The sequence below is a fragment of the Rahnella bruchi genome (genome assembly GCF_003614975.1).
Taxonomy (GTDB): Bacteria; Pseudomonadota; Gammaproteobacteria; order Enterobacterales; family Enterobacteriaceae; genus Rahnella; species Rahnella bruchi.
Genome location: NZ_QZWI01000002.1, coordinates 56,195 through 113,865 on the forward strand (window position 1 = coordinate 56,195; position 57,671 = coordinate 113,865).

Genomic DNA, 57,671 nt, shown 5'->3' on the forward strand with positions numbered 1-57,671 from the left:
AGCCTCGGTCAGAGCAGCGTCGGCAGCGACAGTTCGCAGTGGCAACAGGCGCAGCAGCAGAGTGCGCAGTCCGGTTCTCAACAAGGCAATGCAGCCAGCTGGGCGGCATTTAACGGCGGCGGCACGACATCGGCCAGCGATGCCTTGCCGGTTCCGGCCTCTATTGCACAGCGGATCGGCGGCAACAATAGCGTAGATATCTTCGCATAATCGTTACCTGATGTTTCAGCCCTGCCTGCGTGGTCTTAATTCAAACGGCAGAGCTGACCTTATTTTTCCCGCCTATTCTGACTATTGAACAACAGGATAAGCGGGATAATCATTGTCAGAATTGACTCAGCAGCTTCGCGGTTCCCTCGCAACTCTGCTCATACTTACAGGAAATCGCCCCATCCATGTCTGACTCTGCTCTCTCGGCGTCGCGTAAGAAAAAGCGCCCGTTAATGATGATTCTGCTGTTACTGATTGCCATCGGAGCCTGTGGTGCAGCCGGTTACGCCTGGTGGATGTTACATAAACAGCCCGTAAGTGCAGCCCAGGCTGCGGAAGTGAAGAAGAATGAACCGCCTGCGGCCCCGATTTTCCTGGCGCTCGACACCTTCACCGTTAACTTGCAAACGCCGGATAACGACCCGGATCGCGTGCTTTATATCGGCCTGACCCTGCGTCTGCCGGACGAAAAAAATCGCGCTACGCTGAACGAATATCTGCCAGAAGTTCGCAGCCGCCTGCTGTTGCTGCTGTCCCGTCAGAAAACGACGGAATTAGCCAGCGAAGCCGGTAAACAACAGCTGGTTCAGGACATCAAACAGGTTCTGGACGCGCCACTGGTCAAAGGTCAGCCACCACAGGTGATCAACGACGTGCTTTTCACTGCTTTCATACTGCGATAAACAAATTATGGGCGACAGCATACTTTCACAGGCCGAGATCGACGCGCTGCTCAATGGCGACAGTGACAGTGCAAGCGACACGGCCGCCGCCACACAGACTGCCGCGTCTGATGACGGTGTAAAACCTTTTGACCCCACGACGCAGCGTCGCGTTGTCCGTGAGCGGTTGCAGGCTCTGGAAATCATTAACGAGCGTTTTGCCCGTCATTTCCGTATGGGGCTGTTTAACCTGTTACGCCGCAGCCCGGACATCACCGTGGGGGCGATCAAAATCCAGCCCTACCACGAGTTTGCCCGCAACCTGCCGGTGCCGACCAACCTCAACCTGATCCACCTGAAACCCTTACGCGGCACGGCTCTGTTTGTGTTTGCGCCAAGCCTGGTGTTTATCGCGGTGGATAATCTGTTCGGCGGGGATGGACGTTTTCCGACGAAAGTTGAAGGACGCGAATTCACTCATACCGAACAGCGCGTCATCAAGCGCATGCTCACGCTGGCACTGGATGCCTATGAAGATGCCTGGAGCGGCGTTTACAAGCTGAGCGTTGAATATGTCCGCGCGGAATTGCAGATTAAATTCACCAACATCACCTCGTCGCCGAACGACATCGTGGTGACTACGCCATTCCATGTCGAAATTGGTGCGCTGAGCGGTGATTTCAACATCTGTATTCCGTTCAGCATGATCGAACCTTTGCGTGAGTTGCTGACCAATCCACCGGTTGAAAACTCCCGTCATGAAGAAAGTCAGTGGCGCGAAAATCTGGTCAGTCAGGTTCAGCAGTCCGAGCTGGAACTGGTGGCGAATTTCGTCGAAATTCCGCTTCGCCTGTCGCAGATCCTCAAACTTCAGCCGGGCGATGTTTTGCCGATTGAAAAGCCGGATCGGCTGATTGCCCATGTCGATGGCGTGCCTGTGCTGACCAGCCAATATGGCACCTTAAACGAACAATACGCCCTGCGCGTTGAACATTTGATCAACCCAATTTTAAATTCTCTAGATGAGGAACAGCCCCATGAGTGACACCAATAAACCGTCTGACGCCGGATCGGATAACGTTGACGATTTATGGGCTGATGCGTTTAACGAACAACAGTCTGCGGGCGGCGCGAAAGCGTCAACTGACGGTGTTTTCGCCGCGCTGGGTGCCCAGGACGGTTCGGGAAGTTTGCAGGACATCGACATGATCCTCGATATTCCGGTGAAACTGACCGTCGAATTAGGCCGTACCAAAATGACCATCAAAGAACTGCTGCGTCTTTCTCAGGGTTCAGTGGTGGCACTTGATGGTCTGGCCGGTGAGCCGCTGGATATCCTGATCAACGGATACCTGATTGCGCAGGGTGAAGTGGTTGTCGTCGCCGATAAATACGGCGTACGTATCACCGACATCATCACGCCATCCGAACGCATGCGTCGTCTGAGCCGCTGATGAGCCAGAATACCGCGACGGATTCACCGTACATTTCCGGCCCGGTAAACCATGCCACCACGCAGGTAACGCCTCAGGCTTTGCCTGCCAGTTCGGTGCTGACGCAGGTCAGTTCCGTGCTTGGCGGCATTCTGTTGCTGATCCTGTTTATCGGCTGGATAGTTAAGCGCGCCGGTTTCGCGCCACAGTCTAAAAATAACAAACTGCTGAAAGTGACCGCCAGTGTGCAGGTGGGACGCAGCGAAAAAGTGGTGATCGTAGAAGTCGATAATACCTGGCTGGTGCTGGGTGTGACCGCACAAAACATCACCCCGCTGCATACCCTGAGCTCGCCGCCGGTCGAACAAACACCGGAGTCTGGCAATCCGAATAATACGCCCGCTGATTTCCGTCAGCTGATGCAGAAAATGTTGAAACGTCCGGGAAAGCAGGCATGACTCAGTCCGTCGTGAAGAAAGTAGTGAAATCCACCCTTATCCTTTGCCTGCCGCTGCTGCTTTTAATCAGCCCGGCGGCATTCGCCCAACTGCCGGGGATCATCAGCCAGCAGATGTCCAACGGCGCGCAAAACTGGTCACTGCCGATCCAGACGCTGGTGTTTATCACCACGCTGACCCTGTTACCGGCGATGCTGCTGATGTGTACCAGTTTCACCCGAATCATTATCGTGCTCGGCCTGCTGCGAAATGCGCTGGGTACGCCATCCGCGCCGCCAAACCAGGTATTGCTGGGGCTGGGACTGTTTCTGACCTTCTTCGTCATGGCACCGGTATTCGACAAAATTTACAGCGATGCCTATCAGCCGTTTACGGAAAACAAAATCACCATGCAGGATGCGATGGATAAAGGTGCGCAGCCGCTACGCCAGTTTATGTTGCGCCAGACCCGCGAAAGCGATCTCGCGCTGTATGCCCGGCTGGCAAATATTCCGCCTCTGGCAGGCCCTGAAGCCGTGCCAATGCGAATTCTGTTGCCCGCCTACGTGACCAGCGAACTGAAAACTGCGTTCCAGATCGGCTTTACGGTATTCATCCCGTTCATGATTATCGACCTGGTCGTCGCCAGCGTGCTGATGGCGCTGGGGATGATGATGGTGCCGCCCGCGACCATCTCACTGCCCTTCAAGCTGATGCTGTTCGTCCTGGTTGATGGCTGGCAACTGTTACTGGGCTCACTGGCGCAGAGTTTTTACAGTTAATTCAAAACGCAAAACTTAATGGGCGTCAGCGTCGCAGCCAGTTTGTTCGCCGCCAGCGCGGAGCACCCGCAGCGTACATAAGTACGTGAGGAGTGCGAGCACTGCCGGAGGACAAAATGGCAAGTGAGCTAGCCCAAGCAGGTTCGCATTTTACGAGAATCTTATGACTCCTGAATCGGTAATGGCACTGGGTAATGAGGCGATGAAGGTTGCGCTGGCTGTTGCTGCGCCTTTGTTGCTGGCCGCGCTGGTGACCGGGCTTATCGTCAGCCTGCTGCAGGCGGCGACGCAGATCAACGAACAAACGCTGTCTTTCATCCCTAAGATCCTGGCCGTCGTGGCGACTATCGTGATCGCCGGTCCGTGGATGCTGAATCTGCTGCTGGATTACATGCGCACGTTGTTTACCAACCTGCCTTACATCATCGGTTAATCTATGGTTTCCTTCGACAGCACCCAGCTCGCCGGATGGCTGAGCATGTATTTCTGGCCTCTGCTGCGAATTCTGGCACTGATCAGCACCGCGCCGATCACCAGTGAAAAGTCTGTTCCTAACCGGGTGAAACTCGGTCTGGGAATGATGATTACCTTCCTGATCGCTCCTTCCCTGCCGCCGGTGGACACGCCGATTTTCTCCACACCCGCTCTCTGGCTGGCGATGCAGCAAATCATGATCGGCACGGCGTTAGGGATCACTATGCAACTGGCGTTTGCCGCCATCCGTATGGCCGGTGAGATCATGGGATTGCAGATGGGGATTTCCTTCGCGACCTTCTATGACCCAAGCAACCGTCTGAACACCCCGCTGCTGGCACAGTTTTTAAACCTGCTGGCGGTACTGCTGTTCCTGACTTTCAACGCGCATCTGTGGCTGATTTCATTGCTGGCAGACAGTTTCCACACCCTGCCCATCAGCCCGAACCCGGTCAATGCCGAAGGTTTTATGGCCGTCGCCAAAGCAGGCAGTATCGTGTTCAGCGGCGGAATGATGCTGGCATTACCGATTGTGACGCTGCTGCTGACGCTGAACATGGCGCTCGGCCTGTTAAACCGCGTCACGCCCCAGCTTTCCGTTTTCGTTATCGGTTTTCCGCTGACGCTCAGCATCGGTATTCTGGCGATAGGCCTGATGATGCCGATGCTCGCCCCGTTCAGCGAGCATTTGTTCAGTGAAATCCTCGATAAGATTGTGCTGATCGTGAATCAACTGGCCATGGATTAGCGCCAGCGTTTATGGCTGTTTACCCTTTTCTACAAACTGCATATCGCCGACTTTTCCCACGGTGAACTTCCCGTCTTTGTAGGTAATAACCGTGACGCTGGCGTTCTGCAACGGCGCGCGTAAATTCGCCTCCGGCGTCATCCCTTCCAGCATGGCCATAATCGCCATGCCGTGAGAGACAATCAGCACGTTTCCGCCGCCCTGAGCGCTGACCTTATGTGCGATATCCTGCAACGCAACCTGCATACGGTCATGTACCTGCGCAGCGTTTTCTGCGGTGTGAGAAGGATCCACCTCAACAAAAGTGTTCATCATTTGCTTCAGGGTCACCTTGCCTTCTGACATCGCCTGAGTCACTGCCTTAAAATCTGCCAGCCCAACCTGTTTCGCTGCCTCATCCCACATGACGCTCTCATGCTCACCTTCAAAGCTGCCGAAGAAGGTTTCGCGCAGGCGCTGATCTTCCGTCACCGGCAGCGTTTGTCCGGCAGAAGTCAGGGCAATTTTTGCCGTCTGACGCGCACGACCAGCGTCGCTGGAATAGGCGGCGATAAAAGGAATCCCTTTCAGTCCGCGTCCCAGTTGTTCCGCCACTTCCACACCCGGCGCTGTCAGCGGGGTATCCGACCAGCCCTGAACGCGATGCGCGGTGTTGAACAGGGTTTTACCGTGGCGGGTGACATAAAACGTCACCTCACCGTTGACATTTTTTGTCTGCGCCACCGGCGCGGTAGCCGGTGCGGAAAGCGCCCCGAATGACATCAGCGGCAAGGCGAAGGCGAAGGCGAAGAAAGATAACAATGCTTTTTGCAGGGTAAGTTTCATATAAAATCCTTATTGGAATGAAAATTAAAATATATTAAACGTATAATTTAAGCGGAATTCCGCGCCAAATGTGCTGGAGTTTTTAATATTGCCATGTTCATCAACAATCGGTGATGTACCATGATGCTGATAAGTTGTGCCCGGACCAATCATGGCGAAAATGGAAAGATCTTTTAGCTTTTTCGATTGAGGTTTCCACAGTGTGTAGACGTTAAACTCGCCTTCACTCACGCCCTGCCCCTGATAATCGAAGAAACCGTAGTGAGTATTAATACCGACTAAGAATTCCGGCGTAATTTGATATCCGACATCCAGAGATAAGGTTTTTTCTTCGTCGCGCATATAATCCAGACCGGCGGTGGTCATTGAATTAAAAGTACCACGGGAGTTTTTACTCATATGGCGTGGATACATACCAATACCGCCCTCTTTATTGGCATCGGTATAAGCGAAACCGCCTTTTGTTGTCCAGCCATTATATTTCCATGTCATATCTGTGGCGTAATGATTGGCATGACTATCAAAATCTTGTTTACTGTTGGACATGCTGTCCCATTTTTCCAGCGCTTCAGTGAGATAAATTTGTACGCCGTAGGAAATAGCCTTATTTTGTTTAATATTCAGCTCAATCCCGTTTCTGCGCAGATAATCTTCGCTTTCGCCATAGAAATATAACGCAGTCAGATAATCATTTTTAAACTGGAAGTCACCGGTATAAATTGAATTAATGGATTTTGAGTCATTGGTCATAAAGTCGACTTTATCCGGCGAATCACGATTCAGTGATTTGGTCACATACGCCAGACGTAAACGGTAGTCATCATAGGACAAATCACCGCTCCAGCCGTTGTAGGTATTAGGCGCGGCGCGCATTGATGTGGTCAGAACGCCGAGTTTGATCAGTTTCCATCCGCCGTAAAGATTACCGTTGACGCCTGACTCTGAGAATTTCATTTTGCCAAAAAGTTGCCCGACTTTATTAAACCCTTTGGATTTTCCGTCGTCGTTATACAATATCCCTCTCGATGCAAAATTCTCCGCTGCTGCCAGTTTGATGACACCATAATAAGAAGAATCCACGCCGATAAAATCCCCCAGATAGCCTGATTTATAATCCAGCGCCAATCCCTGCCCCCAGGCCGAGTGAACGGTACGGTCACCCGTTTCACCTTCATCGAGATACTTCCAGATATTATGCGTACCGAATTCTAATGAGCTGCCTTTAATAAAATCGCTGTCGGCCAGAGAGTCAATTCCAGCGAATGCCATTACCGGTGTTCCCAAAAGTACGGCGGTGAGTATCAGTGTGTGCTTTTCCATAGCCTGTCATCTCAAAATCATGACCTGAAGTCATGAGAAATTTCATCGCGCATGTCTTACAGGCAAAAAAAAACCTGAACAAAAATTCCACGAGGCGCGGGAAATTTCTGTTCAGGTTTTGCCTGCGAATGCAGTAACAATCCGCTGGGGAATATAGCGAATTTGGAAAAGTAAAAACAAGATACCGGCATCACTTTTCAAACTAAAATAGCGATTTGTGAACTCAGTCACTCCCGTTCAAATAGATTTGAATCTCATTTGTCTGAGAAAATTACCCGTTCTTGTGAATCTTTCCACTGATTAGCAGCGCTATATTAATGGTATTACTGTCTTTTTAATAACGCCATCACTTCATAATGCGCGGTATGCGGGAACATATCAAAAAGCTGTACGCGTTCAATCTGATATTCCGGCAGCAATGTCAGGTCTTTAGCCATCGTCTGCGCGTTGCAGCTGGAATAAAGGATCGTGGAAGGTGCCATGCGCCCCAGATATTCACACAATGTTTTACCGATGCCACGCCGGGGCGGATTCACCAGCACCAGATCGGGTACCTCGCCTTTGCCGGTCGCGAAACCCGTGGAATCCAGCGCCTGAAAATCGACGTTTTGCAGCCCCAGCCTGGCGGCTGATTCTTTTGCACAGTCAATGGCTTCTGCGCTGATTTCAATCCCGGTCAGTTTCATTTGCGGCGTGGCGCAGTGCAGACCAAAACCGCCGACGCCGCAGAATAAATCCCACATGCTGGTGATATCACCGCTCGCCCTCACCCAGTCGCGCGCCGTGGCATAAAGCTTTTCAGCCACCACCGGGTTGGTCTGGAAAAAGCTCTGCGGGCGGATAAACAGCGGCACATGGTTAAAGTCTTCTTCCAGACGTTGTACGTCTGTCAGCGCAATTTCAGTGTCGCCCTCGAGGATCGCCATATGCACCGGCTGAATGTTGGCGGAAATCACCTTCAGCTGCGGCAACTGCTGTTGCAGCCACGGCAGCGCGGCGCGCAGTTGCGCCAGTTTGGTTTCCGAGCGTAATACGAAGCGCAGCATCATTCCGCCCGCTTTCCGGCTTTCGGTCAGCAACAGAAACTTAAGCTCACCGCGTTTACGCGCCACGTTGTAAGGCGTCAGTCCGGCGCGGGCAATAAAAGTTTTCAGGACTGAAAATACCGCGGGGAAACTGGCCGGATACAGCGGGCACTCGCATAAATCGACCTGTGTGCCGTCACGGTGCAACATGCCGAGCAGCGGACGCTCCACGCTGCCGCTGACCACCATTTTGGCTTTATTGCGAAAGGCACTTTCCTCGCCGGTGACCGGTTCACACCATTCACCCACCGGCAATTCTGACAGCAAATCAGTGAGATCCTGCTGCTTGTCGGCTAATTGTTGTGAATACGGTTTGTCGAGCCACTGGCAAGAACGGCAGGTTCCTGCGGTGTAAAGTGCGCAATGCATGAAAAAGTCCGGTCAGTGAGTGCGGTAAAAAAACTGGCGCGCAGTTTACCACTGCGCGACGGGAAAGGCTCATTTACGCTCTGGCTATTTGTTGCGGGAGAAATATTTGCGGCTGCTGGCAGGCGCATATAACAGTAGCAGCATCAAGATATCGGGGATTTTTTGCATCAGCAGCGCGTAAAGAAATTCGCTCTGTGTTTCGACGTTAAAACGAAAGATGCGCGGCCCGAACCAGTCAAACGACGCCAGCAACATGTAACCGACCACAATCACCTGACAACCGATAAATGCCCGACGCCCCCAGCGGCGGCCACGCATCATGGCAAATGCGGCGCGACATTCGACCAGCACAATCAGCAGACTGGCCAGCATGATGAAACAGTTCAGCCAGGATCCTGCACTGACCTCGATAAAGCTCATCAGCCCTGAAAAACCCATGGCATCGAACAGTAAAATGAATTCGAGTAAGCGTGTCGCGACAATCGCCGACGCACCGATCATAACGGGAACAGGGATAAAGGCCAGTTTCATAAATCCTTTTGGGCTCTCCATTTACATTCAGGGCGGAAACAATCCGCCCTGAAAATTATCTTAAAATTTAAGCACGCTGAGCGCGCTGTATTTCTTTTCGTCTTTGCTTCTCGGCTCTGGACATAAACCACCAGGCAATCATGCCAATGATACCGACCACCAGCAAGATGAGCGTCGCCAGTGCGTTGATTTCCGGATTAACCCCCATACGCACGCTGGCAAATACCAGCATAGGTAAAGTGGTCGAGCCCGGACCGGCGACAAAACTGGCAATCACCAGATCGTCGAGAGACAACGTAAACGCCAGCAGCCAGCCGGAGATCAGCGCCGGTAAAATCATCGGCAGCGTGATGATAAAGAACACCTTCAATGGCGCGGCTCCTAAATCCATCGCCGCTTCTTCAATCGACCGGTCCAGTTCACGTAGGCGCGCAGAGACCACCACCGCCACGTAGGCGCTGCAAAACGTTACGTGCGCCAGCCAGATGGTGAACATACCGCGTTCCGCTGGCCAGCCAAACGCGTGCCCCATCGCCACAAACAGCAATAACAGCGCCAGACCGGTGATGACATCAGGCATAACCAGCGGCGCGGTCAGCATAAAAGCAAAACCGGTTGAACCGCGAAAACGCTGAAAACGCACCATCACGACCGCCGCCAGTGTACCGACAATCACCGCCATCGTGGCGGCGGCAGTGGCAATAGTCAGACTCGTACCGACCGCGCTTATCATCGCGGAATCGTGAAAAAGCTGAGTATACCAGCGGGTGGACCAGCCAGCCCAGACCGTTACCAGCTTCGAGCTGTTAAACGAGTAAATAACCAACATCAGCATCGGGGCGTACAAAAACGTAAAGCCGAGCACCAGAATAAAAATTCGCCACGGCGAACGGACAACCGGTAACTGATTCATTCTTTGTCTCCCAGCTCTTTGTTTTGGTATTTCTGGAACCACAGGATTGGCATGATCAGCAGCAATAACATGACCACTGCCACCGCTGAAGCCACCGGCCAGTCGCGGTTGTTGAAGAATTCCTGCCACAGAACACGACCAATCATATTGCTGTCCGGCCCGCCGAGCAGTTCAGGGATCACGTATTCCCCTACCGCCGGAATAAAGACCAGCATCGAACCGGCAATAATCCCGCCTTTGGTCAGCGGCATAATCACTTTGAAGAAGGTTTTCATCGGACGCGCACCGAGATCCTGCGCCGCTTCTACCAGCGAGTAATCCATGCGGGTCAGCGCGGTATAAATCGGCAACACCATAAACGGCAGATATGAATACACAATGCCGATATAGACCGCCAGATTGGTGTGCAAAATCACCAGCGGCTGGTCGATAACATGCAACCAGAGCAGCACGTTATTGAGCACGCCGTTATCTTTGAGGATGCCAATCCAGGCGTAAACGCGGATCAGGAATGACGTCCAGGAAGGCAAAATCACCAGCAGCAAAAGGATATTACGCGTCGAGGTCCGGCTGTGTGCCACCGCCCATGCCAGCGGATAACCAATCAGCAGGCACAGCACGGTGGAAATCGCCGCCACTTCCAGCGATTGCAGATAGGCATCGATATACAGCGGATCCTGCGTCAGCCCGATGTAGTTAGCGATGTTAAGCGCGATATCCAGCATGCCGTCTGACCAGGTGACCAGATCGGTATACGGCGGAATAGCCCGCGCCATTTCTGCAAAACTGATTTTGAATACAATCAGGAATGGCAGTAAAAACAGCAGCAGGAACCACACCAGCGGCAGCAGAATAACCAGTTTGCGGCCATGACGTTGTTGCAAACGACCGGTGAAAGCGTTGAATCCGCCCGGAGGTTTACTGCCCGGCACTTCGGAGATTACAGACATTTTCATCCCCCTTTAAACAGTCAGCACGACGCAGCTGTCGGCTTCCCAGCACAGACGCACTTCGTCACCCCAGGTCGGCATCCCTTTACGGAAACGGTGGCCGTTTTGCAATTGCGCAGTGATCATCTGCCCGCTGTGCAGCCGGACGTGATAAATCGACAAGTCGCCGAGATACGCGATATTGACCACTTCACCGACAGCAAAGTTACAACCGTCTTCCGGCACCTGTTCGCACAGCATGATTTTTTCCGGGCGCAGCGCGACAAAAACGGGTACGCCATCGACCACGGAGACATCCGGATCCACTTTCAACGGATGAACCAGACCCGGCGATGTCAGGACCAGCGCATCATCCAGACGCTCTTTCAGCACGCCTTCGAAAACATTTACGGAGCCGATAAATTCGGCGCTGAAACGGCTGGTCGGGTGCTCATAGATCTCTTCCGGCTCACCGATCTGCACGAATTTGCCACGGTTCATGATGGCGATACGCCCGGCCATGGTCATGGCTTCTTCCTGATCGTGCGTGACCATGACGCAGGTCGCGCCAACGCGCTCAAGAATATCCACCACTTCCAGCTGCATACGGTCACGCAGCTTTTTATCCAGCGCGCCCATCGGTTCATCGAGCAGCAATAATTTTGGTCGTTTCGCCAGACTGCGCGCCAACGCTACACGCTGACGCTGACCGCCGGAAAGCTGATGCGGCTTACGTTTAGCGAACTCCTGCATGTGAACCAGCGTCAGCATTTCCGCCACGCGGCTTTTGATTTCTGCCGACGGCAGCTTGTCCTGCTTGAGGCCAAACGCAATATTCTGTTCGACTGTCATGTGCGGGAACAAAGCGTAAGACTGGAACATCATGTTGATCGGACGCTGATACGGCGGCACCTGCGAAAGATCTACGCCATCCAGCACGATCTGACCCTGCGTGGGCTGTTCGAAACCGGCCAGCATACGCAACAGGGTCGACTTTCCACAGCCGGACGCGCCGAGCAGTGCGAAAATCTCGCCTTTGTATATGGTCAGGCTCACGTCATCAACGGCGGCCTGGCCATCAAAAGATTTGGTCAGATTGCGGATTTCCAGTAAAGGCGTGAAACCCTTCTGGGATTTAGGCTGCGGGCGGGGGATAGCGTCGTTCACTCAGAGAAATCTCCGGTATCAGAATAAAGCGGTTCAAATAAGCATAACAGTCAGGGGGAAAAGTGCCTGATCTGTATGCCCAAAATACGGCCGGAAGTAAAACGTCAGCGGCCCCGCCATGATTCTGCGGAGCCGCTAACGATTGAACCCTAAATAATTCGAGTTACAGGAAGGCGGCAAGTGAGCGAATCCCGATGAGCTTACACAAGTAAGTGATTCGGGTGAGCGAACGCAGCCAACGCATCTGTAGCTTGAAGTATGACGGGTTTATTTGCCGGTCTTAACCTTGGTCCACGAACGTGTGATCACGCGATCAATCTTCGGATCCTGAACTTTCAGGGTGAAGAGTTTCGCCTGAACGTCTGCCGGTGGATAAATGCCAGGGTTGTTACGCACATCTTCGTTGACCAGTGGCGTCGCGGCTTTGTTTCCGCTGGCGTAGTAAACGGTGTTACTGATTTGTGCGATCACTTTCGGTTCCATCAGGTAATTCAGGAACTGATAGGCTTCATCAAGATTTTTGGCATCAGCAGGAATAGCAAACACGTCGAAGAAGGCCAGCGCCCCTTCTTTAGGAATGCTGTACGCCACGTTCACGCCATTCTTCGCTTCTTTCGCGCGGTTAGACGCCTGCATCACATCCCCTGCCCAGCCAATCGCCACGCAGATATCACCATTTGCCAGGTCATTGATGTACTGGGATGAGTGGAAATAACGAATATTCGGACGCAGTTTCAGCAAAAGATCGTTGGCCGCACCGGTGTAATCGGACGCTTTAGTGCTGTTCGGATCCAGATGCAGATAATTGAGCACGGTGGCGTAGATTTCAGCAGGTGCATCGAGGAAGGAAACGCCGCAGCTTTTCAGTTTCTCGAGGTTTTCAGGCTTGAGAACTAAATCCCAGCTGTCGACCGGCGCGTCTTTACCCAGAACTGCTTTCACTTTATCGACGTTATAGCCAATACCGGTGGTCGCCCACAGATAAGGGATAGCGTATTTGTTGCCCGGATCGTGCTGCGCAACCATTTTCAGCAGCGCGGGATCCATATTTTTGTAGTTCGGCAGTTTGCTTTTGTCGAGAGGCTGGAAGACGCCTGCCGCCAGCTGACGCTCGAGGAAACTGGCCGATGGCACCACCAGATCGAAACCGGTGCTGCCCGCCATCAGTTTGCCTTCCAGCACTTCGTTGGAGTCAAACACGTCGTAAACCACTTTGATGCCGGTTTCCTTCTGGAAATCAGGCACGGTATTTGGCGCGATATAATCAGACCAGTTATAAATATGCAGCGTTTTTTCTTCCGCAGACGCTGTGACGGACGCAGCCATAACCAGGCCGGCGACAACACCCGATAACCACTTTTTACGCAGGGTGAACATCCGTTACTACCTCCAAGACAGGGGAATATAAAATTGAATTTGTATCACTGAAATGGATACAAAACCTTTCACACTAAGGCCAACTGCCGTCCACGAATGTGCATAGGCATTCAACGTTGACGCATACGCTGCCTGCGAATTAACCGTTTGGTTTTACGACGTAATCACGCTTGATGCAGAGTCAGAAGCATAGCGCCTGCAACCCCTGTGTACCAGCCTCCTGAGGCAAAACCGGCGTTTATCGATTAATTATGCAGATTTAGTCTATACCGTCTGGCATTTTGCCTTTTAACAAAGTGAAATATCCGGCAACAATGGCACAATCCCAGCATAACTTATGGCGAAAGCGAATAAAGGCAGCGGAGCCGCAATAAACACGGCTCGCAGAAAAGGATCTTCAAGGGGGAAAATGTCTTTACAGAAATAACTGCCATCAGGGAAATGGCAGATGAAACAAAATCAGTGCAGCAAAGGTAGATTCACAGAAGTCACCGGCGCGCCTTCTTCTTCATCACCGAGGAACAGCAGGTCATTGGCATGCGCTTCGAGAATAATCATCGACATCTGCTCTTCTGCCTGTTGCAGGAAGAAAGCAAACTGCTCTTCGGTCACGCCCACCGCAATCGTCAGCGACTGGCAGACAATCAGTTTCGGCAGATTATCGTCCTGAATATCAACAAACGCTTTAATGGTCAGGGAGCTGGCGTTAATCGAGCTCAGGTCAGCGACCAGCGGGATAAGCGCCGTCGGTTTTACTTCGGCCAGCGCAGAAAACAAAATAACGTTGTCTACGATATCGAGTTTGGCATCAAAAATGCCATCAAAATTCTGCATATGCGGCAAATGGAGAGCCTGACAGGAATCACACTCGAAAAAAGAGATGCCCAGCTGATCCAGCCAGCGCCGCAGCAGCGCTAAATCAGGGACGATGAGCGAATCCATAGAATGCCTCACGAGTTCAACACAACGAAAAAAACAACCCCTTCGTAACGCTATCGGCATTACGAAGGGGTCATAGCTTACGGAATATTGCCGGTTAGCGCTACGATCAATACCGGATTGATGGATATTAGCGCGGCTAAATAAGAATTAGCCGCCAGATTTGAGACGAAATCCCGGTCGCGCCCGTTGCTCAATGTAGTCAATCATCATACCGGCAATATCCAGCCCGGTGGTCGTCTCTATACCCTCGAGCCCCGGCGAGGCATTGACTTCCATCACCAGCGGGCCGCGGTTTGCCCGCAAAATATCCACACCGGCGACGTCCAGCCCGAGCGTCAGCGCGGCTTTCACTGCAATTTCTTTCTCCTGTGGCGTGATTTTGACCTGAGTCGCCGTGCCGCCGCGATGCAGGTTGGAACGAAAATCACCCGGTTTGGCCTGACGTTCAATGGCCGCCACCACTTTCCTGCCCACGACCAGACAGCGAATATCACGCCCCTGCGCTTCCCGTATATATTCCTGCACCAGAATATGCGCGTTCAGGCCGCGAAAGGCGTCAATCACGCTTTCCGCCGCCTGACGGGTTTCGGCCAGTACAACGCCGATGCCCTGCGTGCCTTCCACCAGTTTCACCACCAGCGGCGCGCCACCGACCAGCGCAATCAAATCCGACGTATCATCCGGCGCATTCGCAAAACCGGTGATAGGCAAATCGATGCCTTCACGGGCCAGAATCTGCATGGAGCGTAATTTATCGCGTGCACGGGTAATCGCCACCGATTCATTGAGCGGAAAACTGCCCAGCATCTCAAACTGGCGTAACACCGCAGTGCCATAAAATGTGATCGCAGAACCGATACGTGGAATAACCGCCTGATAAATATCGAGCTGACGACCGCGATAATGCACACTTGGCGCGGCAGGATTGATATTCATGTAGCAGGAAAGCGGGTCAATAATGTCTATCTCATGCCCGCGGGATCCCGCTGCTTCCTTCAGGCGTTTACACGAATACAAAGACCCGTCACGGGAAAGAATTGCAATTTTCATCCGACACTCCGTCGCCGTTTTAGCGTGTTGCCCAACCCTGCTTGTGCAATGCGTCCAACATGAACGGACGCTGTTCCTTTTTCAGCGTGCGCATGATCAGGTCGCTCCAGGTATCGCGACGCGCATTGCTGTCACGCTGTAAGTAATACTGACTTAATTCTTCATCATATTCCGCCAGAACCGCTTTATTCACTGGCTGATAACTGTTTTCGTGGACCAGCATGGACTGCGGCATACGCGGTTTCACCTGGTGATCCTGCGCTGGTGTACCGATGCAAAAACCAAACAAGGGCATGACAAATTTTGGCAATTTCAGCAGCGTCACAACATCGTCCACCTGATTACGGATCCCGCCGATAAATACACCGCCCAGACCCAGCGACTCTGCCGCCGTCATGGCATTTTGCGCCATCAGCGCGGTATCCACGCAACCCAGGAGCAATTGCTCGGCAAGGCCAAGTTCCGCTTCGGGGTTAATCTGCAAGTTGCGGTTGAAATCTGCGCAGAAGACCCAAAATTCCGCTGCACTGGCAACATATTTTTGCCCGCCGGTATACTGCACCAGCGTTTCGCGCAGTGAAGGATCGGTGACACGAATAATAGAAGAGCATTGCAGGAAACTGGAAGTCGATGCTGATTGCGCAGCGCCAATAATGGCTTCGCGTTGTTCTTCGCTTACCGGCTGGTCGGTAAAAGCACGAATTGAACGGTGAGAGCGCAAAAGGTCGATAGTCGGCGTCATGAGAGATTCCTGAATGGTGTGAGTAACGGTGTAAGTAAAAGAGATAACTGTCTCAATCATTCATGCAGTGAGCACCGTTTGCAAGGTTTGCGGCATCAATTGGTGCAACAATGTGTGGCAGCCAAAAACAGCAGCAGGTTCATTCAGATAGGTCAGAGGTATCAGACTGACAGGTAATTCCTGCTTTTTTTTATGGTTTGCAACAGGCATAGTAGCGACATCAAAAAGGTGATGTGGATAACAAAAATAGTTACTCCCCTTTCATTTTATCTTGCTGGTATTAACTAAGGAGTCTCCATGTTTGCAGTAATTTTCGGGCGTCCTGGCTGTCCTTATTGCGTGCGTGCTAAAGAGTTGGCTGAAAAACTGACTGAAGAACGTGATGATTTCAACTTCCGTTATATCGATATCCACGCGGAAGGCATCACTAAAGCCGACCTGGAAAAAACCGTGGGCAAACCGGTTGAAACGGTTCCACAGATTTTCCTCGATCAGAAACACATCGGCGGTTGCACTGATTTTGAAGCGTATGCCAAAGAGAATCTGGCGCTTTTCAGCAACTGATCCGCAAAGAAAAAAGACATACACGCAGCAAAAAGGCGCTCAATGAGCGCCTTTTCTATTGGTCAGATATTGCCGGTAGGCGGTTGTGGCGAGAACAACAAACATTGCGCCCAGCACGCACCAGAAAATCGCGCTGGCGGCATAAGCCACTTCCTGGACAGGAGGTCGTACGCGAACGTAGTAAATCCAGCGCAGGGTGAAACAAAAAGGCACCGCCGCAAAAGCGCCCAATAAAGTCGAAAATATCGCCGTATTACGGAAAATTAAAGCCGTTATTACACCAGGAAAAAGAAATAATAACAGCCCGTATTCCGGACCGGGAAATTGGTCACTAACAATTATCCAACCATTTTTTAAAAAAATAAAAGCAATTACAAATAATATACAACATGTCGCCGGTGCTTTTATCTTTCGCCAAATTGCCATTTTACTTCCTCCTTAAAGCTGGCGAGTTTTCACAGGTTCTCTGCACAAAATGCGTTCTTTCTTACCTGTCAGAGCCATCTGGCTCCTTTCCCTGCGGTGTCACGCACTCCCGCGAAACACAAAAAAAGCTTTCAGAATATTTATACGCCCTTTTCTCTGGCTGAACGGCCTTTCTGTGACTAAAATGACGCCCGAAAGCCGCTGTGCCCTGACCTTGGCCTTTTTTCAGGCGATGGCAGCACGAGTAGGAATTTTCTGTTTCTGAATTTATCCTTTACATTCTCCTATATCAAGAATTTGTTGGTAAACAATAAGTTATCCTTGTGAATATAAACGTCGCTAGTTTGTTAAACGGGAATTACATCCTGTTATTATTTGTAGTTCTGGCACTCGGTTTGTGTCTGGGGAAAATTCGTCTGGGTTCTGTCCAGCTCGGAAATTCTATTGGCGTATTAGTGGTTTCGCTGCTTTTAGGCCAGCAGCACTTCAGCATTAATACCGAAGCCCTGAACCTCGGCTTTATGCTGTTTATTTTCTGTGTCGGCGTAGAAGCCGGGCCGAACTTTTTTTCAATATTCTTCCGCGACGGCAAAAATTATTTCATGCTGGCGCTGGTGATGGTCGGTAGCGCCATGTTGCTGGCTTTCGGGCTTGGTCGTTTTTTTGGCTGGGACATCGGCCTGACTGCCGGTATGCTCGCCGGTTCCATGACTTCGACGCCGGTATTGGTCGGCGCGGGAGATACGCTGCGTAACACTATGGGTGGCAATAATCTTCTGGGGTCCGAACTGGATAATCTGAGTCTCGGCTACGCCCTGACCTATCTTATCGGACTGGTCAGCCTGATTTTCGGCGCTCGTTATCTGCCAAAACTACAGCATCAGGATTTACCGACCAGCGCCCAGCAAATTGCACGCGAACGCGGTCTGGATACCGACAGCAAGCGCAAAGTCTATCTGCCGGTGATCCGCGCCTATCGTGTCGGACAGGAACTGGTGGCCTGGGCGGATGGTAAAAATCTGCGCGAATTGGGGATTTACCGTCAGACCGGATGTTACATCGAACGCATCCGTCGCAATGGCATTCTGGCGACGCCGGACGGTGATGCAGTATTACAAGTCGGCGATGAAATCTCGCTGGTGGGTTATCCTGATGCGCATTCACGTCTTGATCCGAGTTTCAGAAACGGAAAGGAAGTGTTCGACCGCGATCTGCTCGACATGCGCATTGTGACTGAAGAAGTGGTGGTCAAGAATAACCATGCCGTCGGCAAGCGTCTGAGCCAGCTGAATCTGACCGATCAAGGCTGTTTCCTGAACCGCGTGATCCGCAGCCAGATTGAAATGCCAATCGACGACAGTATCGTGCTGAATAAAGGCGATGTTTTGCAGGTCAGCGGCGATGCAAAGCGCGTGAAAAGCGTGGCGGAACGTATCGGGTTTATCTCCGTACACAGCCAGCTCACCGATTTGCTGGCCTTCTGCGCCTTCTTTATCGTCGGCCTGATGATTGGTCTTATCACCTTCCAGTTTAAAAACTTCAGTTTCGGTATCGGGAATGCCGCTGGCTTGTTGTTCGCCGGGATCATGCTGGGCTTCCTGCGGGCCAACCACCCTACTTTCGGTTATATCCCGCAGGGTGCACTGAATATGGTGAAAGAGTTCGGTCTGATGGTGTTTATGGCGGGCGTCGGCCTGAGTGCCGGTGCGGGCATCAACAATGGCCTCGGCGCAGTCGGCGGTCAGATGCTAATTTCCGGCCTGATTGTCAGCCTGGTTCCGGTGGTGATCTGCTTTATCTTCGGGGCATATATACTGCGTATGAACCGCGCACTGCTGTTTGGTGCCATCATGGGGGCCCGAACCTGCGCCCCTGCGATGGAAATCATCAGTGATACCGCCCGCAGTAACATTCCTGCACTCGGTTATGCAGGAACCTACGCGATTGCTAACGTATTACTGACACTCGCCGGCACGTTGATCGTCATCATCTGGCCAGGGGCATGACGTAAGTCATTGAACTGTAACGTGGCAAAAAAAAATCAATAATTTTTTTAAAATTTTGCCACATAGAACGAACTTTTAAAGTCTGCCGCAGTCTTAATTAGTGCCACTGCTTTTCTTTGAAGTCCCCAAATTTGGAGAGCCCAGCAATCCCGCCTCGTTAGGTTCAAGATTGTTGGGTTTTTTCTTTTCTGTTTTAGAACAATCTTTATCCTTCGTTACACCCTGTCATTCTCAATCACCCGAACCAGGGTCCCATCAATATCAATCATGACTCCCATTTTCATCCCTGACTGGATTTGGGGCAGATGAACGCAGGGTCGTGAATGAGGGTCCTCGCCGATACCCGCGGCCTTAAAGGCTGCAAACATGGCATCGGCGTCATCGACGCGTAAACAGCAGCTGAACCAGCTGGTCTGTGGATCGAGTTCTGTGTGCAGGAAGAATTCTAATGTAATTTCTCCACGGACCATGATCAGCCAGTCGTCATCGACATATGTCGTATGGAAGCCAAAACTGGCATAGAAATCTTGTGTCGCGCTGAAGTTTCGGGAAGGGAGATTAGGTGTGGCGAAATCGGTCATAGCGGCTCTCTTATCTCTGAGGGTGTCGTTGAACGTTCACGCCATCATGCCTGAGCCATCAAAGTGAAGAAAGGAAGAAGTTAAACGAAAATCCCCCACCTTTCGGCAGGGGATTCAGACACATGAGACGCAGGCGCCCTCAGTAAGGGCAGCGTCGGTTTATCAGAACTGATAAACCAGACCCACAGCAACAACGTCATCGGTATTGATGCCGGCGTCGCGGGTCAGACGGGTGTCGTCCATCAGGTTGATTTTGTAATCAACGTAAGTCAGCATGTTTTTGTTGAAGAAGTAAGACGCGCCAACATCAACATATTTGGTCAGGTTCTGGTTGCTGTAGCCAGGAACATTACGCGCGTGTGACTGAACATACGCAACAGACGGACGCAGACCGAAGTCGAACTGGTATTGCGCTACCGCTTCAAAGTTCTGCGCTTTATCCGCATAACCGTAAGCAGTACTGCCTGCTTTACCGAAGCGGTTCGCGTTGTAGCTCTGAGTGTACATCGCGGCCAGATAGATGTTGTTCGCATCGTATTTCAGACCACCGCTGTAAGCAGTTGCTTTGTCGCCGTTACCGATGATAGCTGGATTGTTGCGGCCATTTTGCTCATTGGTACGATCAGAAGCCATCATAGCGGCTGCTGCGCTGAAGCCTTCGCCCAGGTCATAAGACAGAGACATGCCATAGCCGTCACCGTTTTGAGCCAGTACATCGCGACCGTTGTTAGATTCGGTGGCGCTGCCGTTTTTGCCCTGATACTGAACAGCAACATCCAGGCCATCAACAATACCGAAGAAATCTTTGTTACGGTAGGTCAGCACGCCGTTTGCACGCTGGAACATGAAGTTGTCTGCACCGTAAGTATCGCCGCCGAATTCAGGCAGTACGTCAGTCCATGCCGCGACGTCATACATCACGCCATAGTTACGGCCGTAATCCAGTGAACCCCACTGACCGAATTTCAGACCCGCAAAACCGACACGGGTAAAGTTGTTATTATCAGCGCTTTCAGCGGAATTCAGGGCTGCCTGATATTCCCACTCACCGTAACCGGTCAGCTCGCTATTAATTTGGGTTTCACCGCGAAAGCCAAAACGCATATATGACTGGTCGCCGTCAGTGCTGTCGTCGCTGGAGAAATAATGTAAGCCATCGACTTTACCGAACAGATCAAGTTTGTTGCCGTCTTTATTATAAATTTCGGCAGCGCCAGCAGTGCCAGCCATCATCAGAGCAGGAATTACCAGAGAAAGCGCGCGTAATTTCATCATCAATATCCTTGATTATTTGGAAGCTATCTAAATTGCCATCCGGCAAGTTAATTATCAGCCCGCCGTGAAGTTATATTTCTTCTTAAGGCCTGGAGCTGATGGGCGTCAAAATAATCCAGGATAAGTTCCGTTGCAACCGGAAAAACTTTGAAATAGTTTTCGTTTGGCATTTGTTTAAGTTTAAAAAATCATCAATTCATAATAAAAAACATCTTTAAACCATACAGTTATAACAAGGAAACTCATCCTCGAATTAGTATTATTTTTTTAGAGTAATGCAAAGACATAATAATAATTTCATGGAGAAACCAGGGCATGAAAACATAATTTCAGGTTTCAAAACCTCCTTATGTAATGTTTTGTATACCCCAGAACATGGGGTTGTAATTTCACCACAAAAAAGCCTCCGAATTGGAGGCTGATGAATTTATTTGCATAAATATTTATTACATTATCCGTTCGAGATGCTGATCTTTACCCCCTAAACGGCCGTCGGTCTGATTCCATTCCTTTTCGTACGCCTGATAAGCAAATACAAATGCCTCATGGCCGTCTTCAAATAACTGATCCGGGCGTTTATGCCAGCCAGAATAGGCGTCGTAACGCAAAATTTCATAACCGCCTTCGACCGGATGAAAAAGGTAAGTGTAATGTTCACAATATTCCGGCGCGTAGGGAATATCTTCACCTGCTTCCAGTGTGATGAACAGTCCGCCCAGGCGTATTTTAATCATTGATATCCTTAATCATTACCCACAATTTAGTCGTCTGCGTGGCCGTTACATAGGCAGTTTCAGCCATCTGTTGCATCCCCTGCCGCTGATAAAATCCTATAGCGGGCAGATTGCTCTGCAATACATCCAGCCAGAGAACCGGTTGCCGGTGTTCTCTCGCGACGCGTTCCGCCGCCGCAAACAGTTTCGCTCCAAGCCCACGTGCGCGGCTTTCAGGCAGAAAGTACAGTTTGCATAGTTTAGCGCCAGATGCTGTCGTCACACCGGTGTCTGGCTGCACATTAAAATCGAGCCGCGCAAATCCAACTGCGCCGCCGTTTTCCTCGGCCACCAGCCATCGGCTGTCAGGGCTGTTCAGGCTGAGACGCATCACCTCATCACCAAAATCACCGGCCAGAAAAGCATCCAGCTCATCATTATTGTGCCACAAGCTACCAAAATAATGGCGATAGGTCTCGTGCCCGAGACGCTGCAATACGCTTAAATCAGCAAAAACGGCCTCACGAATCTCCATTTCATTGCTCTCTTATAAAATTATTCACTACACTGTTCAGGCCAAAATGAATTGGCAGTTAAGACTATTTTTATAGGAGTCATTCTCATGACGCAAAATATTTACGATGATCAGGCTTTCTTTGATGGTTATGCCGGGCTCGGACGCTCTCAGTTCGGTCTGGACGGCGCGCCGGAATGGCCTTCCCTGAAAGCGATGCTGCCGGACATGAACGGCGCGCATGTCGCAGATCTGGGTTGTGGTTACGGCTGGTTTTGCCGCGCGGCACGGGAAATGGGCGCGGATGAGGTTCTCGGGCTGGATATCTCGGAAAAAATGCTGGAAAAAGCCCGTTCCATGACACCGGATACGGGGATCCGCTATCAAAGACGCGACCTGGAAGCGCTGATCTTACCCGAAGCGTGTTTTGATCTTATCTACAGTTCGCTGACCCTGCATTACATCGACGCCCTGCCCGCGCTGTTCCGTACAATTTTTCAGGCGCTGAAAGCAGGGGGTCACTTCGTCTTTTCTGCTGAGCATCCGGTGTATACCGCACCTTCCGAACCGGGCTGGAAGCTCAACGGACAAGGCCATAAAGCCTGGCCGGTGGATGGTTATCAGCGTGAAGGCCAGCGCGTCACTGACTGGTTTGCAGAAGGTGTCATTAAGCAGCACCGCAAACTCGGCACCTATATCAACTTATTGATCGAAGCGGGATTCGTTATCCATCATCTGGATGAATGGGGCCCTTCTGCTGAGCAGATTGCTGCTTATCCGGATCTGGCTGAAGAAGCGGAACGGCCAATGTTGTTCCTGATGTCAGTGCAAAAACCGCGTTAACGGTTAACTGTTCGCATCCCATTTTTTGAAATCTTCTCTTTCATTTTTCACGTCAGGCATCACCGCCGGGAGGCTGGTCCTCCCGCCTGCTTAAGGCTTCCTTAAGTTCTTCTCTTTACACTCTATTTCATCGCGAAACTATACCGATGCTCAATGACTCGGGAAATTCAGACGATGCCCCCTTTACCTCAGTGACAGTGCAATTTAACGTAGCGACCGTTTATGAAGGTTTTGTTACTGATCGACCGGAATTTTTTTGAAGGCTATTTTGGCCTGTTTATTCGAGGGTAGTTTAATGGAACAGCTGAACCATCTGGTTTTTCTCTGGATTAACGCCACACCGGCCTCGCCGGAGGCGCTGATCAAATTTGCCGGATTTTTGGCAAATGACCTGATCATCATCGTCCCCCTGCTGATTGTCGGGTTATGGCTTTGGGGTCAGCGCGAGAACATCGGCCAGCAACGCGTATTGGTCAGCAAAACGGCAATTGCCCTCCTTTTTGCGATGGCGACCGCCAAATCGCTATCGCTGCTATTCCCTCATGCTCGCCCTTTTGTCGAAGGGTTCGGGCATACATTTATTCAGCACGCCCCTGACAGTTCATTCCCGAGCGACCATGGCACTGCCATCTTCACTTTCGCCCTGTCGTTCCTGTTTTGGCACCGCCTGTGGTCCGGCGCATTACTGATGGTTACCGCCGTGGGTATCGCCTGGTCACGTGTCTATCTGGGCGTTCACTGGCCCCTCGATATGGTTGGGGGATTCCTGGTGGGTATGCTGGGTTGCCTGTTCGCACAACTGGTGTGGAACCTGTTCGGTGAGCAAATTAACGCGATGATGTGCAAAGTTTACCGCTTTGGATTTGCCTTCCCGATTAAGAAAGGCTGGGTACAGAACTAAATTTTTTCACCAAAAAAAACACAAAAAAACGAGGCCACATCTGAGCCTCGTTTTTTTATTTCAGCGAAGGATCATTTGCCGAAGACACTGCTCCACAAACCACTGATCTTCATCATCACGAAGTCCCAGATACGGCCAATGAACCCGGTTTCCTTCACTTCCTGCAATGCTACCAGCGGACGCTGTTCAATGACTTTACCGTCCAGACTGAAATCTACCGTACCCACCACCTGATTTTTCGCCAGTGGCGCTTCAAGCTGCTTAGTGGTGAGATTAAAGCTGGCTTTGAGATTCTTCAGCTGGCCTTTTGGCATGGTCAGCGACGCATTTTCTGCGACACCCAGCGGTACCATTTTTTCATCCCCGAACCAGACGCGCTGGCTGGTAAACGCATCACCGGCTTTAATCGGCGTCAGCGTTTCGTAAAAACGGAAACCCCAGGTCAGCAGGCTTTCGCTTTCGCTGAAACGGATCCGGTCACTCGGCGCGCCCATCACCACGGCAATCAGCCGCATGCCGGTGGGATCACTGGCAGAAGACACCAGGTTATAACCCGCGCCTGAGGTGTAACCGGTTTTGATACCGTCAACATTCAGGTTTGAGCTCCACAGCAAACGGTTACGGTTAATCTGTTTGATGTGGTTAAAGGTGAATTCTTTCTCTTTGTGAAGCGCATATTCATCTGGCGTGTCGCGGATCAATGCCTGCGAAAGCAGCGCCATATCGGTCGCAGACGTGTACTGACCATCCGCATCAAGCCCGTGAACAGTTTTGAAATGCGTATTTTGCAGTTTTAGCTGTTCTGCGTAGCGGTTCATCAGGTTGACGAAAGAATCCTGGCTGCCTGCAACGTAATCGGCCAGTGCGATACTGGCATCGTTACCCGATTGAATAACGACGCCTTTATTGAGTTCAGACACCGGCACGCGGTCGCCGGGTTTGAGGAACATCAGAGAAGATCCGCGCAGTACTGGGTTGCCGGTTGCCCAGGCATCGTTGCCGACAGAAACCAGATCGTCAGATTTGATTTTACCGGATTTGATCGCCTGCCCGACCACGTAGCTCACCATGATTTTGCTCAGGCTGGCTGGGTCAAGACGGGCATCGGGGTTAGATTCGGTGATGATTTTCCCGCTGTTGTAATCCATTAACACCCAGGATTTGGCGTTAATCTGAGGGGCGACGGGGCCGTTATCTGCCTGAGCGGCAGGGAGCGCCAGCAGGAATATTCCACTGCCCAGCGCGTAAATGAAAGTCCGTTTGAATTGGGAAGAAATTGTCATAGGTATCAGCGCTTTTGTCCGGGTAACTGAAATTTATCTTATCTTTCAATCAGATTGTGCAACTCTGTCAGGTGTAAAACCTACTTCTTTCCGGGTCGGGAATAAACCTAAATAGTGTAAAGATCTTAAGAATAGTAGAGTTTTCCGCTGCTTGCGCAGATTCAACTGGCGATAAAAACGGCAGTCAGTGCTTGACCAATTCATTCCTGTGCGGCAGTTTGGCATATAAATATCTATAAAATATCTATAACAATAAACGGGTTATCCGCAACGGGATATCAACGTACGTGAACTGAAGGCAGAGGCATAAATGGCAGGTTTGGTCTTTAAGGCGCTGATCGGCGCGCTGGTCGTGATCCTGATCGGAATACTCTCGAAAACACGCAACTATTACATTGCCGGGCTGGTACCGTTGTTCCCCACTTTCGCCCTCATTGCCCATTACATTGTCGGCACTGAACGCAACATTGAGGCACTGCGCACGACCATCATTTTTGGCTTGTGGGCGGTGATCCCCTACATGGTGTATCTGCTTTCCTTATATTTTTTCATCGGTTCGATGAAATTGCCTTATGCGCTGATTGCCGCCGTGGCCTGCTGGTCACTGGCAGCCTGGGCACTGATAAGCCTGTGGAGCCGTCTTCACGCCGGATGAAACAGCAGATGAAGATTGTGTGGCATAAACGTTCATAAAACACTCAACTGCAAAAATTGCGCTACGCTGAATGAAGACTGTCAGATGAGGGAATCCGTGCCATGGATCTCGCAATTTTTGAGCTCGACCACACCCTGATTTGCGATGACAGCCACAACCTGTGGCTGCACTGGCTGATTTCTCAGGGTTACGTCTCTTCGGATGAACTCAGTCATTATCGTATGCACGCCCTGCCCGCGCAGTTCTCCCCGCAAGATGTCGCGAATTACAGTGATTATCTTGCCCGCGCATTTTTCCCGATGAGCGGCCTGAGCTGTCCGACGGTGGCGAACTGGGTTCAGCGGTTTATTCACCGCGATATCATGCCCCGCGTATATCCCCAGGCTCGTGAAAGGCTGGAATGGCACCGTGCGCGCGGGGATGAAATCCTGATCGTATCGGCGTGTGGCGAAAATCTGGTTAAGCCGGTGGCCAGACGTCTCGGCGCACATGCAGGTATCGGATTGCAGGCCGGAATCAGTAACCAGCGCTTCAGTGGTGCGGTTGAAGGCAATCTGATGTTTCACCAGGGTCGCCTTGATCGGTTGAAACTTTGGCTGGAAGCCCGCAAACCCCATGTTTATCAGCAAATATTTGCCTACAGCCACACGATGTACGACCAGCCTTTACTTGAATTCGCTGATGTTTCGACAGTTATCAATGCCAGCGAAGCGTTACAACATCTCGCTGCCGCGAAGGGCTGGCATTCTCAGCACTGGTCACGTTATCCCCATCTGCAACAGGCGGCCTGTTAGTTTTAAAAACTACAGACCAAAATCGCGGATAAACAACTCGCTTTCCCGCGCGATTTCATCACGAATAAAATCAATAAACTGACTGAGCGCAGGTGCACGTCTTTTCCCTGCCGGAGACTGTAGCTGCAAATAACGCTGGCTCAGTTGCTCGATGTTTACCGGCTTGACCCGCAGATTGTCGCGACGCGCTTTATACATAATCGAAAAGTGACTGCACGCTGCAATCGCGCCCGGCGTTTGCACCATAAAATCGTACAACGTCGAGAACCGGTTACAGCTCACCGTCGGTTCCAGAAAAATCCCGCTCATTCGACAGGACAAATCAAACAGCTGGCGGATGGTGCTCCCCTGTTCGTTCATCGCCAGGGGGTACGGATGCAAATCCATCATTTGCAGCTCTTTTTCCGCCAGCGGATGATCGGAGCGCATCACCATACGTACCGGGGCGGAAAACGAGGCCAGAATATCCACCCCACGTTCCGCCACCAGACTTAACTGCAGGGCCACATCCACTTCTGCGTTACGGATCATTTCTGATACCTGCGTCACGGTCCCGACATTCAGATAAAACATCACGCCAGGATTATCACGCCGGAACTGTGAAAACAGCCGCGGCAACAGATCAAACGCCAGCCCGTCAGTACTGGCCATGCGGATCACCGTGCGGCGTACCGCCTTCAGCCCCTGAATTTCCGCTATCGCATGTTCCATATCCATCATGCTTTTACGCACATGGTTTTCCAGGATCTGGCCGGCATCATTTAGCACCATCCCGCGCGCATGGCGTTCAAACAGCTGGGCGCCGATGCGTTCTTCCAGCCGCTGGATCTGACGGCTGATGGCCGAAACAGCGACAAATAATTGCTTACTCGCCGCGCTGAGTGAACCGGTATTGGCTACCGCCAGAAAATAGCGGATCTCTGAACTTTGCATGACCGTATTGCCTCATAGCTGCACAGACGAGCATTACATTAAAAGCAACGCTAAGTTGCAATTATTATTATTGTGGCAACGTTTGTGCAACGATTAGAGTGAAACTGCTAAAAAAAACAACAATAAATTCACATGCTCTTAATAATTCGAGTTGCAGGAAGGTGGCAAGCGAATGAATCCGGAACCCCTTATTTCAGTAAGTGATACCGGCGATTGAGTGAAACCCACGGACCTGCAACCTGACGTGTGACGGGCACAAACACAACAGAAGCAGGTTCCTCATGACAGCGGAAAATATCGTCGTACAAGCGCTTGCCTGGTTTGACCAGGGTGAATACAAACGAATTCTGGCACGCAGGGTGGCTATTGCGACAGAAAGCCAAAGCAATCAGCGCGACGCAGAACTGACGCGCTATCTCGATGAAGAAATTAAACCGGCACTTTCCTCGATGGGTTTTAGTTTGCTCAGCGTGGAAAATCCTCATGCCGAACACCGTCCTTTTCTGATTGCCACGCGCATTGAAGACAGCAAACTGCCAACCGTACTGAGTTATGGTCACGGCGATGTGGTATTCGGCGACGATGAAAACTGGCGTGAGGATTTATCTCCGTGGGAGCTCAAAGAAGAAGGCGACCGCTGGTACGGACGCGGCAGCGCCGACAATAAAGGCCAGCACAGCGTCAACATTGCCGCGCTGGAGCAAATTTTCAAAGCGCGCGGTGGCCGCCTCGGGTTCAATTGCAAACTGCTGTTTGAAATGGGCGAGGAAATCAGTTCGCCGGGACTGGCCGAACTTTGCCGTGATTATCACGAAGAACTGAGCGCCGATATCTTTCTGGCCTCCGACGGTCCGCGTCTGAGCGCAGAGCGCCCGACTTTATTCCTCGGCTCACGGGGCGCGGTAAATTTCCGTCTGACGATCAACGCGCGCGATAACGCCTACCACTCCGGAAACTGGGGCGGTCTGCTGACCAATCCGGGTACGCAACTGGCGAATGCGCTGGCGTGTCTGGTGAATCAGCACGGTCAGTTACAGGTTACGGAGCTCAAACCGCCTGCGGTCAGCGACGCTATCCGTGAAATTCTCAGTGATGTCGATGTCGGCGGCGGTGCGAACGATCCGCAGATCGACCCGAAATGGGGTGAAGCGGGCCTGACACCCACCGAACGTTTGTACGCGTCGAATACGCTGGAACTGTTGTCGTTCCTGACCGGCAATCCGCAGCGTCCGATGAATGCTATTCCCGGCCAGGCGACGGCGGTTTGTCAACTGCGGTTTGTGGTCGGCACCGACTGGAAGAATCTGGCGCAGCACGTCCGCGCACATCTGAATGCTCACGGCTTTGAGCAGGTGGACGTTGAATTTGTACGCGGCTCACCGGCCACCCGTTTTGATCCCACCGACCCGCTGGTTGGCTGGGCGCTGGATATCATGCAGCGCACTACCGGTAAAAAACCGGCGCTGCTGCCTAATCTGGGCGGTTCGCTGCCCAATGATGTCTTTGCAGACATTCTCGGTTTACCGACACTTTGGGTGCCGCACTCTTATCCAGCCTGCGGCCAGCATGGCGTCAACGAGCATATGCTGATCTCTGTTGCCCGCGAAGGGCTGGCTATCATGACCCATCTTTTATGGGATCTCGGTGAACGCGGAACCAGCCTGCTGAGACAGCATCTTGCCCACGCCGGAGGTGCTCAATGAGCCAGTTAAGCGCTACATCGCAACACGCAGGCACCACGGCAGAAAAGCCCAGCCTGATGAAAACATTATTCGCGACCTGTATCGGCAACGCACTGGAATGGTTTGATATCGCGATTTACGGTTTTTTCGCCAATTATATCGCCCACGCTTATTTCCCGACGGCCGACCCAAAAGTTTCCATGCTGCTGACATTTGGCAGCTTTGGCGTGTCATTTTTGATCCGGCCGCTTGGCGCCATCGTTCTGGGAGCTTACGCCGACAAACACGGACGCAAAGCCTCCTTGCTGATGTCCATCAGCCTGATGATGGGAGGCGGGTTGATTATCGTCCTCACACCTTCTTACGCCAGTATCGGCATGGCGGCTCCCCTGCTGATACTGGTCGCAAGGCTGATTCAGGGATTTTCCGCAGGCGGGGAATTCGGCAGTTCGACAGCGTTTCTGGTCGAGCATTTTCCGGAGCGAAAGGCGTTTATCGCCAGCTGGCAATTCGCCACGCAGGGTGCCAGTACACTGCTGGCCTCGGCTTTCGGACTGGGATTATCCGCCGCTCTGACCGAAACGCAGTTGCAAAACTGGGGATGGCGTATCCCGTTTATTTTCGGTCTGATGATTGGCCCGGTCGGGTTATATATCCGGCGCCATATCAAAGAGTCACAAAGCTTTATTAAAGCGAAAAAAACGCCCTCTCCGCTGAAAGAAATCGTGCGTTCGCAAAAAGGTCTGTTCTTTACCGCTATCGGTCTGATGGTGGTGTCCACCGCCATTAACTACATGCTGAACTATGTGCCGACTTATGCAACCAAAACGCTGCATCTGCATGCTTCCGCCGGATTCAGTGCCACGCTGGCAGCCGGAATAATTCTGACGGTAGTGACGCCCCTTATGGGACTTTGGGCGGAGAAAATTGGCCGACTGCCACTGATGTGGGGATCACTTATCCTGATGCTGGTGACCATTTATCCAGCGTTCTGGCTGATGCTGCAATACACCTCGGCGATGTCATTACTGCTGCTGATAAGCTGGCTGGCGCTGCTGAAATCAGTGTATTTCTCCACGGTACCTTCGATGATGGCGGACTTATTCCCGATAACCACCCGTGCCAGCGGCATGGCGATCAGCTACAACGTTGCCGTGACCGTTTTCGGTGGCTTCGCGCCTTTAATCTGTACGCTGTTGATTTCTGCCACCGGCAGCAGTCTGGCACCGGGTTATTATCTGATGATCGTCGCCCTGCTCAGCGTCTGGGCTGTGTTTAAAGCGCAAAAAAATCATCGCTGATTTCTCCTGTGAAACGCTCTGCGACAGGGTTTCCTGTTGCTGAGTGTTACTTTTTTCACTTCGCTTAATCACTGGCTGTGGCCTATAGTCTTAGCCAGTAATCTTTACACTTTCTGTTTTCCGCTATTCAAAACAAGGAGTTCCGGATGCTCACCCTATGGGGCCGCGAAAATTCAAGCAACGTCAAAAAAGTGCTGTGGCTGCTTGATGAACTGAATCTGACCTTTCAGCACATCAATGCCGGTGGCGTGTATGGCAAAAACCATGAACCGCTCTATCTGTCGCTGAACCCGAACGGGCTGGTGCCTTGTTTGCAGGACGACGATTTCGTACTGTGGGAATCCAATGCCATTCTGCGTTATCTGGCTGAACGGTCCGGTGAAGAAGCCTTCTGGCCGGACAGTTTGCAACAACGTGCGGCGGCAGATAAATGGCTGGACTGGTGCAGTAACTCGCTGACCGTGCCGTTCCGGCAGGTGTTTCTGACGCTGGTGCGCACCCCCGAAGCAGAACGCGATATGTCGGTGGTTGCAGCGGGTATGGCGGCATTTGAAAAATACTGGGCGATTGCCGACGCCGTGCTGGCGAAGCAAAAATGGTTCTCCGGCGAGCAGTTCGGTATCGGTGACATTCCGGTCGCCTGCTATGCCGACACCTGGTTCCGTCTGGATATTGAGCGTCAGTCGCATCCGAATCTTGAACGCTGGTATCAGCAACTTCAGAAGCGCCCGGCATTCTGTAAACGCGTGATGCTACCCCTGAGCTGACCGGTCTTCACGTCGGTTTATCCTGCAAAAGGCGGCCATTTCTGACCGCCTTTTTTCATTCATTAACCTCAGCTTTGCGGCGAAATCTTCAGCAGTTTCCCGTCACTCTCATCCGTCAGAACATAGACAAACCCGTCGCCGCCCACCTGCACCTCACGAATGCGTTCTTTGCGATCGCCGAGCAGTCGTTCCTCATGGGTAACTTTATCGCCGTCGAGCGTCAGGCGGATCAGGGATTTCCCCGCCAGCGCGCCAACAAACAGCGAGTTTTTCCATTGCAGGAATTTCTGCGCGTTATAGAACGCCATTCCGCTGAGCGCCGGTGAAATCTCCCAGTAGTAAATCGGATCTTCCGCCCCTGCCAGCGTCGTCCCTTTCGCCTCAGGGATCGGCTGACCGGAATAGTTGATACCAAACGTCGCCAGCGGCCAGCCGTAGTTTTTCCCGGCCTGCGGCAAATTCACTTCATCACCACCGCGCGGCCCGTGCTCGGTTTCCCACAACGCGCCGCTCCACGGATTGATGGCCAGACCCTGCGGATTGCGGTTGCCGTAAGTCCAGATTTGCGGTTTAGCATTCCTGTCATGCACAAACGGATTGTCCTTCGGCACACCGCCTTCCGGCGTCAGGCGCAAAATCTTGCCCTGTAACTGATTCAGATGCTGAGCGTTGAGGCGCTGGTTATTATCGCCGGTGGACAGAAAAATATTGCCCTTCTCATCAAATGCCATACGACCGCCAAGATTGATACCGCTTTGCAAGGCCGGTTGCTGACTAAAGACCACTTTAAAATTGCTCAGGGTTTTATTATCGGCTGACAAAGTGCCATACCCGAGCGCTGCGTGCGGCTCGCCCTTTTCACCCGGATGCGCGAAGGTCAGATACACCCGACGATTGCTGGCAAAATCCGGCGATAAACGCACATCCCACAAACCGGCCTGTCCGCTAGCCCAGACGCGTGGCACGCCTTTCAGTGGCGCAGACAGCCCGCCGTCCGGTTTCCACAAACGCAAATGGCCGCTGCGTTCGGTGATAAGCGCCCCCTGATTATCCGGCAAAAAGGCCAGCGACCAGGGATGATTCAATCCTTTCGCCAGTTCCGTGACTTTTGCGCCAGCTGAGGGTGGCGGTACCGGTGATTTCGATGCAGCAGCGGCCTGGCTGGTCATGAGAGCAAGGGTAAAAACAGGCAATAATGTGTCGCGGAAAGAAAAGGACATAAGGCTTCTCCCGGAGGCATTGTTGAGAGCGAAATTCAGAGATGAAATTTCAGTTTAGGCCATGTGACTGATTTTGGAGCGTAGCGGCTGGTCGGCTATAACCTACTGGAATAACGGCTGGCCGAAATATAATAACAACAAAGCATTCCCTCTTTCTTAACATGCCGGTAGACTGCTTTCACAGAATAGACGTCTGGACAGACAGACTTCTGTACATCCTCAATTAAAAATTACACCAGAAAAAACCGCGCCCGTGGGGCCTTTAGTCATGAGAAAAATATAATGAGAAAAATATCTGCATCCCTGCTGGCACTGAGCCTGTTTTCTGCCTTACCTGCCTTCGCTGCCGATGGCACGCCCGCACCGGTTCCGGCGGCAATTGCCCAGCACAATGGCCTGGTTCGCATTGCTATCGTGCGCAATCTCGGTTCTGACGATAACACCACCCAGTTTCTGTCCGGTGCGATCAAACAAGGTCGTGCGCTCGGTTTTAAAGTCGATACCTTCCTGAGCAACGGCGATGACGCCAAATTCCAGGATTTCGTTAATCAGGCCATCAGCCAGAAATACGACGGTATTATCCTTTCGCAGGGTCGCGGGCCTTACTCTGAAGCGCTGGTCAAACGTATCGCCGCTGCCGGTATTGCGGTTTCTGCTTTTGATACGGAAGTGCCGGAAGATATTCCGGGCGTCACCGTGACCCGTCAGGACGATGCTTCACTGGCAAAAGCTTCCGTCGGTCAGCTGGTGAAAGATTTCAACGGTAAAGCCAATATCGTCAAACTGTGGGTGGCCGGTTTCCCGCCAATGGAACGCCGTCAGAAAACCTACGAAGCCATCCTGAAAGAGAATCCGGGCATTCATCAGCTGGAATCCATCGGCGCGGTGTCTTCTGACGTTCAGGGCGATACGGCGAACAAAGTCGGTGCAATTCTGGCGAAATATCCGAAAGGTCAGATTGATGCGATTTGGGGCGCATGGGATGCGTTCAGCCAGGGCGCATATAAAGCGCTGAAAGAGAATGGCCGGACTGAAATCAAACTCTACAGCATTGATGTGTCGAATCAGGATCTTCAGCTGATGCGCGAGAAAGGCAGCCCGTGGCAGATGACCGCCGCTGTCGATACTCAGCTAATTGGGGCAGTAAACCTGCGTATTGTGGCGCTGAAAATTGCCGGTGAGAAAACCCCAGCTACTTACGAATTCCCGGCACAAACCATTGCGCAATCCCTGCTGCTCAGCCAGCCGGAAGGGGTCAACGTGACCGGCCTGAGTAAAATCATTCCGGGCTGGGGAAAATCTGAAGATTTCACCGCGCCGTGGTTTGCTACGCTGGAAGCCAAATACAAAAAGTAATCGTCTCAGGCCTCCCGGCAACGGGAGGTTTTTCATCAGCCGTTCATCACTGCCCCCTTTTCTTCCGCTCAACTTTTCCCCGTTTGCCTCGCGCGATCACAGAAATAAAGAAACATAATTTCAGAAACAAAAATCTCAATAGCCTCAACGCCTTGTAAACGTTAAAACCGTACTCTCCCTTTTCATACGGACATTGAAGCAATGAGTACTGAAATCCTTTCGGTCAAGGAAAAGATTGGATATGGATTAGGCGATGCGGCCAGTCATATAATTTTCGATAACGTCATGCTTTACATGATGTTCTTTTATACCGATATCTTCGGCATTCCGGCGGGATATGTCGGCACCATGTTCCTGCTCGCCCGCGCGCTGGACGCAATTTCTGATCCCTGCATGGGATTACTGGCCGACCGCACGCGCACCCGCTGGGGGAAATTCCGTCCTTACGTTCTGTTCGGTGCCATTCCATTCGGTATCGTCTGCGTATTCACTTACACCACGCCTGAACTCAGCATGACCGGCAAAATGATTTACGCCGCTATCACCTATACGCTGCTCACGCTGATGTACACCGTTGTGAACATCCCGTATTGCGCGCTGGGTGGCGTGATCACGTCCAACCCGACACAGCGTATTTCATTACAATCGTACCGCTTCGTGCTGGCGACGGCTGGCGGGATGCTCAGTACAGTGCTGATGATGCCGCTGGTGAACTATATCGGTGGTGAAGATAAAGCACTCGGTTATCAGGGCGGGATCGCGGTACTGGCGATTGTCGCCGCCGTCATGCTGGCGATTTGTTTTGCGACCACCAAAGAGCGTGTCGATCCCGGCAAACCGACCGGCACCATGCGCGAAGATTTGCGTGATATCTGGCACAACGACCAGTGGCGCATTGTCGGCCTGCTGACCATCCTCAATATTATGGCAGTCGCGGTTCGCGGCGGCGCCATGATGTATTACGTCACCTACATCCTCGGTAATCCGGTGCTGTTCGCCTGGTTCCTCGGCGTGTATTCCGTCGGCAACTTGTTCGGCAGTGCGCTGGCTAAACCGCTCACCGACTGGAAATGTAAAGTCAGCGTGTTCTGGTGGACTAACGCCATTCTGGCCGTGCTGAGCCTCGGCATGTTCTTCCTGCCGGTGAACGGCAGCGTGCTGATGTTTATCTTTATCTTCGTCATCGGTGTTCTGCACCAGCTCGTCACCCCGATTCAGTGGGTGATGATGTCCGACACCGTCGATTACGGCGAATGGAATGACGGCAAGCGGCTGACGGGTATCAGTTTCGCCGGCACCCTGTTTGTGCTGAAACTCGGTCTGGCACTGGCTGGCGCGATGATCGGCTGGATGCTGGCAGGTTCCGGTTATCAGTCCGGAGCCGCCACTCAAAATGCCGCCACCATGACCAGCATTGTCGCGTTATTCACCCTGGTTCCGGCGGCCTGCTATCTGCTGAGCGCCATCATCTGCAAACGCTATTATATTCTGCGCAGCCCGCTGCTGCGCCGCATTCTCGATGAAGTCTCGCAGGGTATCCGCCGCAATCAGCAAGAATTTATGAAATGAATTGATTGAAGGGTTAAAGGAGGAATTAATTATGAAAATCAGTGACGGTAACTGGTTGATCCAAGAAGGACTGGTGCTCACACACCCGTTGCAGGTGTTTGAGGTACAACGCTCAGGCAATGAAATGGTGATTTACGCCGCGCCGAAAGATGCGTCCGAACGCGCCAGCCAGCTGGATTCACCGCTGTTTACGCTGCGGTTTTTCTCGCCGCAAACCGGTGTTATTGGCGTACGTATTACTCACTTTGACGGCGAAACCGACAAAGGCCCGCACTATCCACTGCTGCAATCTGACACAGGGGAATTACGGTTTGAAGATAACGAGGAATTCGCGGCTTTGCACAGCGGCGACCTCTGCGTGCGCGTCACCAAGGGTAACAACTGGACGCTGGATTTCCTGCGCAACGGACGCCGGATAACCGGCAGCGTGGCTAAGTCTAACGGCTATGTGCAGGACGCAAACTCGCAGAAAACCTACATGATGGAACGCCTGGATCTGGGCGTCGGCGAAACTGTGTACGGTCTCGGTGAGCGTTTCACCGCACTGGTTAAAAATGGCCAGACGGTGGAAACCTGGAACCGCGACGGCGGCACCAGCACTGAGCAGTCCTACAAAAACATTCCGTTTTATCTGACCAACCGCGGCTACGGCGTGCTGGTGAATCATCCTGAATGCGTGTCTTTTGAAGTCGGTTCGGAAAAAGTCTCTAAAGTTCAGTTCAGCGTGGAAGGCGAATATCTGGAATATTTCGTCATTGATGGCCCGACGCCGAAAAAAGTGCTCGACCGTTATACCCGTCTGACCGGCCGCCCTGCACTGCCTCCAGCCTGGTCGTTTGGCCTGTGGCTGACCACCTCGTTCACCACTAATTACGATGAAGCCACGGTGAACAGTTTTATCGATGGCATGGCAGAACGTCAGTTGCCGTTACACGTCTTCCACTTCGACTGTTTCTGGATGAAAGCCTTCCAGTGGTGCGATTTCGAGTGGGATCCGCAAACCTTCCCGGATCCGCAGGGCATGTTGCAGCGTCTGAAAGCGCGTGGTCTGAAAATCTGCGTGTGGATCAACCCGTACATTGGTCAGAAATCTCCGCTGTTCCACGAAGGCAAAGAAAAGGGCTATCTGCTTAAACGTCCGGACGGTCGCGTGTGGCAGTGGGACAAATGGCAGGCCGGAATGGGTATTGTCGATTTCACCAATCCACAGGCCTGCGAATGGTATGCCGGGCATCTGAAACGTCTTGTCGATATGGGCGTGGACTGTTTCAAAACCGACTTCGGTGAGCGTATTCCGACAGACGTGGTCTGGCATGACGGGTGTGACCCGCAGAAAATGCACAACCATTACGCGTTCGTTTACAACAAACTGGTCTACGAAACATTGCAGGATAAACTCGGTGCATCTGAAGCCGTACTGTTTGCCCGCTCCGCTTCGGTGGGTGCCCAGCAATTTCCGGTTCACTGGGGCGGTGACTGCTACGCAACGTACGAATCCATGGCGGAGAGTCTGCGCGGCGGTTTATCCATCGGATTATCTGGTTTTGGATTCTGGAGCCACGATATCGGCGGGTTCGAAAATACCGCTCCGGCGCATATCTACAAACGCTGGTGTGCGTTCGGCCTGCTCTCAAGCCACAGCCGGCTGCATGGCAGCAAATCCTATCGTGTACCCTGGGTTTATGATGATGAAGCGTGCGATGTAGTACGTGAGTTCACGCAGCTTAAATGCCGCCTGATGCCGTATCTGTATCCTGCTTCAGCACAGGCAGCCAGCCACGGAACACCGGTCATGCGCGCCATGATGCTGGAATTCCCTGAAGATCCGGCCTGTGATTACCTCGACCGCCAGTATATGTTGGGGGATGATTTGCTGGTTGCGCCGGTCTTCAGCGAAGAAGGCGACGTCGATTTCTATCTGCCGCAAGGCCGCTGGACGCATCTTCTGAACAACGAAGTTGCACAAGGTTCACGCTGGCACCGTCAGCAGCACGGCTTTGACAGCCTGCCGCTGTATGTTCGCCCTAACACATTGCTGGCTTTGGGCAGTAATAATCAGAAGCCGGATTACGATTACAGCCAGCAAACCGAATTCCATCTGTTTGAGCTGGAAGAAGGCGCGGTAGCAGAAAGCGCGATAACAGATCTGAACGGCAAAGCAGTGTTCACCCTGAAAGCCGAGCGGCTGGATGGCGTGATTACCGTGACCCATGAAGGTCAAGCCTCAGGCTGGACACTATGTCTGCGTAACCTGAGTGATGTGCGTGAAATCAGCGGAGCACGTCAGCAAACTGGTTCACAGGGATTGGTTCTGACACCGTCTGAAGGAGCAAAATCACTGGTAATTACGCTGTAAAAGACAAACTGCCTACAATAAAATCAATGCCCCGCTCAGTGATGAACGGGGCATTTTTTAACACATCGATTATACCGATCGCTTCAGTCGCGCGTCTGATGGCAGATCATGCATCCTGATAAACGCTTTCGCCGTGAATACTCCGGTACTCTTTCGGCGTCATTTCGTAGCCTTTCTTGAATACCGAATAGAAATATTGCAGCGAGGGATAGCCGCACATTTGCGAAATCTCATTGATAGAAATCGACGTTGCCGCCAGCAGATTACGCGCCCGGTCGAGTTTCTCCTCATGGATCACGCCGTGGATCGTCTGCCCGGTTTCGTCCTTAAAGCGTTTTTCCAGATTCGAGCGTGACATCCCGATGGCATCGAGAACCTGCTCCACCTTAATCCCTTTGCAGGCATGATAACGGATGTAATGCATGGCCTGGATAACCGCCGGATCGCGCAAGGAACGGAAATCCGTTGAACGGCGTTCAACCACTTTCACCGGTGGCACCAGAATTCGCTGTAACGGCAAATCACGCTGATCCAGCAGCTGATGTAAGAGTTTTGCCGCGCGATATCCCATCTGGCGCGTGCCCTGCACAACAGAAGACAGTGCCACACGCGACAAATACCGCGTCAGTTCTTCGTTATCGATACCGATTACGCTGAGCTTTTCCGGCACCGGAATATTCAGATGCTCGCAAACCTGCAACAGATGCCGCGCACGCGAATCGGTCACCGCGATAATCCCGGTTTGCTGCGGCAATGTTTGTATCCAGTCCGCCAGCCGGTTTTGGGCGTGCTGCCAGTTTTCCGGCGCGGTTTCCATTCCCTGATAAACCACGCCCTGATATTGCTCGGCTGAAACCAGTTTTCTGAAGGCATGTTCGCGTTCCTGCGCCCAGCGTTTTCCGCCTGCATCAGGTAAACCATAAAATGCGAAGCGATTGATACCCTTCTCTTTCAGGTGCATAAAGGCCGCTTCCACCAGCGCGTAGTTGTCGGTGGCAATGTAATGCACCGGCGGATAATCTTCTTCCTGATGATAAGACCCACCGACCCCAACTATCGGAACATTAAGATCCTTTAGCAACGTCACGATTTCCCGATCGTCAAAATCGGCAATGACACCGTCGCCGAGCCAGTCTTTGATATTGTCTATACGGCAGCGGAAGTCTTCTTCAATGAAGATATCCCAGTCGCTTTGTGAGGCCTGCAAATACTCACCCACGCCTTCTACTACCTGACGGTCGTAGACTTTGTTAGCGTTAAATAACAGAGTGATGCGATAACGTTTTTCAAACATGCCTGTCTCTCACCAGTTTCTAATAGACTGAGCCTCATTCATTGCGCTAACTGAATGAGGCTGATTGCGTTGGTCAATAGCACAGCGCAATGGCTAAGGTTGATTTGGCATAGTGATTTTGTGAGGTTCCTCAGATTTTCCTGCGTTACCACTTAAAATCACCGCCACAGCAGCGGATCTATGCGCGCCTTTTGGTGGCCGAATCCATCCAGACCGCCAGCAGCAGAATCGCGCCTTTAACGATGTACTGCCAGAATGTCGGCACGTCCAGCATACTCATGCCGTTATCCAGAGATGCCATAATGAAAGCCCCCATCACGGCACCCGCAACACTCCCGACGCCACCCGCCAGACTGGTACCGCCAATCACACAGGCAGCAATAGCATCCAGCTCGGCGATATTACCCGCCGATGGCGAACCCGCACCCAGACGTGAACTGAGTATCAGCCCGGCGATGGCCACCATCAGGCCGTTAATCGCAAATACCGCCATTTTACTGCGCTCAACGTTAACCCCGGATAACCGCGCCGCTTCGATGTTGCCACCAATGGCATAAATACGACGGCCGAACGCAGTACGGGATGCCATAAACATACCACCCAGCATCAGCGCGACCAAAATCAGCACCGGCGTAGGGACGCCGCGATAATCGTTAAGCAGATATATTGCGCCAAGTGCGATAATGGCCGTGAGCGCCTGACGGGTGACATCATTTTTGGCCGCGATCACCGGCAGCCCGAGAGCCGCACGCTGTTTGCGCCTACGCCACTGCCAGCCGATAAATAACGCCAGTGCAATAGCACCGATACTAAAGCCTAAGGTATCCGGCAGGTAACCTTGTCCAATCAGCGACATCGCAGGTGTTATCGGTGATACCGTGGTGCCGCTGGTAATGCCAATCAGAATGCCCCGAAACGCCAGCATCCCGGCCAGAGTGACGATGAATGACGGCACCTTACGATAAGCCACCCACCAGCCGTTCCAGGCACCCAGCAACAATCCGAGCGCCAGCGTTACCACAATGGTGAGCGGCAGCGGCCAGCCAAGCCAGACGTCAAAAATCGCGGCCACGCCGCCGAGCAACCCCATCATAGAACCGACAGACAAGTCGATTTCAGCAGAGATAATCACGAACACCATGCCGACGGCGAGAATGCCGGTAATCGCGGTTTGTCGAAGAAGGTTAGAAATGTTGCGTGCACTGATATACGCGCCATCTGTGGTCACGCTGAAAAACACGATAATCACCGCAATGGCCGCCAGCATGACAAAAACCTGAAGGTTGATACTTTTTAGCTTACTGGCCGACAACATGGCCTCTGAGCCGCTTTCATGAACGGCGGTGGAAGGGCTTCCTGGCTGGGGGAATTTAGACATAAGTTTCACTCCTCAATGCGGCTTCCATGACCTGTTCCTGACTTAAATTGTTATTGTCCAGACAGGCTTTCACCTGCCCAAGATGCATCACCACAACGCGGTCACTCAGCCCGAGCACTTCGGGTAACTCTGATGAGATAACGATAATTGCCATTCCCTGGGCCGCGAGCTGGCCAATGAGTTTGTAGATTTCATGTTTTGCCCCCACATCGATTCCGCGCGTGGGTTCATCAAGAATTAAGATTTTGGGTTTAAGAAGCAGACAGCGCGCCAGAATCGCTTTTTGCTGATTCCCGCCGCTGAGCCTTCCGATTGCCAGTTCGGGAGATGGGGTTTTAATTTTAAGTTGTTTCACCGACTCGCTGATGGTGTGCTGTTCCTGCGCTTCCCGCAGAACACCGCCACCGCTGAACTGACTTAACGCTGCCAGTGTGATATTGCTGCCGACCGCCATCACCGGCACGATACCGTCACGCTTACGGTCTTCCGGCACCATCGCCAGCCCGCGCCGCATGGCGTCACGACAATCGGTAATCTTTACTTTCTGACCTTCCAGCCAGACATCTCCTGACCATCGCCCCGGATAGACTCCGAACAGACACTCCATCATTTCTGTTCTGCCTGCACCGACCAGTCCCGCCACGCCCAAAACCTCTCCCTGACGCAACGTAAAACCGGCGTTATCCACTCGTTTGATATGACGGTTAACCGGATGCCATGCCGTGAGGTTTTCAATGCGCAAAATTTCTTTGCCAATCTGCCGTTCACGCGGCGGAAACAGCTCAGTGAGCTCACGCCCCACCATCATGGCGATGATTTCTTTTTCCGTCGTTCCTTCGGCATTGCAGGTGGCAATATGGCGACCGTCACGAATGACACAGAGCTTGTCGGAGATGGCTTTTACTTCGTTGAGTTTGTGTGAAATGTAAATGCAGGCGATATCGTGATGGCGCAAATCACGGATGATATCGAGCAAAATCGCGGTTTCACTCTCAGTCAGAGACGCAGTGGGTTCATCCAGAACCAGCAAACGCACCTGCTTGTTAAGGGCTTTGGCAATTTCAACCAGTTGCCGCTGCCCTAATCCCAGCTCGCCCACCAGCGTATGCGGGTCGATATCCAGTTTGACCTGTGCCAGCATACGCTGACAACGCAGATACATTTTATCGGTATCAAGCATGCCCAAGCTGCCCCACTCGTTACCCAGAAACATGTTCTCCAGTACGCTCAATTGTTTCACCAGCGCCAGTTCCTGATGAATTATCGCGATCCCTTTTTGTTCGGTTTCACGAATTCCTTTTGCAGTAAGCCTTTCACCTGAGAAATAAATTTCCCCGTCAAACGTTCCATGCGGATATATTGCGCACAACACCTTCATTAATGTTGACTTTCCGGATCCGTTCTCCCCGCACAGAGATAACACTTCGCCCGCAGCGAGTGTCAGACTAATATTATCAACCGCTTTTACCGCACCAAATTTCTTGGTGATATTTCGCATATCCAGCAGGGGTAATTTTTCATATTGTTCTGGCATGTTTACCTCCAGCAAAAACAACACCCCGACAGGAAGTGTTGTTTTTGTAGAAAAATATTGAAAAATTAGAGATCTGATTTCTTATGGAAACCGTCAGCCACGACTGTGCTATCAATATTATTTTTATCCACCTGGATCGGTGTTAATAAATAAGAAGGCACGTCTTTTTTGCCATTATTTAATGTTGCGTTAGATTTTGGTGTTTCACCTTTGCCTAACTGCACAGCGATTTCAGCGGCATCATTAGCCAGTTTGGTGATCGGTTTGTAGACCGTCATGGTCTGCGTGCCCGCTTCAATGCGTTTGATCGCCGCGAGATCGGCATCCTGACCCGAGATCGCTACTTTCCCCGCCAGCCCCTGTGCGGATAACGCCTGTACAGCGCCACCGGCAGTCGCATCGTTGGAGGCCACCACGGCGTCGATTTTGTTGTTATTGGCGGTGAGCGCATTTTCCATGATTTTCAGGGCATTTTCAGGCAACCAGCCGTCAGCCCATTGATCACCGACCACTTTTATCTTGCCGTCTTTAATTAACGGATTAAGCACTTTCATCTGACCGGCACGGAAGAGCTTGGCGTTGTTATCCACCGGCGAGCCGCCCATCAGGAAATAATTACCCTCTGGTACGCGTTCAACAAGGCTTTGCGCCTGAAGTTCGCCCACCTTTTCATTATCAAAAGAGATATAAAAATCAATGTCGGCATTGTTAATCATGCGGTCATACGCCAGCACTTTAATACCTTCCTGTTTGGCTTCAGCAATAACGTTACTCAGCACTTGACCGTTATAGGGAATGATCACCAAAACATCGACGCCCCGATTGATCATATTTTCAATCTGCGCCATCTGTGTTTCTTCATTACCGTTAGCAGACTGAACAAAAACATCTGCGCCAAGAGTTTTGGCTTTAGCCACAAAAATATCACGATCTTTTTGCCAGCGTTCTAAACGTAAGTCATCAATAGCCATACCAATTTTAATTTCTTTCGCCAACCCGGACTGGCTAAAAAGCACTAATGCGGCACAGGCAGAAAGAATTATTTTTTTCATTTTCATCATGTCAGACCTTTTATAAGAATAAGAAGAGGCAGATACAGAAGAGTTTGTACAGCAATGACAGAGGGATTGTTGACGCTGGGTAATTAATCGGCAATTGCAGATTTTAACCACAGCGTTACGATTTTTTGTTTATTTCTGGAATTATGATGACGATCATGGTTTGCCTGTAATATGCGCACAATAAGACTTTTTATTATCGAGGCATCATGGAAGTTGAATAAAAAGTAAGAAGAAAACGACTTATTTATGCGATCTACCGCACACTTAATAATTCTATTAAATTGAGTGTGAAATAACGTAATTGTGGGATGAAACATCTCCTCCGAAGATAGGGCCTCAGCCTCCCAGTCCCGCTGGGCCCGTTTTCAAGGAGTTTTCAATGCACGCATATTTCGACAAGCTTGACGCCGTTCGCTACGAAGGTGCTAACAGCACAAACCCGCTGGCATTCCGTCATTACAATCCTGAAGAAGTGATCCTCGGCAAAACGATGGCTGAGCATCTGCGTTTCGCAGCCTGCTACTGGCACACCTTCTGCTGGAACGGCAATGATATGTTCGGCGTGGGCGCATTTGACCGTCCGTGGCAGCAACCCGGCGATGCGCTGGAACTGGCGAAACGCAAAGCGGACGTGGCTTTCGAGTTCTTCCAGAAACTGAATGTTCCTTACTACTGCTTCCACGATGTGGATGTCTCGCCGGAAGGCGCAACGATTAAAGAATACGTGAATAATTTTGCCGCGATGACCGATGTTCTGGCGCAAAAGCAAGAAGCCAGCGGCGTAAAACTGCTGTGGGGCACCGCGAACTGCTTCACCAATCCACGTTACGGCGCGGGTGCGGCAACCAATCCCAATCCTGAAATTTACAGCTGGGCAGCGACGCAGGTTGTCCACGCGATGAATGCCACCAAACAACTGGGCGGCGAAAACTATGTGTTGTGGGGCGGCCGTGAAGGCTACGAAACTCTGCTCAATACGGATCTGCGTCAGGAACGCGAACAGCTGGGTCGCTTCATGCAGATGGTCGTTGAACATAAACACAAAATTGGTTTCCAGGGCACGTTGCTGATTGAGCCAAAACCGCAGGAACCCACCAAGCATCAGTACGATTATGACGTTGCTTCGGTTTACGGTTTCCTCAAACAGTTTGGTCTGGAAAAAGAGATCAAAGTGAATATCGAGGCTAACCACGCAACGCTGGCCGGTCATTCGTTCCATCACGAAATTGCTAACGCGATTGCGCTCGGAATCTTCGGTTCTGTCGATGCTAACCGCGGCGACCCGCAATGTGGCTGGGACACTGATCAGTTCCCGAACAGCGTGGAAGAAAATGCGCTGGTGATGTATGAAATCATCAAAGCGGGCGGTTTCACTACCGGCGGTCTGAACTTCGACTCTAAAGTTCGTCGTCAGAGCACCGACAAATATGACCTTTTCTACGGCCATATCGGCGGTATGGACACTATGGCGCTGGCGCTGAAAGTCGCCGCCCGTATGATTGAAAGCCGTGAACTGGATAAACACGTTGCACAGCGTTACGCGGGCTGGAATACAGAACTGGGTCAGCAGATCCTGCAGGGCAAAATGTCTCTGGAGTCCCTGAGCAGCTACGCGCAACAAAACGCACTGGCACCTCAGCATCAGAGCGGCCAGCAAGAACGTCTGGAGAATCTGGTCAACCGTTATCTGTTTGGTTAATCATTTAAAATAAGCTCACGCCCTGCCCGCCTGGTGCGGAATTGCAGGGCGTAAATCGTTCTGGAAACGGGTTAACCGATAAGGGAAAAACATGTATCTCGGAATAGATCTTGGCACTTCTGGCGTCAAAGCCATTTTGCTTAGCGAGGAAGGTCGGGTGGTGGCCAGCCACAGTGAGGCGTTAACCCTTTCCCGTCCCCATCCTTTGTGGTCTGAGCAAAATCCGGCAGCCTGGTGGACGGCGACAGACCGCGCTGTTTTTACTCTGGCTAAGCAAAATGCACTGCACGACGTAAAAGCCATCGGACTGACAGGCCAGATGCATGGCGCAACTGTTCTTGATGCCCAGCATCAGGTTCTGCGTCCGGCAATTTTATGGAACGATGGCCGCAGTTTCAGCCAGTGCCAGCAACTGGAAGCGGATGTTCCTGACTCCCGCCAGATAACCGGCAATCTGATGATGCCCGGTTTTACGGCACCCAAACTGCTCTGGCTGCGCGAAAATGAACCTGAATTGTTTGCCAAAATAGACAAGGTTTTGCTGCCAAAAGATTATCTGCGCTGGCTGATGACCGGTGTTTTTGCTTCCGATATGTCAGACGCCGCAGGCACGATGTGGCTCGATGTGGCTGAACGCGACTGGAGCGACAAAATGCTCCGCGCAACCGGACTGACGCGTAATCATATGCCGGAGCTTTTTGAAGGCAATCAGATTACCGGTCAGTTACTGCCGGAACTCGCCTCCCGCTGGGGAATAGATTGTGTACCGGTGATTGCCGGTGGTGGTGATAATGCGGCAGGCGCAGTCGGTGTTGGGTTATACAAAACCGGCCAGGCGATGCTTTCCCTTGGCACCTCCGGCGTGTATTTCGCGGTCAGCGACGGTTTTTTGAGTAATCCGCAGCAAGCGGTTCACAGTTTCTGCCACGCGCTGCCGGACACCTGGCATCTGATGTCAGTTATGCTCAGCGCGGCTTCCTGTCTGGACTGGGCCGCAAATCTGACCGGCACAGCATCAGTCGGTGAACTCATTACTCTGGCGCAGAAAACTAAACCCGTTGAATCGCCGGTCTGGTTTCTGCCGTATCTTTCCGGTGAACGCACGCCGCACAATAATCCGAACGCCAAAGGGACATTGTTCGGCCTGACGCACCAGCACGGCCCTGCCGATATTGCCCGCGCCGTGCTCGAAGGTGTGGGATTCGCGCTGGCTGACGGCATTGATGTCCTGCACGCAACCGGCCTGAAACCTCACAGCATCACCCTGATTGGTGGCGGTGCCCGCAGCCCTTACTGGCGGCAAATGCTGGCGGACATCAGCGGCAAAACGCTGGAATACCGCACCGGCGGCGATGTTGGCCCGGCGCTGGGCGCAGCGCGTCTGACACAAATTGCAATGAATCCCGGTAAGCCACTGGAACAGTTCCTGCCGGAGCTGGCACTTGAGCAAGTGCATGAACCAGACAGTGTTAAGCACACGGCATATGCGGAGCGGAGGAAAGTGTTCAGGGAGTTATATGTGAGGCTTGAAGGATTAATGTAATTGGCCATTACAAGGCAGCTTCAGGTCAAGACCTTGGGTTGCCACCCAAACCGGCCCTAAGAGGCGCCTATCGCCGCGCCTCTTAGGAATCTCCGGCTCTTTCACTGCGCGCTCCGCTCGCTGGCTATGTTTCAGGTATCGCAGCGACAGGCTGGAAATCTTGCCGCTGCGCGGTCCCTTCATTTCGGGATTGCAGCCTTGGGTCTGCAACCTCTCATTCAGCAAGCTTTCTGAAACGCCCGCATGATCTTAAATTCAAAGACAGATTGTTTTCATCTTTTAGAAAAGTTGACTGGCGTGATTAAAATTCAGCTGAACGGAGCGGCTTCAAGACCTATGGCTTGAAGACCGAGAGAAGGCAGTGCGAAGCACCTGGATTTGCGCCACTCACCAATGCGCCAGAACATGTCCGTCATACCCGCGACAGCGCGCAGTGAAAAAAGCGCGGAGTCCAGAGGCCCGCGCGTTACCGGGTCTCTGGTCGGTGTGGGCCGACGCCCACGACCTTGACCTTAAGGCCAGTTTGGGTGGCAACCCAAGGTTTTGTCGGTGTGGGCCAACGCCCACGGTTTTGAAGTTGCAGTTGCGGTTAGAAATTACAGGTCAAGGGTAAATCCCCTTGAAAGTTGTCTTCTTCCTCGGCTCCGACATGATCCCCTCCAGCGCTTCAACGCATTTCAGGTAATGGGGCGTTTTCTTATGCGCCAGCACAGCATCGTTATCCTGATAGGCTTCGTAGATAAAGAACCGCGTCGGTACTTTATCGTCCTGCAACACATCGAATCTCAGGTTTCCGGGCTCTTTCACTGCGCCGAGGTGGTTGGCGTGGAAAACTTCCAGAAACTCATCCACCTTTTCCGGCTGAACATTAATTTCGACCAGCGTCACTTCCATGATTCACCCCTTTTCACTCAGGAACAGTTCGTATGCGTGCGCTACGCTGGCGTTTTCATGTACCACCGCTTTCACTGCTTTCAGCATGGCAACCGGTGATTCGGACTGGAAAATATTACGGCCCATGTCCACACCCGATGCACCCTGATCGATGGCTTTGAAGCACATTTCCAGCGCCTCGCGTTCCGGCAGTTTTTTGCCCCCGGCAATCACAATCGGTACCGGACAGCCCGCCGCGACGCGCTCAAAACCTTCATCGACGTAGTAGGTTTTGATGATGTTCGCGCCCATTTCAGCGGCGATACGGGTCGCCAGCGAGAAGTAACGCTGATCACGCGCCATGTCTTTGCCGACACCGGTTACTGCCATGGTTGGCATCCCGTAGCGCATCCCCTGATCCACCAGCTGAATGATGTTTTTAATTGACTGATGTTCATATTCGCTGCCGATATACACCTGCGCCGCCATCGCCGCGACGTTCAGGCGCAGTGCGTCTTCTATCGCGACGGCGACGGTTTCATTGGAAAGCTCGGTCAGAATCGAGTTGCCGCCCGACGCGCGCATCACCACAGGTTTGTTGACTGCCGCCGGCACCACACTGCGCAGCACGCCACGGGTACACATCAGTACATCGGTATGCGCAAACAGCGGCGCAATGTTGATATCGATACGCTCAAGGCCGGTCGTCGGGCCCTGAAAATAGCCGTGATCGAACGCCAGCATCACCGTTCTGCCGGACTCAGGATTGAAAATACGCGCCAGCCGCGACTGCATTCCCCAGTCCAGCTGACCGCTGCCTTTGAGGAAAAATGCATGATTGTCCTGCGGCGTGCCAATGCCAAAGTTCTTGCCGTCTCTGATATCGTCCAGATCTGCCATTTTCTTTTCTCCTTATTCGTCAGAAGTCATATTTGCCAATGTTGTCTTTGGTGAAGACCACGCGTTCCGGCAGTACGACAATGCCGTTGCCTTTGGCCTCATACTGGTAGCCCTGCACGCTGTTCGGTACCACTTCCACCGATCCGACGTTTGGCACATCCAGTTTGTCACCCACGTTGAGTTCGCCTTTTTTCAGTAACTGATCGGCGACGTAAACCGAAATCTTGCCCTGACTGACCACGTCCCACAGGCCGAACTGTTTCACCGTGCCGCGCTCAACATATGGGCGCATGACGTTAGGCGTACTGAAGCCAACAATGGTTACGTTGGTGCGTTTGAGATTTTCAGCGGCCTGCGCAGCAGCCGGTAAGGCATTGGCGTCTGGCGCAATAATCGCATCGAGGTCACCGTAGGATTTCAGGATCCCTTCAGCGGTTTGCAGGGATTTGGTCGCATCGTTATAGCCATATTGCGTGGTCACGATTTCCCAGCCCGGATGCTCTTTGGCGATTTTGGCTTTCGCCTCTTTCACCCACTGGTTCTGGTCGGTCACCGTCGGGCTGGAATAGAAAAACGCCACTTTGGCTTTTTCTTTCTTCACCTGGCTGGATGTCATATCCACCAGCATTGAACCAAGCTGTTGTGGTGTGCCCTGGTTGATGTAAATCGAGCGGCATTCCGGTTTGGTGTCGGAATCCCAGGTCAGCACTTTTACACCGCGTTGCATGGCGCGTTTCAGTGCCGGACAAAGGCCGTCGGGTGATACCGCTGCCACCACAATCGCGTTGTATCCCTGATTGACGAAGTTGTTGATCATCTGCACCTGACCGGAAACACTCGGTTCTGTCGGGCCGTCATAGGTCACGTCCACACCCAGTTCTTTGCCCGCCGCCGTCGCGCCGTTGCCGCCGCTGGTGAAATAACCGACGCCTACCAGTTTTGGGATAAACGCGATACGTTCGGCCGCCTGCGCACTCAGGCAGGCGAGGCTTACGGCACTGGCAATCAGTAAGGTTTTCATTGTGTTGGCTTTCATCATTAACCCCGGCTTATTTAGAAGACGTCAAGGAAGGAGAAGGCGCAGACCAGCGCTGGCGATAACGCTGGAAAACACTGCGGATAAGACCACGATTGAGGCTGGCGGAACGCCCGATGACCACCAGGATCAGCAGCGCGCCGGACAGCGCGCTGGAAACCTGGCTGGAGACGCCAACCATCTGTAAACCCTGCTGGAGATACCCGATCAGCAGCGTCGCCAGCGCCGTACCGAGAATGGAACCGGAACCACCGTAGATATTGGCACCGCCTAGCACCACCGCCGTGATCGCGGGCATCAGCAATGCGTTACCGAGATCAGAGCGGGCTGAGCCGAAATAAGATGTCATCAGGATGGCGGCGACCGCTGAAGACAGGCCGGTCATACCATACAACGCAAAAACGGTGCGGCTGACCGGCAATGCGCCATAACGTGCCACACGGGCATTCTGACCAATGAGAAAGACGTTGCGACCGGTACGACTGCGGTGCATCAGCAGCCAGAAAAACAGCGTCGCCAGCAGGAACGTCACCAGCGGCATCGGCAGGCCAAGCACCACCATATTGGCGAAATTGGTAAACGCATCAGGAAAATTACCAATACCCTCGAAACCCGTCGCGCCCGCCAGCCCTGAAAGCAATAAGGCGCTGCCGCCGAACAGGTAGAGGGTTCCGAGCGTGATGACCAGCGGATTGACGCCGGTATAAAGGATCAGTGCGGCATTGAGCAAACCACAGGCTGCACCCAGTGCCAGCGTGAGGATAATCGCCAGTGCCAGCGGAACTCCGGCCTGACAAAGTACGCCGAGTGCGATAGCGCATAACCCGATGGTGGAACCAAAAGAAATGTCGATGCCGCCGCTGACAATCACCAGCGTCAGCGGCAATGCCACAATCCCAATGGTGATAAAATCGCTGGTACTGAACAGCAATGTACTGGCATCCAGCATGCGCGGATTGGCGAAGCCGAACAGCAAGATTTCGATGACCAGCAACGCCAGCAGTGCGATTTCCCAGCCATATTGTTGAAGTTTGTTCATCACACCACCCCGCTCTTTTTACCGGTACTTAACCGGCGGCTGACATTTTTCGGTTGCTGAGATTTGCGTTCCGCGGGTTTCTTCTGAGGAGGCGGCGTGGCCGCCAGAAAGCGCGAATACTTCTGACGCCGCAGGTTTTTCTCCAGCGCCTGCCGCAACCTGCCGTCAAATACCAGCACCGCCAGCAACACCAGTCCGGCGATAAAATCGTTCCACCAGGCCGGGAGGCGTAACAGCACCAGCACGCTGTCGATTTGTGTCAGGAAATACGCGCCAAGGACCGCACCGAGTATGGATCCGGTGCCGCCGAGCAAGCTGATCCCGCCCAATACGCAGGCAGCGATGGCTTTCATTTCCAGCCCGCTGCCGGTCTGGTTAGGCACAAAGCCGATTTGCGACGCGAAGACAATGCCCGCGATAGCCGCCATCATGCCGTTGATGCCGAACGCCAGAATCCGCACGCGATTGACGGCGACACCGAGCTGCCGTGCGCCCTGCAAGTTGTCGCCCACAGCGTAAAAGCTGCGGCCAAATGCGGTGCGCCCTAGCATCCAGAACATCGCCACAAGTAAAATAATCACCAGCCAGCCAAGAGATGAAACGCTGAGAAATACCGGTTCGGATAACGATTTCAACCCTGCGGGTAAGCCTTCAATCCATTTACCGCCGGTCAGCAGCAACATCAGCCCGCGGTATAAACCCAGCGTACCGAGGGTGGCGACAATCGCCGGAATACGCAGCCATGCCACCAGGACGCCGTTGAATAATCCCGCCAGCAAACCGGTGCCGAGAGTTGCCAGACAGGCCAGCGGCAGACTCACTCCGTTGTTAAGTAAAACACCCAGCGTGACGGCGCACAGTCCGGTAATGGAACCGACGGAGACATCGATGTTGCGGGTCAGCATTACCACCGTCGCGCCCATCGCCAGCAACATCAGAATTTGTGCGCTGCCGAAAATCATGCCCAGCGTCTGAAAACTGAACGATTGACTGTCCATCGCGCCGAGTAAGGCAAATAGCGCAATAATCGCCATCAGCGCGGTCAGTTCACGGTTGTTTTGTATCCGCTTCAGCATGAAGATCCTCCGGTAGCCGCAGTCCGGGCGTGGTTACCAAACGCGATGTGCATAATGTTGCTGACGTTGATTTCGCTGCCCTGCAGCTCGCCGCTCATCTCACCCTGATGCATGACAAATACCCGGTCGGCCAGCCCTTCTATTTCATCCAGATCAGAAGAAATCAGGACAACCGCCACGTTCTGTTCAACGACATTGCGCAGCAGCTGATAGATATCGGCACGCGCCGATACATCCACTCCGCGCGTCGGTTCATCAACAATCAGCACCGCGGGCTGGGCTTCCAGACATTTTGCGATCAGCAATTTCTGCTGATTCCCGCCGGAAAGCGTGCGGGCAGTTTGCGAGCCGTCGCGATATTTGATCCCCAGCGCACGGTGATAACGTTCCAGCACCGCCGCCTCGCGTTTGATGTTCAGCCACCAGCTCTGACGGTTGAAAGTCAGGGAGGTCGTGTTCCAGCTCAGTGGCGCATCCAGATAAAGACCGGACGCCTGACGGTCTTCCGGCAGGTACACCAGCCCTTTTTTCAGGCGTTGTAAGGTGCCAAGTCCGCTGATGTCTTGCTGCATCAGGAAAACCTGACCGCTTTGTGCATCCCGCAGGCCATACAGCGTTTCTGCAAGTTCGGTTCGTCCTGCCCCGACAACGCCTGCCAGCCCGACGATTTCCCCGGCGCGGGCGCTAAATGAAATATCGATAAAGCCTTCACCGGTCAGGTTTTGTACCTGCAATACCGGCTCGTTGCTGGATGGATTGCGCCGTGCTCCCGGAAAATCCAGCCACAATTTCTGTTCAGCAGGTAACGCAGCCGTCTGTGTTTGCGGCGTGATGGCGGCAATCAGCGCATCGTTATCCAGCACTGAAAGCGCACCGCTGAGTGCTATTTTGCCGTCGCGCATCACGCTGATCCGGTCGGCAATGGCGCGGATTTCCGGCAGTTTGTGCGAGATAAACACCACACCGACGCCCTGCGCCGTCAGAAGGCGAACCTGCGTAAATAAGCGGGCGGATTCCGCGGGTGTCAGCGAAGCCGTCGGTTCGTCGAGGATCAGCAACCGGGCGTCGCGCATCAGCCCGCGCAGGATTTCTACCAGCTGCTGATCGGCCACTTCCAGCGTGCCAGCCAGTGAACCGAGTGGCAGGTTGCAGCCCAGTTCAGTCAGCGACTGTTGCAGCTTTTTCTCGCTGGCCTGATGTGCAGGCAAACGAAACAGAATATTTTCACGCACGCTGAGGCTCGGAAAAAGCATCGGCTCCTGCGGCACCAGATAGATCCCCGCCTGATGTGCTTTTGCTGGTGTCAGCGCCAGCAGTGGCGCGCCGCCGAGGTGCATTTCGCCACAGTCGGCAATCTCGACACCGGCGATAATTTTCATCAGCGTCGATTTGCCCGCGCCATTCCCGCCAAGTAACGCATGCACCTCACCGCGTTGCAGACTGAAATCGATGTTTTTCAGCACCGCGACACCGGAGAAGCTTTTACTGACACCGCTGACCTGCAATAGCAGGTCCGGAGAATGCGCGTCTGCTGATGATTGATCGCCTGACTGCATAAGCTGGCCTCGGATGAGATACATTAAATGAACAAATGTATTTATTATTTAACAATGTTCATAAAGCTAGTCCGTGGTGACACGGAAAACTTTTGCACTGATCACAGTTTGTTCAACTCATATACTCTGCGTTATGATTCAGGCAGTAATCATTTGAAATTTGCCAAACACATCACAGTTAACAACATTCCGTTAACGAACAATTGATCTACATTTTGATAAGTGTTCACTATGAATGACAAGACAACGCTGTCCGATTTGACTAACCATCCGGAATTCAGCATGGGTGAAGAGGAACTGCTGGCGCGCACCGCGTGGTTCTATTACCACGACGGCCTGACCCAGAATGAGATTGGTGAACGGCTCGGGCTGACGCGGCTTAAAGTGTCGCGTTTGCTTGAAAAAGGCCGGCAATCCGGGGTGATCCGCGTACAAATCAACTCGCGTTTTGAGGGATGTTTGTCGCTGGAAAACACGCTGCTTGAGCGCTTTGGTTTGCAGCAGGTTCGTGTGCTGCCCCAGCTTGCCGATGGCTCGCTGAGCGCACGGCTGGGCGTCGGCGCGGCGCATATGCTGATGACGATGTTAAAACCGGAGCAATTGCTGGCCGTCGGATTTGGCGAAACCGCCATGAGTACGTTGCAGCATCTGAGCGGATTTATCGCCTCGCAGCAGATCCGCATGGTGACGCTTTCCGGCGGTGTTGGCCCTTATATGACCGGCATCGGACAGCTGGATGCTGCCTGCGGAGTCAGCATTATTCCGGCACCGCTGCGCGCTTCTTCTGCCAGCGTGGCAGCAATATTTCGCCAGGAACGCAACGTACATGACGTGATGCTCGCGGCCTGCGCGGCGGATATCGCCGTCGTCGGCATCGGTTCGCTCAACCAGAAACAGGAAGCGACGATATTGCGCTCCGGTTATATCAGCGAAGGCGAACAATTGTTATTTGGCCGCAAAGGTGCGGTCGGTGACATTCTCGGTTTCTTTATGCAGCGTAACGGCGAGCTGGCGGAAAACATGGCAATCCACGACGAACTGATAGCCGTCGCACCGGACGAACTGGCCAGCATTCCGACCGTATTAGGCGTGGCGGGCGGCGTTGAGAAGGCCGAAGCGATTGTCGCCGCGCTGAAAGGTAAACGAATAAACGCACTGGTTACTGAAGAGAGCACAGCAAGAGCCATGCTGGCGCTGCTCGGCTGACACGCAGGGTGTAAGAGGCGTGGCGGTCAGGTAAACGGTGCCCGATAAACTGGCACGAGAGAACGTAGCGATGACCTCTACCCTGAACTCTGACGACGATCGTAGCTATTTAATGGCGCTGGATGCCGGTACCGGCAGTATCCGGGCGGTAATTTTCAATCTTGAAGGTGAGCAGATTGCCGCCGGACAAGCGGAGTGGATCCATCTGGCAGTGCCGGATGTCCCCGGTTCGATGGAGTTTGATCTGCAAAAAAACTGGCAACTGGCCTGCCAGTGTATTCGCCAGGCGCTGCATGAGGCACATCTCCCTGCTTCTGCTATCCGTGCCGTCGCCGCCTGTTCTATGCGCGAAGGCATTGTGCTGTACGACAAAGCCGGTGAACCTCTCTGGGCGTGCGCGAACGTTGATGCCCGCGCCAGCCGTGAAGTCTCCGAATTAAAAGAAATCCATAATTTCGAATTTGAACGCGAAGTGTATGAATGCTCCGGCCAGACGCTGGCACTGAGTGCCATGCCACGTTTGCTGTGGCTGGCCCATCATCGTCCGGATATTTATCGCAAGGCTGCAACCATTACCATGATCAGCGACTGGCTGGCGTATATGCTCAGCGGCGAACTGGCGGTGGATCCTTCAAATGCAGGCACTACCGGCATGCTGGATTTAGCCACCCGTAACTGGCGGCCTGAGCTGCTGGATATGGCGGGTTTACGCGCGGATATGCTTTCGCCGGTGGCCGAAACCGGGACACGACTCGGTTACGTGACTTCGCTTGCTGCTGATGCCTGTGGTCTGAAAGCCGGAACGCCGGTGGGCATGGGTGGCGGCGACGCGCAACTGGGTACGCTCGGCCTCGGGCTGGTACGCCCCGGACAAACTGCGGTTCTCGGTGGAACGTTCTGGCAGCAAATCGTCAATCTGCCTGAACCGGTGACCGATCCGGAGATGAATATCCGCGTCAATCCCCACGTCATCCCCGGCATGGCGCAGGCAGAATCCATCAGTTTCTTCACCGGCCTGACCATGCGCTGGTTCCGCGACGCGTTTTGTACAGAAGAAAAAACCATGGCACATCGCCTCGGTGTCGATGCCTACAGCCTGCTGGAAGATATGGCGGCGCGGGTACCGGTCGGTGCCTGGGGCGTAACGCCGGTTTTTTCCGATGCGATGCATTTCAAGAACTGGTACCACGCTGCGCCGTCGTTCATCAATCTTTCCATTGATCCGGAAAAGTGCAACAAACCGGTGCTGTTCCGTGCGCTGGAAGAGAACGCCGCCATCGTTTCGGCCTGCAATCTGGATATGATCGCCGCCTTCTCCGGCGTACGCGCAAAATCGCTGGTGTTTTCCGGCGGTGGTTCGAAGGGCAAATTATGGTGCCAGATTTTAAGTGATGTGACCGGCGTCCCCGTGAATGTGCCGGTAGTAAAAGAAGCCACCGCGCTCGGTTGCGCGATTGCAGCAGGTGTAGCGGCGGGTGTTTATGCATCGCTTGCGCAAACCGGTGAAGCACTGGTGCGCTGGGAGCGTGAATATCAGCCGGATGTGGCTAATCATGCAAAATATCTGGTGCAGAAAGCCAACTGGCAGGAAGTGTATGCGGATCAGCTCAGGCTGGTAGACAGGCAACTGACGACGTCGATGTGGAAAGCGCCAGGATTGTGAGGGTTAGCCACCCTAACTGGCTGCCTGAGGTCAAGGTCGTGGGCTCGCCGCCCACACTCGCTTTAAGGTCAACACCTTGGGCTGCCACCCAAACTGGCCTTAAGAGGCGCCTATCGCCGCGCCTCTTAAGAATCTCCGGCTCTTTCACTACGCGCTATCGCTAGACACTATGTTTCAGTTACTTCAGTGACAGGCTGGAAAGCTTGCCGCTACGCGGTCCCTTCTCTCGGTGTTCGAGCCCTACGTCTCGAACCCGCTCCGTTCAGCAAGTTTTCTGAATCGCCCGCACGATCTTAAAATCACCGGCAGATTGTCTTTTATCATTTAAAAGAGTTTATTGGCGTGCTCAAAATTCAGCTGAACGGAGCGGCTTCGAGACCATTGGCTCGAAGACCGAGAGAAGGCAGTGCGAAGCACCTGGATTTGCGCCACCTACTAATACACCAGAACATGTCCGTTGTGCCTGCGATAGCGCGCAGTGAAGAGACGTGGGAGATCCAAGAGGGGCCCGTCATGGCCCCTCTTGGTCGGTTTCGGCGCGAAAAAGCCAGGTGATAACCGTTGCTGAAAAACCGAAACTATCACAATTCTTAATGTAGAGGCTATTACGCCCAGTTATTTGACACTCGCCAACGGCGGGTCCATCGCCACTTTGCCTTTCACTGCTTTGTTCTTCACTCTTCTTGACCACATGGCAGTCAGGATCGGCACCAGTATGGAGGTGACGATAACCGACGTGGCGACCAGAGCGGTAGCAGCCGGGGCGATAGGTTTAAACTGCGGCACCATTTCAGCGATCAGTACCGGTGTAGCCACTGCGGCACCGGCTGAACTGGAGGCAGCAATACCTGCCGTGCCATCGCCGCCGCCGATGAATTTGTCTGCCAGGATCAGCGGGATACCGGTTATCACAATAACGGCTACACCCAGAAGCACACCTAACAGACCGGTTTGTGCAATCACGGTCAGGTTGATGGTGTTACCAAGCGCGAAGGCGAAGAACGGGATCAGCGTCTGAACCGCTTTGCTGAAGAATTCGCGCAGTTCAGGATCCAGATTACCTAAACCGAAACCGATCAGGAACGGCAGGACTGCACCAACGAAGACGTGCGGTTCGAAAGACGCAATACCTGCGGTGCCGAGGATGACCATGGTCATCAGCGGACCAGATTCCAGCGACATCAGCACGAATGCCCCCGCCTCTTCTTTGGTGCCGTATTGTTGCATCACCGAGGCGTACAAACCGCCGTTGGTCATGTCCATTGACGCGACCAGAGCCAGCACCGAAAGCCCGGCAAAGAAGCCGAACTCCACACCATTTTCAGGCATGAAACGTGAAGCCACTGCCGCAACAATCCAGGCAACCGCAATTTTCGTGACGACCAGCGTGCCGGATTTGCGCAATACGGTTCCGGTCGCGCTCAGTTTGATCGACGCCCCCATGCAGAAGAACCACACGGCGAGAATCGGCACAGTTCCTGTCATCAGTCCGTTGGTGAAAGAACCAAAATACTTGCCCGAATCAGGCGCGAAGGTATGACACAACGCACCAAGGAAGAGAGGCACTAACATCATTCCGCCAGGGATTTTTTCTATTGCTCGTTTAATGTGCATGTTTTTCACCTGATTAAAAGTAACGGACCACTGAATGCCGCTACGTTATCCATTTCTCAGGGTTATAAAAGTGATTCACTTCATAAATTGAAACGATGTTTCTATTTTTTAGATCGGTAGTTTTATTAATTTATTCCGTCAATATTTAATTTCTGAGTGCAATCACATTTTAAGATTTTTATTATTCAGACGACATCCTTTCAAAAACAAAAAACCCGCAGCAGTCGCCTGTGCGGGTTCGGTATTGCAGGAATGAGTTCAGTCGATTGACGTGGTGCCAAAAGCCTGACGCCAGTCGGCATCAAATTTTTCAACTGCCGCCTGTACCGCCGGAGTATCGAGCAGTTGTTCCGCGACATCGACCGGCAGAGTGATTGACTGGCAACCGGCCAGCAGACAATCCATCGCCTGGCGGGGCGTTCTGAAACTGGCTGCCAGCACTTTTGATTGCGGCGCATGAAGGT

The 57,671-nt window shown here is 52.6% G+C and carries 55 protein-coding genes (2 of these 55 running past the window's edge); 24 read left to right on the plus strand and 31 right to left on the minus strand.

Annotation, left to right across the window (positions count from 1 at the left end):
* From D5398_RS05700 to fliR, 8 genes are all read left to right on the plus strand, one after another.
* A protein-coding gene (locus D5398_RS05700) for a flagellar hook-length control protein FliK (RefSeq protein WP_120506742.1) crosses the window boundary here: on the plus strand, positions 1–210 show its 3' end. The gene continues 1,173 nt to the left of window position 1, outside the view; only the last 210 of its 1,383 coding nucleotides appear in the window; its start codon lies off the left edge, out of view; it ends in the stop codon at positions 208–210.
* Positions 211–395: 185 nt separating this feature from the next.
* Positions 396–893 (plus strand): flagellar basal body-associated protein FliL, encoded by a 498-nt coding sequence (gene fliL / locus D5398_RS05705; protein WP_120506743.1) that lies wholly within the window; start codon positions 396–398, stop codon positions 891–893.
* A 7-nt stretch (positions 894–900) separates the two neighbouring features.
* Positions 901–1,917 carry a flagellar motor switch protein FliM gene (gene fliM / locus D5398_RS05710; protein WP_120506744.1) on the plus strand — a complete coding sequence of 339 codons (1,017 nt, stop codon included), beginning with the start codon at positions 901–903 and terminating at the stop codon, positions 1,915–1,917.
* Positions 1,910–2,326 carry a flagellar motor switch protein FliN gene (fliN, locus tag D5398_RS05715; RefSeq protein ID WP_120131003.1) on the plus strand — a complete coding sequence of 139 codons (417 nt, stop codon included), beginning with the start codon at positions 1,910–1,912 and terminating at the stop codon, positions 2,324–2,326. The genes fliM and fliN overlap by 8 nt, the downstream gene beginning before the upstream one ends.
* The gene (gene fliO, locus D5398_RS05720; protein ID WP_120506745.1) at positions 2,326–2,763 is read left to right on the plus strand and encodes a flagellar biosynthetic protein FliO; all 438 of its coding nucleotides are present in this window, start codon (positions 2,326–2,328) and stop codon (positions 2,761–2,763) included. The genes fliN and fliO overlap by 1 nt, the downstream gene beginning before the upstream one ends.
* Positions 2,760–3,524 (plus strand): flagellar type III secretion system pore protein FliP, encoded by a 765-nt coding sequence (fliP, locus tag D5398_RS05725; RefSeq protein ID WP_120506746.1) that lies wholly within the window; start codon positions 2,760–2,762, stop codon positions 3,522–3,524. The genes fliO and fliP overlap by 4 nt, the downstream gene beginning before the upstream one ends.
* 163 nt (positions 3,525–3,687) lie before the next feature.
* A complete protein-coding gene (gene fliQ / locus D5398_RS05730) occupies positions 3,688–3,957 on the plus strand; it encodes a flagellar biosynthesis protein FliQ (protein WP_013575807.1) in 270 nt (89 codons plus the stop codon).
* A 3-nt stretch (positions 3,958–3,960) separates the two neighbouring features.
* Positions 3,961–4,746 carry a flagellar biosynthetic protein FliR gene (gene fliR / locus D5398_RS05735; RefSeq protein WP_120506747.1) on the plus strand — a complete coding sequence of 262 codons (786 nt, stop codon included), beginning with the start codon at positions 3,961–3,963 and terminating at the stop codon, positions 4,744–4,746.
* 9 nt (positions 4,747–4,755) lie between these two features.
* On the opposite strand, the gene D5398_RS05740 is transcribed toward fliR, so the two are convergent.
* The 11 genes from D5398_RS05740 to nfsA all read right to left on the minus strand — a co-directional run bounded on the left by D5398_RS05740 (position 4,756) and on the right by nfsA (position 15,996).
* Positions 4,756–5,571 (minus strand): histidine phosphatase family protein, encoded by an 816-nt coding sequence (locus tag D5398_RS05740; protein ID WP_120506748.1) that lies wholly within the window; start codon positions 5,569–5,571, stop codon positions 4,756–4,758.
* Between the two features lie 24 nt (positions 5,572–5,595).
* Positions 5,596–6,891: an OprD family porin gene (locus D5398_RS05745; protein ID WP_120506749.1), complete on the minus strand. Its 1,296-nt coding sequence runs from the start codon at positions 6,889–6,891 to the stop codon at positions 5,596–5,598.
* A gap of 323 nt (positions 6,892–7,214) precedes the next feature.
* Positions 7,215–8,345 carry a 23S rRNA (uracil(747)-C(5))-methyltransferase RlmC gene (gene rlmC / locus D5398_RS05750; RefSeq protein ID WP_120506750.1) on the minus strand — a complete coding sequence of 377 codons (1,131 nt, stop codon included), beginning with the start codon at positions 8,343–8,345 and terminating at the stop codon, positions 7,215–7,217.
* Between the two features lie 84 nt (positions 8,346–8,429).
* Positions 8,430–8,897, minus strand: a complete 468-nt coding sequence (locus D5398_RS05755; protein ID WP_244216716.1) for a YbjO family protein — start codon at positions 8,895–8,897, stop codon at positions 8,430–8,432.
* 46 nt (positions 8,898–8,943) lie between these two features.
* On the minus strand, positions 8,944–9,789 hold the full coding sequence (gene potI / locus D5398_RS05760) for a putrescine ABC transporter permease PotI (protein ID WP_120506752.1): 846 nt from the start codon (positions 9,787–9,789) through the stop codon (positions 8,944–8,946).
* On the minus strand, positions 9,786–10,739 hold the full coding sequence (gene potH / locus D5398_RS05765) for a putrescine ABC transporter permease PotH (RefSeq protein ID WP_120506753.1): 954 nt from the start codon (positions 10,737–10,739) through the stop codon (positions 9,786–9,788). Before potH ends, potI begins: the two co-directional genes overlap by 4 nt.
* A 12-nt stretch (positions 10,740–10,751) precedes the next feature.
* Positions 10,752–11,885, minus strand: coding sequence for a putrescine ABC transporter ATP-binding subunit PotG (potG, locus tag D5398_RS05770; protein ID WP_120506754.1), 1,134 nt, complete (start codon positions 11,883–11,885; stop codon positions 10,752–10,754).
* Positions 11,886–12,152: 267 nt separating this feature from the next.
* Entirely contained in the window at positions 12,153–13,262 is a 1,110-nt protein-coding gene (potF, locus tag D5398_RS05775) for a spermidine/putrescine ABC transporter substrate-binding protein PotF (RefSeq protein ID WP_120506755.1), read from the minus strand.
* Positions 13,263–13,721: 459 nt separating this feature from the next.
* On the minus strand, positions 13,722–14,204 hold the full coding sequence (locus D5398_RS05780; RefSeq protein ID WP_120506756.1) for a type III secretion system chaperone family protein: 483 nt from the start codon (positions 14,202–14,204) through the stop codon (positions 13,722–13,724).
* Positions 14,205–14,351: 147 nt separating this feature from the next.
* Entirely contained in the window at positions 14,352–15,254 is a 903-nt protein-coding gene (rimK, locus tag D5398_RS05785) for a 30S ribosomal protein S6--L-glutamate ligase (protein WP_120506757.1), read from the minus strand.
* Between the two features lie 19 nt (positions 15,255–15,273).
* On the minus strand, positions 15,274–15,996 hold the full coding sequence (gene nfsA / locus D5398_RS05790; protein WP_120506758.1) for an oxygen-insensitive NADPH nitroreductase: 723 nt from the start codon (positions 15,994–15,996) through the stop codon (positions 15,274–15,276).
* A 297-nt stretch (positions 15,997–16,293) separates the two neighbouring features.
* Between nfsA and D5398_RS05795 the strand changes: the two genes are divergently transcribed.
* Positions 16,294–16,560, plus strand: a complete 267-nt coding sequence (locus D5398_RS05795; protein ID WP_120130989.1) for a GrxA family glutaredoxin — start codon at positions 16,294–16,296, stop codon at positions 16,558–16,560.
* 39 nt (positions 16,561–16,599) lie between these two features.
* Here the strand turns inward: D5398_RS05795 and ybjM are convergent, their stop codons facing one another.
* Complete coding sequence (gene ybjM / locus D5398_RS05800; protein ID WP_120506759.1) at positions 16,600–16,986, minus strand: inner membrane protein YbjM; 387 nt, start codon at positions 16,984–16,986, stop codon at positions 16,600–16,602.
* Between the two features lie 323 nt (positions 16,987–17,309).
* On the opposite strand from ybjM, the gene D5398_RS05805 reads away from it, so the two are divergent.
* On the plus strand, positions 17,310–18,992 hold the full coding sequence (locus tag D5398_RS05805) for an aspartate:alanine antiporter (RefSeq protein ID WP_120506760.1): 1,683 nt from the start codon (positions 17,310–17,312) through the stop codon (positions 18,990–18,992).
* Between the two features lie 215 nt (positions 18,993–19,207).
* On the opposite strand, the gene D5398_RS05810 is transcribed toward D5398_RS05805, so the two are convergent.
* The 4 genes from D5398_RS05810 to D5398_RS05825 all read right to left on the minus strand — a co-directional run bounded on the left by D5398_RS05810 (position 19,208) and on the right by D5398_RS05825 (position 22,096).
* A complete protein-coding gene (locus D5398_RS05810) occupies positions 19,208–19,573 on the minus strand; it encodes a bleomycin resistance protein (protein WP_120506761.1) in 366 nt (121 codons plus the stop codon).
* Positions 19,574–19,735: 162 nt separating this feature from the next.
* Entirely contained in the window at positions 19,736–20,845 is a 1,110-nt protein-coding gene (ompC, locus tag D5398_RS05815) for a porin OmpC (protein ID WP_120506762.1), read from the minus strand.
* A gap of 449 nt (positions 20,846–21,294) precedes the next feature.
* Positions 21,295–21,582: a hypothetical protein gene (locus D5398_RS05820; protein WP_120506763.1), complete on the minus strand. Its 288-nt coding sequence runs from the start codon at positions 21,580–21,582 to the stop codon at positions 21,295–21,297.
* The gene (locus tag D5398_RS05825; RefSeq protein ID WP_120506764.1) at positions 21,575–22,096 is read right to left on the minus strand and encodes a GNAT family N-acetyltransferase; all 522 of its coding nucleotides are present in this window, start codon (positions 22,094–22,096) and stop codon (positions 21,575–21,577) included. Before D5398_RS05825 ends, D5398_RS05820 begins: the two co-directional genes overlap by 8 nt.
* A gap of 87 nt (positions 22,097–22,183) precedes the next feature.
* Here D5398_RS05825 and D5398_RS05830 point away from each other — a divergent pair, with 87 nt between their 5' ends.
* Positions 22,184–22,918, plus strand: a complete 735-nt coding sequence (locus D5398_RS05830) for a class I SAM-dependent methyltransferase (RefSeq protein ID WP_120506765.1) — start codon at positions 22,184–22,186, stop codon at positions 22,916–22,918.
* 295 nt (positions 22,919–23,213) lie between these two features.
* Complete coding sequence (gene ybjG, locus D5398_RS05835) at positions 23,214–23,819, plus strand: undecaprenyl-diphosphate phosphatase (protein ID WP_120506766.1); 606 nt, start codon at positions 23,214–23,216, stop codon at positions 23,817–23,819.
* Between the two features lie 71 nt (positions 23,820–23,890).
* Here ybjG and D5398_RS05840 read toward each other — a convergent pair whose 3' ends face one another.
* The gene (locus D5398_RS05840; protein ID WP_120506767.1) at positions 23,891–25,102 is read right to left on the minus strand and encodes a serine hydrolase; all 1,212 of its coding nucleotides are present in this window, start codon (positions 25,100–25,102) and stop codon (positions 23,891–23,893) included.
* 310 nt (positions 25,103–25,412) lie between these two features.
* Between D5398_RS05840 and D5398_RS05845 the strand changes: the two genes are divergently transcribed.
* The gene (locus tag D5398_RS05845; protein ID WP_120506768.1) at positions 25,413–25,757 is read left to right on the plus strand and encodes a GlpM family protein; all 345 of its coding nucleotides are present in this window, start codon (positions 25,413–25,415) and stop codon (positions 25,755–25,757) included.
* Between the two features lie 101 nt (positions 25,758–25,858).
* Positions 25,859–26,551, plus strand: coding sequence for an HAD family hydrolase (locus tag D5398_RS05850; protein ID WP_120506769.1), 693 nt, complete (start codon positions 25,859–25,861; stop codon positions 26,549–26,551).
* 9 nt (positions 26,552–26,560) lie between these two features.
* Here the strand turns inward: D5398_RS05850 and D5398_RS05855 are convergent, their stop codons facing one another.
* Entirely contained in the window at positions 26,561–27,484 is a 924-nt protein-coding gene (locus D5398_RS05855; RefSeq protein ID WP_120506770.1) for a LysR family transcriptional regulator, read from the minus strand.
* 281 nt (positions 27,485–27,765) lie between these two features.
* On the opposite strand from D5398_RS05855, the gene D5398_RS05860 reads away from it, so the two are divergent.
* From D5398_RS05860 to D5398_RS05870, 3 genes are all read left to right on the plus strand, one after another.
* A complete protein-coding gene (locus tag D5398_RS05860; protein WP_120506771.1) occupies positions 27,766–29,187 on the plus strand; it encodes a M20 family metallopeptidase in 1,422 nt (473 codons plus the stop codon).
* The gene (locus tag D5398_RS05865; RefSeq protein WP_120506772.1) at positions 29,184–30,467 is read left to right on the plus strand and encodes an MFS transporter; all 1,284 of its coding nucleotides are present in this window, start codon (positions 29,184–29,186) and stop codon (positions 30,465–30,467) included. The genes D5398_RS05860 and D5398_RS05865 overlap by 4 nt, the downstream gene beginning before the upstream one ends.
* A 146-nt stretch (positions 30,468–30,613) precedes the next feature.
* Complete coding sequence (locus D5398_RS05870; RefSeq protein WP_120506773.1) at positions 30,614–31,234, plus strand: glutathione S-transferase family protein; 621 nt, start codon at positions 30,614–30,616, stop codon at positions 31,232–31,234.
* 68 nt (positions 31,235–31,302) lie between these two features.
* Here the strand turns inward: D5398_RS05870 and D5398_RS05875 are convergent, their stop codons facing one another.
* Positions 31,303–32,454, minus strand: coding sequence for a PQQ-dependent sugar dehydrogenase (locus tag D5398_RS05875; RefSeq protein WP_120506774.1), 1,152 nt, complete (start codon positions 32,452–32,454; stop codon positions 31,303–31,305).
* A gap of 282 nt (positions 32,455–32,736) precedes the next feature.
* Between D5398_RS05875 and D5398_RS05880 the strand changes: the two genes are divergently transcribed.
* From D5398_RS05880 to yicI, 3 genes are all read left to right on the plus strand, one after another.
* Positions 32,737–33,810 (plus strand): sugar ABC transporter substrate-binding protein, encoded by a 1,074-nt coding sequence (locus D5398_RS05880; RefSeq protein WP_120506775.1) that lies wholly within the window; start codon positions 32,737–32,739, stop codon positions 33,808–33,810.
* 201 nt (positions 33,811–34,011) lie between these two features.
* On the plus strand, positions 34,012–35,379 hold the full coding sequence (locus tag D5398_RS05885; RefSeq protein ID WP_120506776.1) for a glycoside-pentoside-hexuronide family transporter: 1,368 nt from the start codon (positions 34,012–34,014) through the stop codon (positions 35,377–35,379).
* 31 nt (positions 35,380–35,410) lie between these two features.
* Positions 35,411–37,735 (plus strand): alpha-xylosidase, encoded by a 2,325-nt coding sequence (gene yicI, locus D5398_RS05890; RefSeq protein ID WP_120506777.1) that lies wholly within the window; start codon positions 35,411–35,413, stop codon positions 37,733–37,735.
* Between the two features lie 106 nt (positions 37,736–37,841).
* Here yicI and xylR read toward each other — a convergent pair whose 3' ends face one another.
* From xylR to xylF, 4 genes are all read right to left on the minus strand, one after another.
* Positions 37,842–39,029, minus strand: coding sequence for a D-xylose utilization transcriptional activator XylR (xylR, locus tag D5398_RS05895; RefSeq protein WP_120506778.1), 1,188 nt, complete (start codon positions 39,027–39,029; stop codon positions 37,842–37,844).
* 178 nt (positions 39,030–39,207) lie between these two features.
* A complete protein-coding gene (xylH, locus tag D5398_RS05900; RefSeq protein ID WP_120506779.1) occupies positions 39,208–40,407 on the minus strand; it encodes a xylose ABC transporter permease XylH in 1,200 nt (399 codons plus the stop codon).
* Entirely contained in the window at positions 40,400–41,941 is a 1,542-nt protein-coding gene (locus D5398_RS05905) for a xylose ABC transporter ATP-binding protein (protein ID WP_120506780.1), read from the minus strand. Before D5398_RS05905 ends, xylH begins: the two co-directional genes overlap by 8 nt.
* A gap of 65 nt (positions 41,942–42,006) precedes the next feature.
* Positions 42,007–42,999, minus strand: a complete 993-nt coding sequence (gene xylF, locus D5398_RS05910) for a D-xylose ABC transporter substrate-binding protein (RefSeq protein WP_120506781.1) — start codon at positions 42,997–42,999, stop codon at positions 42,007–42,009.
* A gap of 382 nt (positions 43,000–43,381) precedes the next feature.
* On the opposite strand from xylF, the gene xylA reads away from it, so the two are divergent.
* Together xylA and xylB are read left to right on the plus strand one after the other, a co-directional pair.
* Positions 43,382–44,701 carry a xylose isomerase gene (gene xylA / locus D5398_RS05915; RefSeq protein ID WP_120506782.1) on the plus strand — a complete coding sequence of 440 codons (1,320 nt, stop codon included), beginning with the start codon at positions 43,382–43,384 and terminating at the stop codon, positions 44,699–44,701.
* A 91-nt stretch (positions 44,702–44,792) separates the two neighbouring features.
* On the plus strand, positions 44,793–46,244 hold the full coding sequence (xylB, locus tag D5398_RS05920; RefSeq protein ID WP_120506783.1) for a xylulokinase: 1,452 nt from the start codon (positions 44,793–44,795) through the stop codon (positions 46,242–46,244).
* 603 nt (positions 46,245–46,847) lie between these two features.
* Here xylB and lsrG read toward each other — a convergent pair.
* The 6 genes from lsrG to lsrA are packed head-to-tail and all read right to left on the minus strand — an operon-like array spanning position 46,848 to position 52,724.
* Positions 46,848–47,138 (minus strand): (4S)-4-hydroxy-5-phosphonooxypentane-2,3-dione isomerase, encoded by a 291-nt coding sequence (lsrG, locus tag D5398_RS05925; protein WP_120506784.1) that lies wholly within the window; start codon positions 47,136–47,138, stop codon positions 46,848–46,850.
* A gap of 3 nt (positions 47,139–47,141) precedes the next feature.
* Entirely contained in the window at positions 47,142–48,017 is an 876-nt protein-coding gene (gene lsrF / locus D5398_RS05930; RefSeq protein WP_120130962.1) for a 3-hydroxy-5-phosphonooxypentane-2,4-dione thiolase, read from the minus strand.
* A gap of 19 nt (positions 48,018–48,036) precedes the next feature.
* The gene (lsrB, locus tag D5398_RS05935) at positions 48,037–49,038 is read right to left on the minus strand and encodes an autoinducer 2 ABC transporter substrate-binding protein LsrB (protein ID WP_415838466.1); all 1,002 of its coding nucleotides are present in this window, start codon (positions 49,036–49,038) and stop codon (positions 48,037–48,039) included.
* Between the two features lie 28 nt (positions 49,039–49,066).
* Positions 49,067–50,092 (minus strand): autoinducer 2 ABC transporter permease LsrD, encoded by a 1,026-nt coding sequence (lsrD, locus tag D5398_RS05940; RefSeq protein ID WP_120506786.1) that lies wholly within the window; start codon positions 50,090–50,092, stop codon positions 49,067–49,069.
* Complete coding sequence (gene lsrC, locus D5398_RS05945) at positions 50,092–51,168, minus strand: autoinducer 2 ABC transporter permease LsrC (protein WP_120506787.1); 1,077 nt, start codon at positions 51,166–51,168, stop codon at positions 50,092–50,094. Before lsrC ends, lsrD begins: the two co-directional genes overlap by 1 nt.
* Positions 51,162–52,724 (minus strand): autoinducer 2 ABC transporter ATP-binding protein LsrA, encoded by a 1,563-nt coding sequence (lsrA, locus tag D5398_RS05950; protein ID WP_120506788.1) that lies wholly within the window; start codon positions 52,722–52,724, stop codon positions 51,162–51,164. The genes lsrC and lsrA overlap by 7 nt, the downstream gene beginning before the upstream one ends.
* Positions 52,725–52,955: 231 nt before the next feature.
* Between lsrA and lsrR the strand changes: the two genes are divergently transcribed.
* A complete protein-coding gene (gene lsrR, locus D5398_RS05955; RefSeq protein ID WP_120506789.1) occupies positions 52,956–53,930 on the plus strand; it encodes a transcriptional regulator LsrR in 975 nt (324 codons plus the stop codon).
* A gap of 70 nt (positions 53,931–54,000) precedes the next feature.
* Complete coding sequence (gene lsrK, locus D5398_RS05960; protein ID WP_162940729.1) at positions 54,001–55,593, plus strand: autoinducer-2 kinase; 1,593 nt, start codon at positions 54,001–54,003, stop codon at positions 55,591–55,593.
* 615 nt (positions 55,594–56,208) lie between these two features.
* Here the strand turns inward: lsrK and kdgT are convergent.
* Together kdgT and fsa are read right to left on the minus strand one after the other, a co-directional pair.
* Positions 56,209–57,207, minus strand: coding sequence for a 2-keto-3-deoxygluconate transporter (gene kdgT / locus D5398_RS05965; RefSeq protein ID WP_120506790.1), 999 nt, complete (start codon positions 57,205–57,207; stop codon positions 56,209–56,211).
* 258 nt (positions 57,208–57,465) lie between these two features.
* Positions 57,466–57,671, minus strand: the 3' end of a protein-coding gene (gene fsa / locus D5398_RS05970) for a fructose-6-phosphate aldolase (protein WP_120506791.1). The gene runs 460 nt beyond the window's last position; the window shows 206 of its 666 coding nt (coding positions 461–666); the start codon falls outside the window, past its right edge; its stop codon occupies positions 57,466–57,468.

Coding starts and splice junctions, on each gene's coding strand:
- fliQ (WP_013575807.1), top strand. CDS start 3,688: ATGACTCCTGAATCGGTAATGGCACTGGGTAATGAGGCGATGAAGGTT.
- D5398_RS05795 (WP_120130989.1), top strand. CDS start 16,294: ATGTTTGCAGTAATTTTCGGGCGTCCTGGCTGTCCTTATTGCGTGCGT.
- D5398_RS05780 (WP_120506756.1), bottom strand. CDS start 14,204: ATGGATTCGCTCATCGTCCCTGATTTAGCGCTGCTGCGGCGCTGGCTG.
- xylB (WP_120506783.1), top strand. CDS start 44,793: ATGTATCTCGGAATAGATCTTGGCACTTCTGGCGTCAAAGCCATTTTG.
- D5398_RS05810 (WP_120506761.1), bottom strand. CDS start 19,573: ATGACCGATTTCGCCACACCTAATCTCCCTTCCCGAAACTTCAGCGCG.
- D5398_RS05840 (WP_120506767.1), bottom strand. CDS start 25,102: ATGACAATTTCTTCCCAATTCAAACGGACTTTCATTTACGCGCTGGGC.
- D5398_RS05885 (WP_120506776.1), top strand. CDS start 34,012: ATGAGTACTGAAATCCTTTCGGTCAAGGAAAAGATTGGATATGGATTA.
- lsrB (WP_415838466.1), bottom strand. CDS start 49,038: ATGAAAACCTTACTGATTGCCAGTGCCGTAAGCCTCGCCTGCCTGAGT.
- potI (WP_120506752.1), bottom strand. CDS start 9,789: ATGAATCAGTTACCGGTTGTCCGTTCGCCGTGGCGAATTTTTATTCTG.
- D5398_RS05875 (WP_120506774.1), bottom strand. CDS start 32,454: ATGTCCTTTTCTTTCCGCGACACATTATTGCCTGTTTTTACCCTTGCT.
- fliP (WP_120506746.1), top strand. CDS start 2,760: ATGACTCAGTCCGTCGTGAAGAAAGTAGTGAAATCCACCCTTATCCTT.
- ybjG (WP_120506766.1), top strand. CDS start 23,214: ATGGAACAGCTGAACCATCTGGTTTTTCTCTGGATTAACGCCACACCG.
- D5398_RS05845 (WP_120506768.1), top strand. CDS start 25,413: ATGGCAGGTTTGGTCTTTAAGGCGCTGATCGGCGCGCTGGTCGTGATC.
- lsrD (WP_120506786.1), bottom strand. CDS start 50,092: ATGAACAAACTTCAACAATATGGCTGGGAAATCGCACTGCTGGCGTTG.
- ompC (WP_120506762.1), bottom strand. CDS start 20,845: ATGAAATTACGCGCGCTTTCTCTGGTAATTCCTGCTCTGATGATGGCT.
- xylH (WP_120506779.1), bottom strand. CDS start 40,407: ATGTCTAAATTCCCCCAGCCAGGAAGCCCTTCCACCGCCGTTCATGAA.
- nfsA (WP_120506758.1), bottom strand. CDS start 15,996: ATGACGCCGACTATCGACCTTTTGCGCTCTCACCGTTCAATTCGTGCT.
- rlmC (WP_120506750.1), bottom strand. CDS start 8,345: ATGCATTGCGCACTTTACACCGCAGGAACCTGCCGTTCTTGCCAGTGG.
- xylF (WP_120506781.1), bottom strand. CDS start 42,999: ATGAAAATGAAAAAAATAATTCTTTCTGCCTGTGCCGCATTAGTGCTT.
- D5398_RS05905 (WP_120506780.1), bottom strand. CDS start 41,941: ATGCCAGAACAATATGAAAAATTACCCCTGCTGGATATGCGAAATATC.
- D5398_RS05865 (WP_120506772.1), top strand. CDS start 29,184: ATGAGCCAGTTAAGCGCTACATCGCAACACGCAGGCACCACGGCAGAA.
- D5398_RS05755 (WP_244216716.1), bottom strand. CDS start 8,897: ATGGAGAGCCCAAAAGGATTTATGAAACTGGCCTTTATCCCTGTTCCC.
- rimK (WP_120506757.1), bottom strand. CDS start 15,254: ATGAAAATTGCAATTCTTTCCCGTGACGGGTCTTTGTATTCGTGTAAA.
- fliR (WP_120506747.1), top strand. CDS start 3,961: ATGGTTTCCTTCGACAGCACCCAGCTCGCCGGATGGCTGAGCATGTAT.
- fliL (WP_120506743.1), top strand. CDS start 396: ATGTCTGACTCTGCTCTCTCGGCGTCGCGTAAGAAAAAGCGCCCGTTA.
- kdgT (WP_120506790.1), bottom strand. CDS start 57,207: ATGCACATTAAACGAGCAATAGAAAAAATCCCTGGCGGAATGATGTTA.
- fliM (WP_120506744.1), top strand. CDS start 901: ATGGGCGACAGCATACTTTCACAGGCCGAGATCGACGCGCTGCTCAAT.
- xylR (WP_120506778.1), bottom strand. CDS start 39,029: ATGTTTGAAAAACGTTATCGCATCACTCTGTTATTTAACGCTAACAAA.
- lsrK (WP_162940729.1), top strand. CDS start 54,001: ATGACCTCTACCCTGAACTCTGACGACGATCGTAGCTATTTAATGGCG.
- fliO (WP_120506745.1), top strand. CDS start 2,326: ATGAGCCAGAATACCGCGACGGATTCACCGTACATTTCCGGCCCGGTA.
- potF (WP_120506755.1), bottom strand. CDS start 13,262: ATGTTCACCCTGCGTAAAAAGTGGTTATCGGGTGTTGTCGCCGGCCTG.
- lsrC (WP_120506787.1), bottom strand. CDS start 51,168: ATGCTGAAGCGGATACAAAACAACCGTGAACTGACCGCGCTGATGGCG.
- D5398_RS05870 (WP_120506773.1), top strand. CDS start 30,614: ATGCTCACCCTATGGGGCCGCGAAAATTCAAGCAACGTCAAAAAAGTG.
- fliN (WP_120131003.1), top strand. CDS start 1,910: ATGAGTGACACCAATAAACCGTCTGACGCCGGATCGGATAACGTTGAC.
- potH (WP_120506753.1), bottom strand. CDS start 10,739: ATGTCTGTAATCTCCGAAGTGCCGGGCAGTAAACCTCCGGGCGGATTC.
- lsrR (WP_120506789.1), top strand. CDS start 52,956: ATGAATGACAAGACAACGCTGTCCGATTTGACTAACCATCCGGAATTC.
- ybjM (WP_120506759.1), bottom strand. CDS start 16,986: ATGGCAATTTGGCGAAAGATAAAAGCACCGGCGACATGTTGTATATTA.
- D5398_RS05850 (WP_120506769.1), top strand. CDS start 25,859: ATGGATCTCGCAATTTTTGAGCTCGACCACACCCTGATTTGCGATGAC.
- D5398_RS05855 (WP_120506770.1), bottom strand. CDS start 27,484: ATGCAAAGTTCAGAGATCCGCTATTTTCTGGCGGTAGCCAATACCGGT.
- lsrF (WP_120130962.1), bottom strand. CDS start 48,017: ATGGCAGATCTGGACGATATCAGAGACGGCAAGAACTTTGGCATTGGC.
- D5398_RS05880 (WP_120506775.1), top strand. CDS start 32,737: ATGAGAAAAATATCTGCATCCCTGCTGGCACTGAGCCTGTTTTCTGCC.
- D5398_RS05820 (WP_120506763.1), bottom strand. CDS start 21,582: ATGATTAAAATACGCCTGGGCGGACTGTTCATCACACTGGAAGCAGGT.
- xylA (WP_120506782.1), top strand. CDS start 43,382: ATGCACGCATATTTCGACAAGCTTGACGCCGTTCGCTACGAAGGTGCT.
- lsrA (WP_120506788.1), bottom strand. CDS start 52,724: ATGCAGTCAGGCGATCAATCATCAGCAGACGCGCATTCTCCGGACCTG.
- D5398_RS05740 (WP_120506748.1), bottom strand. CDS start 5,571: ATGAAACTTACCCTGCAAAAAGCATTGTTATCTTTCTTCGCCTTCGCC.
- D5398_RS05745 (WP_120506749.1), bottom strand. CDS start 6,891: ATGGAAAAGCACACACTGATACTCACCGCCGTACTTTTGGGAACACCG.
- lsrG (WP_120506784.1), bottom strand. CDS start 47,138: ATGGAAGTGACGCTGGTCGAAATTAATGTTCAGCCGGAAAAGGTGGAT.
- D5398_RS05860 (WP_120506771.1), top strand. CDS start 27,766: ATGACAGCGGAAAATATCGTCGTACAAGCGCTTGCCTGGTTTGACCAG.
- yicI (WP_120506777.1), top strand. CDS start 35,411: ATGAAAATCAGTGACGGTAACTGGTTGATCCAAGAAGGACTGGTGCTC.
- D5398_RS05825 (WP_120506764.1), bottom strand. CDS start 22,096: ATGGAGATTCGTGAGGCCGTTTTTGCTGATTTAAGCGTATTGCAGCGT.
- D5398_RS05830 (WP_120506765.1), top strand. CDS start 22,184: ATGACGCAAAATATTTACGATGATCAGGCTTTCTTTGATGGTTATGCC.